The following is a 57,671-nucleotide window of genomic DNA, read 5'->3' as shown; positions in this document are numbered from 1 at the left end:
TCGGGCACCAGCCTTCCGGCTCTCGCTGGCCTGCAAGCGATTGCTGAGGCCTCGTATCTGGGCAACCGCACCGAGGCGTATTACACGATCCAATGCAGTGACAGTGCCGTGCCCACCGATCCCGCCGTCTATAGCCGCGCGGCCATCGCAGAGGACCTGCGGGTACCACACTTCGGACGAGTCGGCGTTTTCGACACCACCGTCTGCGCCTTCTGGCATGGCCACGACGCCGACCGGTACACCGGCCCGTGGAATCGCTCGACCGCGGCCCCGATTCTGGTCCTCAACAGCAGGTTCGATCCGGCCACACCGCTGTCCGGCGCGGTCACGGGCGCCGCCGAACTTGCCAGCGCCCAGGTGGTCGTGATCGAGGGCGCGGGCCACAGCAGCATGTACGTCGCGAGCACCTGCGCCGAACAGGTCAAGCGGGAGTACCTGACGTCCGGGCAACTGCCCCCGGCCGGTACCAGCTGCGGCATCGACAAAGCCCCGTTCGACTGACCGCATGGTCGGTGATCGTCCTCGTCAACAGAAGCCGCACCTACCGTGGCAACTCCCGCCGCACATCCGGGAAGAACACCGACCCGGACACCAAGCACTCCCAGGAACGGCATCTCGATCTGCGTCACGCCGGCGATGCGCTCCTACACATCGGGCGATTCACAAAGTTGCGCCAACAAGCTGCTGGTAGTCCTCGTTCCGGGCAACCAATTCGTCGTGTGGGCCGCTGTCGACGATCCTCCCGTCCTTGAGGAACATGACGATCTCCGCTTCGCGGATCGTGGACAGGCGATGGGCAATGACCAACAGCGCGCACTCTTTTCGAACTGCCTGGATGGTCACGTTCAATGCCTTCTCGGTCTCGGTGTCCAGCATGGCCGTGGGCTCATCCAGCATCATCAGCACCGGACGTCGTATCAAGGCGCGTGCCAACGCCACCCGTTGTCGCTCGCCGCCCGAGAGCAGAATGCCGTGCTCACCCACTGAAGTGTCGAGGCCACGAGGCAGTCGTGCGACAAGATCTGCCAGACCGGCGAGCTGTATTGCGCGCTGCAGGTCGTCATCAGCGAGGCCCGGCTCCCGGTATGTCAAATTGTCTCGAAGGCTGCCGAACAACAGGGGCGCATTCTGTTCCAGCAGGCTGATCTCCGAGCGCCATGCCCGGCGCGGCCGATCGACGTAAGACCGACCTCCCAATAGAATGTCACCGTTGTCCGGATTGTAGAACCTGCTCACCAATGAGAACACCGTAGATTTTCCCGCACCCGAATGTCCGACCAAGGCTACGTGTCCGCGTGCGGGAACCGAAAAAGTCACACCGTTGAGAATTGTCCGCTCATCGTACGAGAAATGCACGTCCCGGAACTCCAGTGCGAGATGCCCATTTTCCGCAGACTTTTCGATCGTTGCGCTCGTCGATCTACCATCTGGTTTGATATCGCTATGCTGGATGTCGTCGACGTCCTCGGCAGGCAATTCGAGTGTCGACTCTATCCGGCTGAGCGCACCCAGGGCTTTCTGAAGCCCGACGGAGCCATTGAAGAGATCGCCGACCGGAATCAGCAAATTCATCGCGAGGAGCATCATCGACACCAGGCTGCTCAACTCCATCTGGTGATTCGCCACCCGAACGCCACCGACCAGCAGGGAAACAACGAACGAACCGGTCACCGCCAGGTGCATTGCCGGATTTCCCAATGCTTTCAATCTGGCGGTGCGCACGCCGGCGGAGAACGCTGCACCGGCCACCTCGATCAAGCGCTCGTGCTCACGGTCCTCGGCATTGTTGACTTTGACCGTACGCACGCCGGTGAGCGCGCGTTCAATGTCTGCAGAAAGTGCGCCGACGCTCTCTTGCAATCGAGTCGAGGCTACCTCGATTCTCGTCATAACCAGCAACATCGCACCCGCGGCAGCACCAACGGTAACAATAACGATCGAGAACAGCAGCCAATCGAGGTATATCATCACCGCGACGGTTCCAATGAGCGTGATCGACCCGGTCAATATTTGAACGAGGCTGGTCCCGACGGCGTTCCGAACCACCGTCGAATCGAGTGTCACGCGTGAAATCAAGTCCCCAACCCTGAGCGATTCGAGTGTGGGAATTCTCAACCTCAGCAGATGTCCGGCCAAGCGATTGCGCACAGACAAAAGCACGGACTCACTGGATCGCTCGAGGATGTAGAGTCCGCTGGTGTCGGTTACGGCATGCAGGAGATAGGCGCCTATCAACGCGGTAAGGGACCATATGATTGCCGCACCCGAAATCGCATCCCGAATGACCTGTCCGGCCAGCAGTGGTTGCACCAATGACAATCCGGTACCCACGAGAAGAAGTGCCGTTGCTGCCAACAAGGAATTTCGATGTGGTGCGATCAACCTGAGCAGAGCCCCGACTCTGCGCAGCCACGAATCGTGCTGCCGAGCGTCGCCGTTGTCAGCTGACATCTTCACCCACTTTTCGCATGCCGGCCGACCACGATCAGTCGGCTGAATGTAGTCATATCTCCCGCCTCACCGACGAGCTTGCCGTCTGCTTCGACCCATGCGTGCGCTGCGAACGGCAGTTCTGTGCGAACGCCGACACACCACGTCGTCCACGCGCCATATCTTCGGCTCAAGAGGGTGGTTGCCACAGACCGCATCAGACACCCGTATCTTCCGGCGGCATCGGGGCTGACTTCCACTACCTGCCGTCTCCATCTTTCGGCATCTTCGAAAGAAGCCGGATGACTTCCTCGGTTCAATTGCTTCAAGGACCACTCGATTCGCCGTGGTGGCAACATGACAACGATCCTCGCGGCTCGAACAGCCCACCTCGCGGAAAATCGTTCCCCCCTGCGTCCGTCCGCCTCGAATTCGGTCCCGAGGGCCATATGATAACTCACGCGAGCACCAATCCGACATCCCGAAGGTGGTCCAAGAGTTCTTTTATGTCACGCCGTACGGTAGCTGCATCGACATCGAACTGATCGAGGACTGCCGCAATGGGATCGGCGCCGCTATCCAGGACAAGCGATGAAAACACTTCCGCCGCTACCGGATTCAGCCGCCAATAGTCGCCTCGCTGCATATCTAGAATCACACCCCCGTACTCGGTTCGTACGAAAGACAAGCCGGGTCTCAGTGTCACGGTATCCATGTTCCTTCTGTTCCCTCATGTTTTTCCTGCACTATTGATTCCGCGGTTCGACGAAATTTCGCTCCAGGTCTCGCAGCCAGAGCTCGCATGCGATCGTTGTATACATCGTTCCCTCCTCCAATTCGAACGAACTGGGATTCGCGCACAACTGCTTCAGTTTCTTCGAATCGATGAGGCCGATGTCGCCGAGCCGCGATCCTTCCCATAGCGCCACGAGTTCGTCGCGATGCTTTCGCAATCCGATCTCGACATCATGAGAGCCGTCGTCCTTCGTCTGCCGTTGCAAAACCACATCAGGAACGATCCCGCGTACCGATGCTCTGAGCAGGGGCTTGTATGTCCACGCGCTGACCCGGTGCTGAACGGCCACCGACAAGGAAGCGGAGATCACTCTGTCGTCGAAGTAGGGTGCCGCCAAAGGTGGTCCACCCGCAGCCAACGACATCCGATTCAAGACCGCCACCGTTCTGGCGCCCTCAATGACAGTCTCCAGTTCAACATGACATCCGCGCTCGGCTGCCAGCGGTTCAGTAGCGGATGCCATCCAGAAGATGCCTTCGCTGATTGCCTTTCTAGCGGTTTCTGTCGCCCACACCGGCACGGATGGAAGAATTGCCCAGCCCAACATAGGTTTACGCTTTTCTGGCACGCCCACCACCGGCCTGGAGTTCTTCTTCCACCACGAATGGAAACCGGTCGGCTCAACAGCGTCGTACAACAGGTCTCGCAATCGCCATCCGCCAAGGGCCCCAAAGCCCCGCAACCCCCGCCATGCGGTGAACGGACGATGCCACAGCAGATCGCGATAGCGGGTGGGTAAACCACTGAAGATGTGGTCACCCCCGTGGCCGGTCAGATGCACACTGGGACCGAAATTCGACGCCAATCTTGCGAGCGCACCGACCCGACTTCTGCCGACGATCAGCGGTGACGGCTCGTTCAACCAGGTCGGCCCATCCTCCAGCCCGGCATATGTAAAAGGTAACTCGGAATCCGGGAGAATCGTGTGTTCCACTTCTGGCAGGTGCTCTGCCGCGCGCAAAGCCCACCCGAGGTCCTCATTGGCAGAATCGCGTCCGCGCGCGGTCAGCAGCTTGATCTTTGCCGGTCCCCTCGCGGCTATGAAGCTTATCGATGTCGAGTCGTAACCGCCGGAAAGCTCGGAAGTAACCGTGCCACCCGCTGCTGTGCGAGCCGATACCGCACCCACAAGCCGGCTCCGGACCTCATGCGCCCCTTCATCGAGGTCCCGAACCAATGTCGTGTCTGTCCTGTCCCGGACCGACCGGGACGTCCCCCTCGGCGTGATGATCAACCCGGAGCCTGGGGACATCGGCTCAATTCCATCGAGCAACGGACGTTGTGCAAGGTGATGGGGTATCGGCTCGAGCAGATGCGCGGCGAGGGCGCCGACATCGAGCCCTCCGCCGACAAGGTGCTGCAGGGCGTGCACCGTGTCAGCAGCAATGTCGATACCGTCCACTCGAGATCGGTACAGGCTGCGAGACCCGTATATGGAACCATTCACATAGATGTCGCCATTCACATTGACGACAGAGTGAAAGCATCCATCGATCGCGTCGAGAACGACTCGCCATCGGGCTGCCGAATCAATCGACATCGCATACTCGAGAACCGCGTCTTCGTCGATCAGAGCGTGTCCGAGTATCACTACTCGCGCCGCGCGCCCAACCTTGTACAGGATGGGCCGGTCTCGGCAATTTCCAACAATCATCGGCCGTTCCGAAGCGTGCTCGGCCAACACTTGTCCCCACGGGAGAAGACGCCTGGCGATGCTCGCTCCTCCCTCATTATCGGGGAGTACGACGAATCCCGTCCGAGCATCGCCAGTCATCTGTTAACCTCCTGTGATTCGAGCTCGCTTATGCTGCCGAATCAAATCATTCCGCGACGTCCGACCAGCAAGTCGGATTCCGTCGTGAAAACCCCTCCGGTAAGTGTTCGAAAGTCCCCGCACTTGGCAACGACCGGCTTCTCGTACGCCTTCTTTTCCGAGTTCTCTTCCATCTTTTCCTTTCCTTTCTCTACTCGCGCTCCGCCTGGGAGGCGCTCTCATCCTGAGCCGGGTCTGCACCGGTTCAGAAGAATGAAATGAAATAGACAAATCTATGTTGTCGAAGCAAATATCGTCGCGGCTGGACGTGTTCGTCGACTAAATGCTGGATCGGCAAATATCGGAGATAGATAGACTTCTGGCCGATGTGCTTGTTGACACAGGAAATGTCGTGCCGGCTTTGTCAACTCTACTGATCAACCCCCGTACCGAGTCCGAACAAACATTTGGTCGTCGTTCCGGACGTACAGCTGCCCCCAACGCGGTTATTTCGGGCAATTTTGCGAACCATCCCCCGTGCCGCCTGGCGATTGCTCCCCGTCCCCGATCACCATCTTGCGCCGTAGTGTGCAGCCCGTCAAGTAGTCGACCCAGAAAGTCAATCTCGAGTGTGCACAACGGGACTCGGGGTCGGCGCTCGCCTGCTGCAGTAGTAGCGCGAAGTTGGCCGCCCACGAGAATTGGGAAACTCGAACGCGCGCAACCGTTGTCACCGAGTGGAATCCGCTCAACCGCGCCGTCACCGAACAGCTCGTTCTCACCGGCCCACACCAGCTGGTCGCCGCCCTCGTCAGCGCCACTCTGGCCCCTCCTAACTGGCCGCCGCGAGCCCGGACAACTCTCACCAGGTCCGGCCGGTGTGGCGAGGCCCACGACATGCCTCAGCCAGCGTTGCGAAGCGTCGAGCCGGACGGAACCGCCCCGTCCGACAACGGTGCGGTCCCCGCAATCGGGTACATCCGAAACAGCAACGGCCTCAGCCTATTACGCATCGAGGCCGCATCCCGCGACGCAACTGGGCCGCCGGGAGGCATTGCCCACCGGCGGCCCAGCCACTCTTCGTTGTCAGGCGTAGGTGTAGGAGATTCCGTTACTGGTTCCGCCTGCGGTCGTTACGGTGATCAGCATCGTCCCCGCCGGCTCGGCCGGGGATACGGCCGTGATCTGCGTAGCGGAGTCGACGGAGAACGAGATCGCCGTCGTCGTTCCGGCACCCGAGCGCACCACATACCCTGGCGACCCAGGTTATTGTGCTCGCCTCTACGGGGACGGGAACCGCGACGGCACAGCCCACTGCGGGTGGGATCAGTAACCGAGTCTTCTACTCCTATGTCCGAGTGGTACTGCGTCCGTGGACTGTCACCAGACAGCGTTGATGGCCCGTCCGGGCTGCGGTTGTACGTCGAGTGCTGCCGATCGCGCAGTGTCCGTTGGCGACGGTCACGACCAACTTCACCACCCACGTGGATCACCGTCGATGTCGACCACCTGGACCAGATCGTCGCCAGGCTGTCCGCCCTGGCCGGATTTATCAGTGATCACCTTGACGACATCGACGACATGGTAGCGGGACTCACCGGCACCGGCTGGGAAAGTGTTGCAGCCCAAGCATATTCCGAGGCCCACACGAAATTGGCCACAGCGGCACGGGCCGAAGCCGAGGAGCGACCCAGCGCAATCGGTTTGCAACGCATAGCATTCGGGACATGCACCGTGGCAACTGGTTCCGTGTCCTGGTGTGCCTGGCCGTGCTCGGCAGTACCAGCGGATGTATCGGGGCGGTGGACCGCGCGGATTTCGAGGACAAGATTCGAACACGCGGCGGCGGATTGGTGAGCGCCCTGCCGCAGGCCGCGATCGCCGCGCTGGCCCAGCGCATCGACGCCAGCGACCCGGATGTGAACGTTATCCTCCTCACGGCACCGAACTCCACCCAGTTCCGGCTCGTCCTGAACAACCAGCCTGCCCAGGTGACCAACTTCCTCGCCGGAAGCGATTTCACCGCCCGCGAACCCACCGTCCGCCTGCGCGTCCGGCCGCCCGGTCTGTCCCGCGTGCTGGACGACTACACCTTCACCCTCGGCGACCTGAGTGCCCCACGCCCCGTGCGGGTTTCCTCCTCCGACGACCTGGACGGCGAGAACTTCACGATAAGCGAGGTGCCCGGCCTCTCGCGTATCGAAGACATAGTCGATACCGCCCGCACGCGCAGCGAAATCCCCGACGGACAGGTCACCGCCATCGTGGTGAGCCGCTTCGGCCGCGACATCCGCATCGTCGCCAACGTGGTCTCTGCCCGCTCGGAGGTGGTCGCCGAATTCGACCGCACCGGCGTCTTCCTCCAAGCCCAGCAGGTATAGCCGATGCCCCGTGTAGTGACAAGCCTCTCGACCGGCCTCCTCGTCGGTGCCTTCAGCATCGTCGTGCCCGTCGCCATCTGGCCTGGCGAAGCGAAACTCACCGCGCCCCTGTTCTGTTCATCCCCGGCCACCGAACCCATGGTCGTCTCCGACACCTTCCGCGACTCCGAAGGCACCTCCACCAACTACACCCTCTACTGTGTAGGAGACCACGGCATTCTCACCGACGAGGGCTTCGCCCTCCCCCTGCTGGTGATGCTTACCGCGCACATCGTGATCGTGACAACCCTGGTACTGCTCGCCACACTGTTCAAAACCAGGACAGAGCCTGTGCGCGATCGGCCTGTTCAAGGTCCCCTTCAATCAGAACCGAATCCGCACGTTAGTACTGAAGACTACTTCGAACACTGACCCTCCGGCCGCTGCTCGGCGGCGGGCATGCCTGCGCGGATCCGTTTCCTGGCATCAGATTGATTGAGACGCTGATCCTGTTCCGGCTCAATCAATCTGATGTACCGCAGGTCACCGACTTGGCCCAGCATCATATTGGTTGAGTTGGAACACGCGTTGACGGTAGAAGGTCAGCGGTCGACAAGAGCACCGCGCCGTCGGCCGGTGGTTCGATTCAAGAGGTAGGCCCCCTCGCTCAGCTCGACCGAGCGCGTCTGAATTTCGTCTATAGCCCGTCCCCATCGGGTTGCGACCGACCACTTCACGTCAACGTGTTCGTCGATATGCGGGAGCTTCGCATTGGTGAGATCCGCGCCGGTGACGTCTGTGCCCATAAGATCTGCGCCGGTGGTCAATCGGTCCCATTGACGCGGTCAGGTTGGCTATCCCGCGTACTGCTGTTCATACTTGTCGGCGACTTCGACCGATACCTCTAGTCGGACTTGGCTTCTGCACTTCTACGAGCGGTGGGTCCCGGTGGTTCGGGCAACTAGGAGATGCCATCACCGGGTTGATCCACATCTCGCAGCTGTCCGCGCGGCGTCCTGGGCACCTCACCGAGGTCGTCAACGTCGGCGACAACGTGACAGTGACCGTCCTCAACGTCGATCTCGACAGAGAGCGTGTCTCGCTCAAACTGAAGGCCGAGAGCCGTACTGGCCGGAAACGCTGACAAACCACAGCTCCTCGGCCCTACCGTGCCCGACCCGTACGAGCAGCGAGTGAGTCACTGACAACCGGGTGATGTGATGGCTCACGTGGTGATGGCGCTCGCCGAACTGAACTCAGGTGGGTGAAAGGGCAGGTTAACGGCATTAGCGCCCTCAGAGGATTCGAACCTGCGACGCCGGAAATTGCCCTGGCCTGCGGAAACGACTGTCGCAGGTAAGTGCCCTCGGCAGGATTCGAACCTGCGACACCCGCTTTAGGAGAGCGGTGCTCTATCCCCTGAGCTACGAGGGCTGATCTGGTGGGTGCCGGGGGCGCCTACCGGGACTTCGGGGAGTCTACCGGGTCGGGTGCGTAGGGGCCGCATCGATTTGGCGGGGATCGTGATGGGGGCGTCATCTGGTCGACGTCGGATTGGCGTTGATCGAGGTGGAGGGATTGTCTGAGACTGTTTTTGCGGCGTGGTCTGTTTGGGCGGGTTTCTGGGTATGCAATGACGCAAGTTGGAGGCTCGGCTCGGGGTGGCGATGACTCTCCGGGGGCGGTGGCTCGAGTCGCGACGGGTCGGTATGGCGTGTCGAGCGTTCGACTCCGGAGCTGTCGATCCGACGGTCGCCTTTGGTGCGGAGCCGAACTCCGCTAGGCGTCGGCCATGGCGTGAGGTCGGCTTCTGCCGTGCAATACGTGAAAGTTATTACTGTGCAGTATTTCTCGTTGGCGGGGCACGATATCCGTATTGACGAATTTGCCGCCGGGCTGTGGCGCTTCGGAATGCTTCGGCCGAAAAACCTTGCGTAGCAAAGGAAGTGGAAGCCTGGCTCCAGGGCGGTGACCTTGGTGGCCGACTTGTCCGTGCCCGGAAGATCGAAGGCGGAACCGTATCCGTAGTGGATCAAGGAAACCAAGACGATCTGTCTCAGACAATAAGCTCGGTGGTTAAGAGTTGCGTCTGAGGGGAGGGCTATTCCGGTAAGACCGGCCTGTGCTCAGCCGGGTGGTCAGAACCCGCCGTCGAACCCACCCCCGTCGAACCCGCCGCCATCGAATCCACCCCCATCGAAACCCCCACCATCGAACCCGCCGCCACCCGAGTCGTATCCACCTTGATCGCCGTAGTACCCACCTTGATCGCCGGAGTATCCGCCCTGATCGCCGGAGTATCCGCCCTGATCACCCGAGTCGTACCCCTGATCCCCGCTGGCCGCATCGAGCCCGTCCTGATACCCCTCGCCATAACCGCTTTCGAAGCCCTGCACGTCATACCCCACCCCGGACATTCCGGAGAACAGCGACGAGAACAGCAGCGCCGAACCCAAGCCCCATGCGCCGGCGATCAATGCGGGCCGCCACCATGGTTCGGAGTACCAGCCCGCGGGCACCGGCCGCCCCGCGACCCGGCCGCCCGGATAGTAATTCGGTGTCTCCGCCGAGGGGTTGGGTGAGGCGGCGACCTGGCGGCCGTCGTATTCGACGACCCGGTTCTCGGTGACCCGCCCCGCGGTGTCCTGGCCGTCCAGTGCTGGAATCACCGGACCGGGATCCATGCCCATCGCGATGCGCGCCGCCCGGATGTAGTACATGCCCTCGGCTGCGGTCTGCTTGGCCAGCCGCGCCTGGGCGGGCGTGCGCGCCTGCTCGATCTGCGATCCGGCCGCGATATGCCGTTCCGAGGCGTCCGCGAGTGCCTGCTTTGCCGCCTCGCTGGTGCCGTTGAGGTTGTACACCTGGCCCGCGAGTCGCTCGATCATCTGCCTGGCGTCGGCGGCCGCGTCGTCGAATTCCCGCACCGCGCGCTGTTTGGTCTGCTGCGTCAGGAAGACGACATAGGCCGCCGCGAGCAGAATGACAACGCCGATCAGTAGCCACAACACCGCTCGCGCCCCTTTCATCCTCGGTCTCAGGTCGCCCCCAGTTTACTGGGGACTTGCTGAGACTCGGCTGAGCTCGGCGGCGGGAAGAGCCGCCGTCTCTATTGTCCGGCGAGCTGGCGTGCGATGACCAGGCGTTGGATCTGATTGGTGCCCTCGAAGATCTGCATAACCTTCGCCTCGCGCATATAGCGCTCCACCGGGAAGTCCTGGGTGTAGCCGTAACCGCCGAACACCTGTACCGCGTCGGTGGTGACCTTCATCGCGGCGTCGGTGGCGATCAGCTTGGCGACACTGGCCTGGCGCGAGTAGGGCAGCCCGGCATCGCGACGGCGGGCGGCGTCGAGGTAGGTCGCGCGCGCCGAATCCACCGCCGCGGCCATATCGGCGAGCACGAAACCGAGGCCCTGGTGATCGATGATGTGGCGGCCGAAGGCCTCTCGTTCCTTGGCATAGGCGACGGCATCGTCGAGGGCGCGCTGGGCGAGACCCGTCGCGACCGCGGCGATGCCGAGCCGGCCCGAGTCCAAAGCACTGAAAGCGATCGAAAGTCCTTGTCCCTCAACGCCTATCAGGTTTTCAGTGGGTAAAAAGGCGTCGTCATAGGCGGCGGTGGTGGTCGGGATGCCGCGCAGGCCCATTTTCTCTTCCGGCTTGCCGAAACTCAGGCCTTCGGTGTCGGCGGGGACCAGGAAGCACGAGATTCCGCGCGAGCCCTCGCCGGTCCTGGCGAAGAGCGTGTAGAAGTCGGCGCGGCCGCCATTGGTGATCCATGCCTTCGATCCATTGATCCGATACCCGCCCTCGACCGCGGCGGCCCGGCAGCGCAGCGCGGCCGCATCGGATCCGGCGTGCGGCTCGGAAAGGCTATAAGCACCGATGGTTTCGCCGGAGAGCATGGTGGCGAGCCAGCGCTGCTTCTGCGCATCGGTGCCGAAGGTGAATAGCGGATGGCAGGACAGGCTGTGCACGCTGACGGCGACGGCGACTGCGGCCCAGCGGCTCGCCAACTCCTCGAGCACCTGCAGATACACCTCGTAGGGCTGATCACCGCCGCCGAATTCCTCCGGATACGGCAGACTCAGCAGCCCGGCCGCGCCGAGGGCGGGAAAGACGCCGTCGGGGAAGGTCCCGGTCCTCTCGGACTCGACTACACGCGGCTCGAGCACCTTGTCGGCGATATCGCGCGTGAGCTCGATCAGGTCGCGGGCCTCTGGGGTCGGCAGCATCCGGTCAACAGGCATGTCGCCTGTTCTACCCGGTCGATGCCGGGTCGCAACAGGGTGGTCGCCTGTGTCCAATTGGACACGGCATCGCATCGGACTCGACGCCGATAAATGGCGCGTCCGCAATCAGCGGTAATTGCTCTCCGCTGTGCGAAACTGGCCCCGCACAGCTGACAATTTCGAGCGACGTGCAAGCAGTCGCTACGGTTGCACTCCTCACCCTCGGAGGACTGTCCATGAAGAATTCTGTTGCGTCACTGGAGCTACCCGAACCCCTGGTCATAACGCTGGGGAATCTCAAAGGCGGCGTCGGAAAGACCACATCAGCGTTTTTCTTGGCCGCATATTTCGCACAGATCCATGAATTGCGCGTGCTGGTGATCGACGCCGACCCGCTCAGTCAGACCGGATATTCCTGGTATCGGCGGCTGGTCCGGGGCGGTATCGAGGTGCCATTCGAGTTGATCGCCTTCCCGTCCCGGCACGTCAACGACTGTATTACCGACAATTCCGGGACGTACGACGTGATCATCGTCGATGCCGGAGGTGAGTCGGCCGAGATATTCAAGGCCGCCATTCCGCAGAGCGATGAGCTGATCCTGTTGACCAGCGTGAGTCCCTCGGAAGTGAAGCGGGTGCCGAGTACGTACAAGGCCGCGGAGGAGGCCGCGATGGATAGCGGTCGCGAGATCAGGGTGCGCGTGCTGATGACCAAGGTGCCGGTGACGATGAAGAACGGCGTGAACGTCTCGACCGAATATCGCACGCAGCGCAGAAATCTGGAGGATGCGGGCTACGACGTATTCGAGTCCTATTTGAGCGCATGGAAATGGTATCGGGAGGCGGCCGACGGCGAGGTCGGCGAGGGTGCCGAGAATCCGATCGTGGACCTGGGGGAGTATCTCCAGGTAGGAGACGAGTTGGTCAGTCCGTATGGGGTCGCGGTGGAGGTGCCTGCCTGATGCCTCCGCAGCGTAGAAAGGGTTCCATCGGATCCGTCGGTAAGGGCTCGATCGGTGGCGCGAATCCGTTGGCGGACAGCGCCGAACACACGCCGCCGGTTTCGCCGCTGCGCGACGCCGAGTGGCGCACGGGCGCGCTGAGTGCGGCATCCCTGGATGTGATCGCCCCGCCCGCGAACGCAACCGCACGGGTCGCGAACGCAACCGCACCGATTCCGGCTGCGACGGTCCCGCTCGCCGACGCAACCGCACGGGTCGCGAACGCAACCGCACCGATTCCGGCTGCGACGGTCCCGCTCGCCGACGCAACCGCACGGGTCGCCGATGCCGATGTGCTGACGATGCCGCTGCCCGTGCCGAGCGGGGCCGAGCTGGCGGGTCCGCTCGACGCTCGTGAGCAGGCACAGTTGACGGCCTGCGAATCGTCCATCGATGGTCTGCGCGTCGCCTTCTGGACCGCCGGACGGGCGCTCCAGATCGTGCGGGACGGTCGCCTGTACCGCGATCGGCACGCGACCTTCGATGAGTACGTCGAGCAGCGCTGGGATATGCAACGGTCATATGCGCACAAGCTGATTCGGGCCTGGCCGCTCGCCGCGAAACTGCATCCGGTCGCACCGGCCATCAATGAGGGACAGGTCCGCGAGTTGCTGCCGGTCGCGGTCCAGCACGGTGAGGATGCCGCGGTCACGGTGTATACGACGATCGCGGGCACCGATGATGTGAAGGTCACCGCGGGCAAGCTCCGGGAGGCCGTCGCATTGCTGCCGGAGCAGTTCGACAAGGCCGAGGTGGTCGCGCTGCTGCAGGCATGGTTGCGCGGGGAGCTGCGGGACCGGTCGAACCAGCGGGCCGTCGATCTGTTCGCGGCCGTGGAATCGCGATTCGCCGCGCTGACGCGACGAGTTGTCAAGGGCTCGAACAATGATCCGGTGGCGGCGCGTGAATTCGCCGCGAAACTACGAACTCTCGCCAGACAGATCGAGGAACAGATCACCGCGTGAGTGACCGCTTGTCGAAAATGCCCCGTCGCGAAAGCAGTTGCGTGACGGGGCATTTTCGATTAGTTATGATTTTGTTATCGCGATATCGTGTGTTGCGCCTTGCAATTCGCTAGAACTGTCGAAATATAGACGCTCGGATCCACTGGACTACAGATCACCGTGATGGTTTTCGAATCAATTCGAGGTCTTGGTGAAGTCCTACACGCCGATGTAGTGCGGCGTTGCACGGCCAGCCAGGGCCTTCGATACGAGGATCGGAGGACCGGATCATGGCATCATCTTCGGAGGGTCGATATTCCCGCTTCCTGCGGCGCGCACTCCCATGGGTCGTCGGCGCAGGGGTCATCGCAGGCGCGGCCATTGCCGCGACACTGCTGGGAGGACAGGCCGCGGCACAGCCACTGACGATTCCAGGTATCGGGACATACGAAGTCCCGGACGAGTTTTCGATTCCAACCGCGATTCCCGGCGTCGATTTACCGACGGAGGGGCATGCATCGCCCGATGCAATTCCCGCGGTTGCGGAATCCGTTCTTCCCGAATTCGCCTCTGCTGAAGTTCTGGGGAAGGAACTTTCGGCTCCGCTTGCGGTTCCGAGTGCGGAACTGCCTGCACGCCTCGCCATTCGTGGGGCGGAACACGCTGTACCCCGGGTAGTTCGGAATGCGGACCTCCCGGCCCGGTCGGAGTCTCTGGCAGCCGTGCGTTCGGCGCTCCCGGTGATTCCTGCCAGCGGTGATCCCGTCGTTGTCTCGGAACTCGCGCCAGTTGTGGTTTCGGGTAAGGAGCTCTCGGCTCCGCTCTCGGTTCCGAGCGCGGATATCTCCGCGCCCCTGGCGGTTCCGGGCGCAGACCTCATGGTCCAGTCGGTGACTCCGTCGGCCTTGCGTTCGGCGCTTCCCATGGTTGCTGCGATCGGTGATTCCGTCGCCCCGGTGGAGGCCGCGCCGATCACCGCTTCTGGTAAGGAGCTTTTGGCACCGCTGGTGCGTCCCGGTGTGGGACTCGCTGCGCCGCTGCGTGTTCCGGGGATTGCGCGTTCGGCGCTGCCTTTGGTTGCTGCGGTTGGTGATTCCGCTGCTCCGGTGGAGATCGCTCCTGTCGCGGCCACCGGTCAGGAACTTTCGGCTCCGCTCGCGGTTCCGGCCGCGGAACTGTCCTCGCCTCTGGTCATCCCCGGCACGGAACTGACGGTTCCCGTTGCGGCAGTCTCGCTCCCATCGGAAGCTCTGGCGGCCGCGCGTTCGGCGCTCCCGGTGATTCCTGCGATCGGCGATTCCGCCGCTCCCGCGGAGCTCGCGCCGGTCGCGGTTCCGCCGACGGAACTTTCGATACCGCTCGCGGTTACGGGTGCGGACTTTTCGGCGCCACTCGCGGTGTTCAGCTTCGGGCGTCCGGCTCCGCTCACGGTGCCCGGTGCCGAACGTGCGCCGACAGTTCCGGGGATCGAGGCCGCAGCGCCTATAGCGATTCCGGGGACGGCGACTTCGGCACCGCTGACGCCTCCCGGGGCGGAACGTTCGGCGCCCTCGGCGGCTCAGGGCGCGGACCGTCCGGTGCCCCTCGGAATTCCGGGTGTGGAGCTGTCGATACCCGCGACTATTCCGGGGACCGGGATTCCACTGCCCACCGATGTGATCCGCAATGAACTCGCGCTACTCACCGGTGTTCTCGGCATCAAGCCGCCTGCTCCGACGCCCGCGCCCGCGGTGGCACCGCCGCGCACGCACGGCGCGATTGCGGTCGACGCCGCGCGGACCAAAGTCGGCACCGAGTACAGCATGGGCGCGACGGGTCCGGATGCCTTCGACTGTTCCGGACTGGTGCAGTGGTCTTACGGACAGGCCGGGGTGAAGGTGCCGCGCACGAGCTATGAGCAACTGTCTGCTGGTACGCCGGTTTCCCGGGACGAATTGGAGCCCGGTGACGTGGTGTCCTTCTATGGCGGCGGTCATTCGGCCCTCTATGCCGGTGACGGCAAGGTCATCCACGCCTCGACCTACGGGGTCGGTGTGACGACGTCGCCGCTGTCCTCGATGCCGTATGCAGGGGCCCGCAGGTACTGACCGCGCGGCCGTCGCCAGCGATATGAAATGCTCCGTCTCATTTACGCCATTGTCGGCACGTCGGCTGGCATAAAAGTGCCACATCGACTAAGACAATGAGCTGTTCGAAATGGGGCGGACCGGTCTGTCGGCGGCCGAGCAGGGGGTGTCGCCGCCGGACCGGTCCGAGGGGGCGGTTTCGCTTCGCGGCCCACCGTTCTATTATCTGCGTATGAATGCAGATAGCGAGCTGATTCGGCCGCCGCTCGCGGAGGACCAGGTCGGGCTGGTTGTCGAGGTCTTCCGGATGCTGGCGGACTCGACCCGCGTGCAGGTGCTCTGGGCACTGGTGGACCGGGAACTGTCGGTCAATGATCTGGCCGGTCGTATCGGCAAACCCGGCCCTTCGGTATCGCAGCATCTGTCGAAGCTGCGGATGGCTCGCTTGGTCCGGACCCGCCGCGCAGGTACCACGATCTTCTACAGCCTGGAGAACGAACACGTCCGCCAGCTGGTCGTCGACGCGGTGTACAACGCCGAACACGCGGGCCCCGGCGTACCCGCGCATCACCGCGGCGATGGTGTGGTGCGCGAACTGCCGTCCCGTGATCAGGCGGTGGCGGAATGAGTCACGAGCGCAATCCCGAACGGTGGCGGGTCATTTCGCATGCACATGGTGACGAAGTCCGGAATGCCGAGGCGCACAGCCATATTCCTAATATCGGAAATGGCCATGGGGTCGCAGACGGCCGTGCGGCCGACCACGACCACGGACCAGATCACAGCACCAGCCACAGCCGCGGACCAGGGGATGGTCACGAATCCGAGTTCGGTCATCGGCTGGGCAACGGACATGAGCACGGACCGGATCACGACCACGGGCCGGAACACGGGCATCGACACGGACACGGTCACCACCATGCGCACGGTGCGGATCACGACCACGACCATCCAGGTGGTCTGCGGGGAGCGCTGCGCGAGATCTTCGTGCCGCACAGCCACGATGCCGCTGACAGTGTCGATGACGCGTTGGAGGCCAGTGCGGTCGGCATTCGTGCGGTGAAGATCAGTCTGGGGGTGCTCGGGGTTACCGCGCTGCTCCAGGTGCTGATCGTGATGGTGTCCGGGTCGGTCGCGTTGGCGGCGGACACAATTCACAACTTTTCCGATGCGCTGACCGCGGTGCCTTTGTGGATCGCCTTCGCGCTCGGTCGCCGGGCCGCGACTCGGCGCTACACCTATGGATTCGGGCGGGCGGAGGATCTGGCCGGGTTGTTCGTGGTCGGCATGATCACGCTGTCCGCGATCATCGCCGGATACGAGGCTGTGCGCAGGCTGATCGATCCGGTGCCGATCCAGCATGTGAGCTGGGTTGCGGCGGCGGGGCTGATCGGGTTCGTCGGCAATGAGACCGTCGCGCTCTATCGGATCAGGGTCGGGCGGCGCATCGGTTCGGCGGCACTGGTCGCGGACGGATTGCACGCGCGGACCGACGGATTCACCTCATTGGCGGTGCTGATCGGCGCGGGCGGTGTCGCGCTCGGCTTCCCATTGGCCGACCCCATTGTCGGACTGCTGATCACCGTCGCGATCCTCGCCGTGCTGCGGACGGCGGCACGAGATGTGTTCCGCCGCTTGATGGATGGTGTCGAACCCACGCTGGTGCACACCGCCGAGCAGGCATTGGCCGCCGAACCCGGCGTGCTGGGGGTGCGCAGCCTGCGGATGCGCTGGATCGGGCACCGCCTGCACGCCGATGTCGAACTGGATATCGCCCCGACCATCACCCTGGCCGATGCCCACCGCCTGGCCCACGGCGCCGAGCACACCCTCACCCACGCCATTCCCAAACTGGACACCGCTCTCGTGCACGCCTATCCGGCCCACGCCGCGGTCTGAACCGGAGTCATCCGGACGCCTCGAAAGACCATGTGACGTGTCGCCAGGTCGCCGCCGAGCTGCGCCGTGCTCGCGCTCAGACCCTTCGACATTGCTGATGGGATCGGCTGTTGGACTCGGCTGCCTTGCGGCGCAGCGCCGGGTCGCCGCCGAGCTGTAGCAACTGAGGGCACCTGCCCGCTCATGTGATTCGCGGTCGCCCCTTCCGTCCGACCTACCCTTGGGTAGCATCCGGGGTGTGATGTGGCTCATGGTCGGCAGGCCGCCGTAGCCACCGAAGAAAAAGGAGTACCGATGTTGAGCACCATGCAGGACGAGCCGTTGTCGCTGGCGACGTTGCTGCGCTACGCATCGACGTTCATGGGCGATTCCACCGTATCGACCTGGACCGGAACCGGCGTACGCACCATGACCTACCGCGAGCTGGGCGCCGAATCGGCGCGTCTGGCAAATGCGTTGCGCGGCTTGGGAATTGGCGTCGGCGATCGCGTCGGCACCTTCATGTGGAACAACAACGAGCATATGGTCGCCTACATCGCGGTGCCCGCGATGGGGGCGGTGCTGCACGCGCTCAATATCCGGCTCTTCCCGGAGCAACTGGTCTTCGTCGCCAACCATGCCGAGGACCAGGTGGTGATCGTCGACGGCTCGCTGCTGCCGATGTTCGCCCAGTACCTGCCCAATCTGAAGACCGTCCGCCACGTTATCGTGGCCAATGGCGACGCCGCCGCACTGCAGGCCCCCGAGGGCGTCCAGGTGCATTCCTACACCGAACTGCTCGCCGCGCAGCCGGATACCTACGACTACCCGGTGATCGACGAACGATCCGCCGCAGCAATGTGTTACACCTCCGGCACCACCGGTGACCCCAAGGGTGTGGTGTACTCGCACCGCTCCAACTGGCTGCATGCCATGCAGGTCTGCCAGCCAACCAGTATGGGCTTCTCCGCTAGCGACTATGTGCTCGCCATCGTCCCGCTGTTCCACGCCAACGCCTGGGGCCTGCCCTACGCGGCGCTGATGTCCGGCGCGAATGTCCTCATGCCGGACCGCTTCCTGCAGCCCGGCCCGCTGCTGGAGATGATGGCGTCGGAAAAGCCCACCTTTGCCGCCGCGGTCCCGACCATCTGGGGCGGCGTACTCGCCGGACTCGCGGCCAAGCCGCAGGACATCTCGCATCTGCGTTCGGTGGTCGTCGGTGGTGCGGCGGTGCCGCCGTCGATGATGCGCGCCTTCCAGGAAAAGCACGGCGTTCGCATCCTGCACGCCTGGGGCATGACCGAGACCTCCCCGCTCGGCAGCGTCGCCCACCCGCCCGCCGGGGTGACCGGCGATGCCGAATGGGAGTACCGCTTCAGCCAGGGCCGCTTCCCCGCCAGCGTGCAGGCACGCCTGATCGGCGACGACGGCAGTGTCGTCCCCAATGACGGTCAATCCCTCGGTGAGTTGGAAGTTCGCGGCCCGTGGATCACCGGCTCGTACTACTCCCCGGACGGCGCGCAGATCGACCCCGATAAATTCGACGATGGCTGGCTGCGCACCGGCGACGTCGGCAAGATCAGCCCCGACGGCTATCTCACCCTGGTCGACCGTTCCAAGGATGTGATCAAGTCCGGCGGCGAATGGATCTCCTCGGTGGATCTGGAGAATGCGGTCATGGGCCATCCGGCCGTCGCCGAGGCCGCGGTCATCGGTGTGCCCGACGAGAAGTGGGACGAGCGCCCCCTCGTCGCCATCGTGCTCACCGACGGCGCCGAGACCGAACCCGAGGAGCTGCGCGAATTCCTCGCCGACAAATTCGCCAAATGGCAACTGCCGGAACGGTGGACCTTCATTGCGGAGGTGCCCAAGACCAGCGTCGGCAAATTCGATAAGAAGCGCCTGCGCGCGCAGTACGCCGACGGCGAGCTGACGGTCACCACGCTGTCCTGACGGAACGACCCCGCGTCACCACTTCAGCATGGGCAGTGGTGACGTGGGGTTGGTTCGGATCCGCTGCGCCGTCAGTTGCACCAACCGGCGGTGGAAGCCCTTGTCCGGATAGCGCTTCGCCAACTCGCGGTAGGTCGAGCGGGGTACGCCGAAACGTCCGAGTAGGCCGAATTCGACATCGATGGCATCTGCTCGGCGGAAGATTTCGATCGGGTCGGTGCGCTCACCCGCGGGCCGAATCTTGTGGTGCTGGTCGATCATGGTGACGACCAGATCGGCGAGGTCGGGTCGGTCGATCTGGTCGAGCCACTGCAGCGCGAGGTCGGCGGAGGGCGCGAGGTAGTCGAAGGTGCCCGCCGTCCAGATGCCCAGGTCGTGAAAGGCCGCGGCCGTCAGGTACTCCTCGCGGGTGCTCGGCACGGGCCCCGAGCCACCGGCGAGCAGATCGCACAGCTGCAGCACCCGCAGCACATGATTGGTATAGGCCACGCGATCCGAACCGAGTTGCGGCAGCCAAGGATCGAGGCGCCTGTCGACCTCGTCACGAAGATCGTTGCTGCTCATGCGCGCTCACATTACGCGCGATACCGCCGATACGGCGGGAGCATCGGCGGTATCGCCCAGCACTTCGGCGCGGCCGGAAGTCCGTGCCGCGCCGAGGTTTTGTGCTTCAGGGGTGGTCGGATCCGAGGACGTCGAGTCGACCAGGGTGCTGTTGCGGTTCAACGTTTGACACTGCGTCGCCGTCGTTGTGTCGGCTGCGCCAATAGGCCGCGTTGCGGCGGGTTCGATGGGTGTCGGGGTGCTCCGGACCCAGGACGCGCAATCGGTCGATCAGGAGTAGTTCGTGTTCGGCGACAGCCGTAGCGAAGTTGCCCTGCTCGCCGTGCCAATGGGCGAGATTGCTGCGGGTGATGAGGGTTAGTGGGTGGTCCGGTCCGAGGGCGCGAATATTATCGTCCAGCAGTTGTTCGAGTTCGACCACGGCGCTCGTGGCATTTGCATTCCGGCCGCGCCAATAAGACACGTTGTTGCGCGTGGTCAAGGTGTCCGGGTGGTCGGATCCCAGGATGCGTCGGCGATCCGACAGTAGCTGCTCGTATTCGGTGACGGCCGAATCTATGTCACCGTTCTCGCCGAGCCACTGGGCAAGAGTGTTGCGTGTGCGGAGTGTGTTGGGGTGGTCAGGCCCAAGGACGCGCGATCGCTCCACCAGAATGTGCTTATATTCGGTGATAGCCGTTATCAGGTCACCGTTTTCGCCGCGTCGGTTCGCGAGATTGTGTGCGGTCTGTAGCGTGTCGGGATGCTCTGGTCCGAGCACGCGCTGTCGGTCGGCAAGGACATGTTCGTATTCGACGATGGCCCCATTCAGGTCGCCGTGCTCGCCGCGCCAATGGGCGAGGTTGTTGCGGGTTCGAAGGGTGTCGGGATGGTCCGGCCCCAGGATGCGGAGTCGAGCGGGGAGGATCCGTTCGTAATCGGTGATTGCTCCGGCGACGTCGCCGATCTCCCCGCGCCACCACGCGAGGTTGTGCGCGGTCTGCAGGGTTTCGGGGTGGTCGACTCCGAGCACCCGTCGACGATCGGTGAGGAGATGCTCGAGTTCGCTGATGGCAGTGGCGGTGTCACCATGGTCGCCATGCCAGTGGGCGAGGCTTTCGCGGGCTGACAACGTCTCGGGAGCGTCTGGACCCATGACACGCCGCAGGTCGGCCTCGAGCTGCTCGAATTCGGTAATAGCCGTGGATACGTCGCCGCTCTCGCCGCGCCACCACGCGAGGTGTCCTCGGGCGGCGAGGGTGTCGGCCCGGTCGGGTCCGACCACATCGATGAAGGTCGGAAGCCATGAAGCCCACTGGTCTCGATTATCCGCAGCGCGTGTTGAATCCAGGCCGGTGAGATAGCTGACCGCCCCGGCCGAATTGCCGAACGAAAGGTAGTGTCTCACCGCCGATCCGCGCGCGTAGTCGACTATCTGCTCGTCGGTACTGGTCTCGATCGCGGCTGCGATGCTGCGATGGGACTCTTCCAAGTCGATGCCGAGTTCGTTCAGCGCTGCCGTCAGTGGTGGAATCAATGCACTGTGGGCGATGCCCAGCGCTTCTCGCGGCGTGCCTGAGCGACCCCGAATCACCAGGGCGCCGAGGCTCACAGCGATGTCGCGGATCTGTGTGTGGCTCGAGACAATACCTTGGGAGGCCAATGCGGACCGGAGTAGTTCCAAGGGCAAAGCTGGTCCCTCTCCGGATGCGACCAGTATGGCGAGTGTCGTCGCATGGATTCCCGAATCGATGGCTGCGCAGTTGAGTCGTTCCCGGACGAGCGCGTCGAGGTCCACGGTTCCAAGTATGTTCGAGTCGGAAGTACTCTGGTCGATTTCGGTAAGCAATCGCGCCAGGAGCCATCCACCCGCGAGATCTTGTGCGTCGAGTTCGCGCACTAGTCGATGGAACGCTGCGGCCCATCCGGTCGACTGATCGCCGTCCCAGTGAGTCTTGACGGCCGCCGCGATGTCGTGTGCTGCCGGGGGCCTCAAGTTGATGCGCCGCATGTGGCCGAGCTCCGGTGCATCCTCGAGGCCGGTACCGCTGCGGATACCGGCAATCACTCGCACGTGGGCCAGGTCGCTGCGACGAGTGAGCATAGACACCGCGGCCACGAGGAGTTCGCGGCTGCCGGCCGCTGGCTGATCCAGCCCATCGACTATGAGAGTGATCCGGCGCCCTGGCTTTGTGAGCCGAGCCAGTGGCTCGCGGACCGTGCGGTCGAAGAGGCCGAGTTCGACGTCGCCCCGACTGATGAGTTCCCGTTCCACCGCGTCTATGGCGGCCTCGTAATCGGATAGGCGGTGACGTAGTTGGGCCGAGAGTTCGGTGGCGAACGATTCGATGGTCGCCGTGACATCCAGGAAGACGGCAGCAGTGATGTATCGCGACGACAAGTCTTCCAAGTTGTCGGCCAAGCTGGGGCGCACCAAAAGCGCCATAAGTGTGGACTTTCCGCAGCCGGCCGGGCCGACGACTGCCCGAAGTCGACCACTGGTTTCGACCACGGCCGAGAGTTGTTCGCGGAGGCCGTCGGTCAGCACGAGGCCCCTGGTGAGTTGATCGACGGATCCGGCAATGGGGCGGCCGGTTACGGCGTCGTCGCGGCGAGCGGCGTTGGGTACCAACCACAGCCCCGGATCGCCGAACATGGCAGCGTCTCCTGCGGAGAACGACAGATGCCGAGGCTGTTGACGGGTGCATGCGGCGGCGATGGGGCCGGTGAGGTCGGCGGGCAACAAGTATTCGCCACTCGCTGCCAGGCCGCTGGAGAAGGTCGAGACCATGGTGCGCGTGAAGCAGCCGGAATAGGCGGGGCCGTCGCCAGATGCCACCAACAGTTCCACCCGGCCTGACGAGTGGGCGAGTACGTCGACCCAGCGGCGGGCGGCTCCGATGGCACCTTGCTCGGTTTCGCAGGCGTCGACTACGACGATCAGGCCGTCGGGTGAGAACCTATTGAGCTTCTCCCGAATACCCTGAGCCAGATGAAACGCGATCCTGGAATCCGGTATCGACGGTGAATCGAGGGCGAGCAGGTAGAAGTCGTCACTGCCAAGTGCAGTGCCGTGACCGACGAAGCTGATCAGGAGAGTCGCTTGCTGATCCGAGGCGGCGGCGAAGGCTTGGTCGAGGGCGCCGATGAACTCTGCGATGGTGGGACTTACCATGGGACCGTCGTGGTCTATGGCTGACCGCCAGCCGGCCCCGCTCAACGCCGAATACAGTTCGCCCGCAAGCTCTCCGGGAAAACCTAAACTTGGAAGTGCTGCGCACTCCGACCCGACCACGAGCGCCAGCTTTCCTCCCATGCACGGAAGTATCGGACAGGGCTCGAGCCGAAACAAGAGCCGGGCTCGGCGAACCCGACTCCTGTTGGACAAACTTCAGCAGGACCGGAATTCCGGGCTCTGGTTGAGTAGCTGGGCGCGGGTGGAGATGAAAGTGGAGTAGGTTTCGCTGCCGACCGCCGACAGCGGGAAGGCCGCTACCCGGTGGCAGTTCTGGAAGGCGAGTTTCACGTTGAAGTGGCGTTCCAGGCCGCCGCGGATGGCGTCGGAGGCCATGGCGCGCAGCAGTTGTCCACGGGCCACCTCATCGGGTGGCGCTACGACATTGTCGGCGAATTCGACTGTGCCGGAATGCAGCTCACCGGCCACCCGGCTGACGACCTCCCAGGCGTAGGGGAGGGAGAGCCGGACGACCTCGACGAAGTCGGCGTCGTCGACCTCGCCGCGCTCGGCGCGTTCGAGTAGGGCGGTGGGAACATCGAGGGACATAGCGCTCTCCTGACCTGGATGGCTGTTGCGATGCCCCTCGAGTCTAATCGGAAACTGTTGTCAACAAGACTGGATTCGTCCCGAAAGTGCTGTGGTCAGTGCGGTTTTCGCATCCGCGGCCAGCTGCCGGACCAGATCGCCAGCCGGTAACTCGGGTGCCAGTTCGTGGGTCTGGCCCGCCCACATATTCACCTCTTCCTGGTTGCCCGCCGCCCGTGCGGCAGCCCGCAACGGCGCTGTGGCGTAATGGATTTCCGGGTAGGCGGACGGTGCCGTCGCGGTGTGTTCGTCGATGAACCGATTGCGCAGGCCACGCGCCCGGCGGCCGGTGAAGGCGCGGGTCAGCACGGTTGGGGCAGCCGTGCTCAGCGCGGCGCGGTGCAGCGCATTGGTGCCCGCCTCCGGACAGCGCAGGAAGACGGTGCCGAGTTGGACGGCCGCCGCGCCCGCCGCGAGTGCTGCCGCGATGCCAGCGCCGGTGGTCAGGCCGCCGGTGGCCACGATCGGCCGGTCCACGGCGGTGTTGAGCAGCTGCAGCAGGGCGAGCAGTCCCAGCGGGTCGGCGGCGTCATCGGCGACGCGATCGACGAAGGTGGCACGGTGCCCGCCCGCCTCGACGCCCTGTGCGATCAGCACATCGGCGCCCGCCTCGACCGCGATCCGGCCCTCGGCGACCGAGGTGACCGTGACCCATACCTCCGAGCCCGCCGCGTGCAAGCGGGCGATCTCCGCGGCGCTGGGGCAGCCGAAGGTGAACGTGACCACCGCGACCGGGGTATCGACGAGCAGTGCCAGCTTCGCGTCCCAGTCGTCGGTGTCGTACTTCGGCGTGCCGAGTTCGTGTGTGCGAGCCAGCTCGGCCAGGTAGTCGGCGAAACTCTCGGGCGGTGAAGCGGGTCCGGGGGTGAAGAGATTCACCCCGATCGGCGCGGTGGTGAGTTCGCGCGTGGCCGCGAGTCTTGCCGCGGTATCGGCGACGGTCAGATATCCGGCGGCCAGCAGTCCGAGCCCGCCCGCCGCGGAAACCGCCGCGGTCAACTCCGGAGTGGACGGTCCGCCCGCCATCGGCGCGAGCACGATCGGAACGCTCGAGTCGTCGAGGATCACGCATACCAGTCTGGCTCATCGGCCGTCGCCGGTGACCGGCGTCGCCCGGAAGTCACGACGCCGTGATGTCCCGCTAGGCGTCTGACCAGGCTCTTACTGAGGACTTCGGCAGGAAAGGTTGCGGAATGGTCACGACGGGGTAGAGTTCCCGTCACAACGGACACCGAAACGTTACAAATTTCGGAACCGGCGAATCGTTACAGAACGGTCGGGGCCGACTCGGGATCCATTGAGTCACTGTAGGTCGAGTGCAAGGACCAGCTTTGTCGCAGCATCGGGTAGGCCCCAGTTCCATAACCGTCATGAGTCTGATCGGTGAAGGCGTTGCGGGGCGGCCGACGCGGCATCGCGCCGAGCCGTCGACCACCGACCGGGTGAAGGTCGCGGCCGGTGTCGCGGTCGCCGCCGGCGCACTCATCGGCGCCACCGCGCAGGTCGCTCCGGCCATTGCCGCCCCGCTGCTGCCGGGCGCGCACGACGGGGACGAGGAAGCCGCCGCGCCCATGACGTTCAAGGGCACGGCGGAATTACCCGTCGAAGAGATCAAGGCCGCGACTCCGGTCGCCGAGGTCGCGCAGGCCGTCGCCACTCCGGTGGCCGCACCGGTCGCGGCTCCGGTCGCCAACCCGTTCGGCATCGGCGGTCTGCCGCCGGAGATCGCGGGCCCGCTGGCCCAGGTCGAACAGATTCTCAAGGGCGCACAGCAGCAGATCGCCCCGGCCGCCGCGGTGCGGCCGGTCGCCGGTGAGATCAGCTCCGGATTCGGTTCCCGCTGGGGCGAATTCCACTACGGCCTCGACTTCGCCGACCAGCTCGGCGCGCCCATCCACTCGGTGAGCAACGGCACCGTGATCGAGGCGGGCCCGGCCTCCGGCTTCGGCCTCTGGGTGCGGGTGCAGCAGGACGACGGCACCGTCGCGGTCTACGGCCACGTGAACGAGATGTTCGTGCAGGCGGGTCAGCGGGTGAACGCGGGCGATGTCATCGCCACCGTCGGCAACCGCGGCAATTCGACCGGACCGCATCTGCATCTGGAGATCTGGGATCAGAACGGCAGTAAGGTCGATCCGATGCCGTACCTTGCCGCCAAGGGTGTCCCGCTCCAATGGGGCCCTTCGGCGCACTGATTTTCTTGCCCGGCTTGAGATTTCGACGTTCACAAGGCCCCCGCGGCGACCGGTCGGTCGTTAGGCTCGGGCCCGTGAGCGAGCGGAGTGCCGGCGAGGTGCAGTCATGACCGAGCTGGGCGATATCTTCGAGCCGGGATCACCACATGGGCGCACCTACGCCGTGCTGGTGCATCATCCGCGTTCCAGTCTGGCCGAGATCGCGGGATATCTGGGTATCTCGAGCGAGGCCGCGTCCGCATCGCTGGAGGTGCTGACGGGGCTGCAGGCCGCGGTCAGCCAGCTGTCCATCGACGGCGAGGCCATCTGGGACGCGCACGCCCCCGAATCGCTGTCGGAGGCCGAGGCGCGGCGCAGACAGCACGAGATCAACCAGATGCATGCCGCGGCAGCGCGACTCAGCGAGACCTTTCGTTCGGTGCGGCGCTCACCGCGCACCAATGGCGCGATCGTTCCGGTCTTCGAACGCATGGAGATGCTGGCGGATTTCGAAGAGGTGCAGACCTCGGCCCGCACCAGCGTCAAGGTGATCGAGCGCGGTCCCTACCTCAGCGATCCGGAACGCGAGCGACAGCTGTTCCTGCTCAAGCGTGCCCGGATCGGCGAGGGCATCCGCTATCAGACGCTCTATCAGGACACCATCTACCAGGACGCGGAGCGGCTGCGGCATGCGCTGGCCACCAATGCCAGCGGCGCCCAGGCACGTACGCTGCCGGAACCGCCGTTCAAACTGATCATCAGCGATGATGAGCGGGCCAGCCTGGTGCTGCATGTCGACGAGCGGCGGCCGGATCCGATGGGGCTGCGCATCACCGGATCGCCGGGACTGCGGCTGCTGGTGAAGACATTCGACGTGCTGTGGTCGCTGGCCGCGCCGATTTCGGTGAATCCGACGGCCGATGAGCTCGACGAGCGGGACAAGGCGATCCTGACCCTGATGGGTTTGGGTGCGACCGATGACACCATTGCCCGCAGGCTCGGCATGTCCCGCCGAACTGTGGTCCGGCGCACAGCTCGGCTGCTGGAGCGCCTCGGCGCCAGCACCCGCTTCCAGGCCGGTGTGCAGGCGACCAGACGCGGGTGGTTGTGACTTGGGCAACTGAACTGCTCGAGTGGACAACATGGGACGCATGCTGAACGATCAGTGACCCGGGATTTTTGAGGGCTTGTGTCGCAACGGATTCGGAGGTATCAGGGCACCCTCCGCGATTCGCGGAAAGTTAGCTCTCTACGATGTCCCGATTGCGTTACGTGGCGGCGAGCGCGGCGGCGGTATTCCGCGTCCGGTGTTCGGCGCTGCGATGTTTGATGTGAAAGGCGAATGGTTTCGAATGGATAGGGCGCGTCGATCTGTTCGGACCAGCCGTCGACTCCGCGCCAGCGCCCCACTGCTCGGGCAGCTGCTCACGGCCTTCCGTCGACGCCGCCCCCGATGCGGTGGCCATCCGCTTCGACCCCACCGGTGATACGGCCGAACAGCGCGAGCTGACCTATCGCGAATTCGACGAGGCGTCCGCGCGGCTGGCCAGGGAGCTGATCGCGCGCGGCATCGGCCCCGGCGACATTGTGGCTACCGCGCTGGCCCGCTCGGTCGAATCGGTGCTCGCGGTGTGGGCGATCGCGAAGACCGGCGCGGCCTATGTTCCGGTCGATCCGGCCTATCCCGCCGAGCGGATCGCGCATATGGTGTCGGATTCCGGCGCCGTGCTCGGGCTGACCATATCGGCGCACCGGGCGACAGCTGGTGCTGACCGCGCATCACATTCTGCTCGACGGCTGGTCGATGCCGCTGCTGATGAAGGATCTGCTGGTTCTCTACGCGACCAGGGGCGAGGCCGCGCAGCTGCCCGCCGCGCGGCCCTATCGCGACTATCTGGCGTGGTTGGCGCGCCAGGACCGCGAGAACACGCTGCGCGCATGGGATACCGCGCTGGCGGGCGTCGAGCCGACGCTACTTGCCCCCGCGCTGGTGCGACCGGCATTGCCGGACACTGGTTTCGGCAGGTCGGCATTCGAGCTGTCGGCGACCGAGACGGCGGCGCTGACCGCCTTCGCCGCCGCGGCCGAGGTCACCGTCAATACCGTGCTCCAGGCCGCATGGTGCGTGGTCGTCGCCGGTATCACCGACCGTCACGATGTCGTCTTCGGCGTCACGGTATCCGGTCGGCCACCGCAGCTCGACGGGGTCGACGAAATGGTCGGCCTCTTCGTCAACACCATCCCGGTGCGGGTCCGATTCGATTCGGCGACAACGGTTTCGCGGCTGCTCACCGAGCTGCAGGCGGAGCAGGCCGCACTGCTCGAACATCACTATCTCGGGTTGGCCGAGGTCCAGGGTGTCGCGGGCGGCAGCGAACTGTTCGATTCGCTGGTGGTCTACGAGTCGTATCCGGTCGATGCCGATGGCCTGCGGCAGGCGGGCAGTGCGATCGACGGCCTGCTGGTCACCGGGGTGCGTTCGGTCGACTACACGCACTATCCGGTCACGGTGCGGGCCGAACTGGGTGCCGGGCTGCGGGTGGAGGTGCTCTACCGCGGCGATACCGTCGCCGAATCGGCGGCGCAGGCGCTCACCCAGCGGTTGCGTGGGATGCTCGGCGAATTCGTCACCGCGCCACAGCGTTCGGTTGTCGCGGTGCGCAATGGCGTCGCCACCGACGTGCTCACCCAGGTTCGGTACTGGCGCACCGCACTGGCGGGTCTGCCGGATGAGCTGACATTGCCGATGGATCGACCGCGCTCGGCGGTGCCGTCCGATGCCGGTGCCCGGGTCGGGTTCGAGATCGGCGTGCACCTGCACGACGGGCTGCGCCGACTTGCCGAGACGCGCAATACCTCGATGTTCGTGGTGGCGCACGCGGCGTTCACGGTGCTGTTGGCGCGGCTGTCCGGCCCGGCCGATATCGCGATCGGGACCACTGTGCGCACCGAAACTGCCAGTGCCACTGATGGTTTCGGTAATATGGTCGTGCTGCGTACCGAATAATGACGCCGGTGCTTCCTTCGGCGCGTTGCTCGCCGCAATCGGTCCGGTCGACGCCGCCGCATTCGCCTATGTCGATGTGCCGCTGGACCAACTCGTCGAGGTGCTCGACCCGATCCGGGTGCCCGGCCGACATCCGCTGTTCCAGGTCGCGATGGGCTTCCAGGATGACGCCGATCCGATCGCGGTGGATCTGCGCCTTTCGCTTACCGAGCGGGTCGGCCCGCGCGGTGAGACGCGGGGCATGCTGGCCGAATTCACCTATGCGACAGATCTGTTCGACGCCGCCACCGCACAGGGCTTCGCCGATCGATTCGGCCGGATCCTCGCCGCGGTGGTCGCCGATGCCACGGTGACCGTCGGCGATATCGATCTGCTCGGACCGGATGAACGCGACAGCGTGTTGCGCGAATGGAATGCACGCGGTGCGTGGGTACCCGCCGCGACCCTGCCCGAGCTGATCGCCGATCAGGCCCGGCGGCGACCGGATGCGGTGGCCGTCCGCTCCGGCGACACCGCAATGACTTTCGCGCAGTTGCGGCGGCGGGCGAATCGGGTGGCAAGGGCGCTGATCGCCGCCGGTGCCGGACCGGAATCGCTGGTGGCCGTCGCGGTTTCGCGCACCGAGGAGCTGCCGGTCGCCCTGCTCGGCGTGCTCACCGCGGGTGCGGCCTATCTGCCGATCGATACCACCTATCCGGCGCAGCGACTGGCCTTCGTGCTGTCGGACGCGGCTCCGGTCTGCGTGCTCACCACCGCGGCGCAGCGCGCCGATGTGCCGGTCGGCGACCAGCCGGTGATCTTGCTCGAGGACACAGCGGAATTCGCCGATGGCCAGATCAGCGATGCCGACCGCAGCGCACCGCTGCTCCCGGACAATCTGGCCTACGTCATCTACACCTCGGGCTCCACCGGTGTGCCGAAGGGCGTCGGCGTCGCGCACCGCAATGTGGTCGAGCTGTGTGCCAATACTCAGCCGCTGTTCGGTTTCGACGAGACCGATGTGTGGATGCTGTTCCACTCCTTCGCCTTCGACTTCTCGGTATGGGAACTGTGGTGCGCAATGGCCACCGGCGGCACCGTCGTGGTTGTCGACTACGCGACCTCGCGCGCACCGGAGCTGTTCCGCGAGTTGCTGATTCGCGAGCGGGTGACCGTGCTGAACCAGACGCCGTCGGCGTTCTACCAGCTCATCGAGGCCGACCGGGCCGCACCGGAGGCCGAAGGCGAGTTCGCGCTGCGCCACGTCGTATTCGGCGGTGAGGCACTGGATCTGCGCCAGTTGCGGCGCTGGTACGACCGTCACCCCGCGGATGCGCCGCGGCTGGTCAATATGTACGGCATCACCGAAACCACGGTGCACGTATCGTTCCTGGCGCTGGACAAGCAGGTCGCGGACAATCCGGCCAGCCTGATCGGGAGCGCACTGCCCGGTCTGGACGGCTATGTCCTCGACGAGCGGTTGCATCCGGTGCCGGTCGGTACACCGGGCGAGATCTATGTGGCCGGGGCCCAGCTGTCCAGGGGATATCTCGGCAGGCCGGGGCTGGCCGCCGTGCGGTTCGTCGCGAATCCGTTCGGTTCGCCGGGATCTCGCATGTACCGCACCGGTGACCTCGGGCGCTGGGGCAACTTCGATGAGGTGACCGGACTGGCCTACGCCGGACGCGGTGATCAGCAGGTCCAGTTGCGCGGCTTCCGAATCGAACTCGGCGAGATCGAATCCGCGCTACTCGCCCAGCCATCGGTCAGCCAGTCCGTCGTCCTGGTCCGCTCGACCGAACGCCTCGGCGATCAGCTCGTCGGCTATGTGGTGCCCGCCTCCGGCGCCCGCCTCGATCCGGATGAACTGCGCACGCAGGTGGCCGAATTCCTCACCGGCTATATGGTCCCCGCCGCGATCGTGGTGCTCGATGTCATGCCGCTGACACCGAACGGCAAGCTGGATCGGCGCGCGCTGCCCGATCCGGCATTCGAGGCACGCCAGTACCGCGCGCCCGCCACGCCGATCGAGGAAGCCGTCGCCGCCGCCTTCGCGCAGGTGCTCGAGCTCGATCGATTCGGTATGGACGACAACTTCTTCGAACGTGGCGGCAACTCGCTGATCGCCACCAAGCTCACCACGCGGCTGAGTTCGGTACTCGGCGAGAAGATTCCGGTGATGCGGGTGTTCACCGCGCCGACGCCGGGCGAATTCGTCGCGGAGATGGCGCGCCGGGCCAGCGGTCAGGTCGAGGGCGAGGCGGCCTTCGATGTGGTGCTGCCGCTGCGGGCCAGCGGTTCGGCCGAACCGCTGTTCTGCATCCATCCGGTATCCGGTATCGCGTGGTCGTTCGCGGGTCTGGCCGCCCCCCCTCGATCCGGATCGTCCGATCTACGGCCTGCAGGCGCCGACGCTGGCGATCGCGGCGGTGCTACCGGACACGATCGAGGAGTGGGCGCGCATCTATGTCGATGCGATCCGCTCGGTCCAGCCGCAGGGGCCGTATCACCTGCTCGGCTGGTCGATGGGCGGTGTCTTCGCGCACGAGATCGCGGTCCAGCTGCAGCGCGCGGGACAGCGGGTGGCCACGCTCGCGGTAATGGACAGTTATATGGCCGATCCGCCCGACGAACGCGGCCCAGGGCGCGGGCTCGCCGGTGCCGGTGGCCGAGCTGATCGGCGGATTGCTCGGTGAACAGGCCGGTGACCTCGGCTTCGACACCGACGTGGACTGGGACGCGCTGGCCGAACGACTGGTCGAGCTGCCCGAGCCGTTCGCCTCCTTCGGCTCCGAGCGGTTCACCCGGGTATTGGATACCGCCGTACATTCGGTGGTCCTGCGCAATGACTATCGTCCGGCACGCTTCCACGGCGATGTCATCTACTTCACCGCGGCGCTCGATGATCCCACCGGTTCGATCGGCGCATCCATCTGGGCCGAGTTGGTGGACGGCGCGGTGGACAATCGCGCGGTCCCAACCACCCACTGGCGGATGACCACCACCCCCGGTCTCGCCGAAATCGGCAAGGCGCTGACCCAGGTATGGCACCCCAGGTAGGCGATCAAGATCAGGTGGAACTGGTGGCGGTAGCCTCTCGCGTTTTGCCACCATGATTTCCACGTGATCATCCGTCCAGTCGAGCGCCCTGGGTGGTGAGGGCGGTGCGGATGCGGTCGAGGATTACGTGGGGGCGGTGGTGGAGGAGGGTGGCGTTGAGGCGGATTACTCGCCAGCCCTGGGCTTCGATGCGGGCTATGCGGTCGATGTCTTTGGTGCGTTGGGTGGGGTTGGTCCAGTGTTGGGCGCCGTCGTATTCGACGGCCACCTGCCACTTCCGCCAACCGAGGTCGACGCGCGCGATGAACTCGCCGTAGTGATCACGGATCACCAATTGTGTTGTGGGGCGGGGTAAGCCGTTGTCTATCAGGAGTAAGCGTGTGTGGGTTTCGGGTGGGGATTCGGCGCCTGGATCTACGACGGCGAGCGTTGTGCGCAAGCGGTTGAGGAAACGTGCGCCCGGATGTTTCGATGCCAAGGTCGCAACCTCACCCGGTTCGAGTCCGGTGGCCGCACACAGTGCGTCCAGAATCGGTGTTGCCCGCTCGCGCGGCAGGCGCCGGCCGAGGTCGAATGCTGTGCGCGCCGGTGTTGTGACCTTGAACCCATCGACCTCACAGCATTCGCTCGGCTCGATAACTGAGCGGATAGCACGAATTCCGCAGGGCGGGCGGCAATGTCCGCCCCTGGCGATCTCCGCGGGTTGATCGGCATCGAGCCAGCGGGTGTTATGCATCGCGGCCGCCGAGCAACCGATCAGAACACCATCACCTTTTGCCCAATGCGCCGCAGCGCGGGCCATGCCTCCCGCATCGAGCGACCCCCCTTTGCGCATATAGACATCCGGAAACACCCGCACAAAGTTGTGCCGCAACTCCCACCGCGTGACCAACCCCGCCGCCACCGCCCAAGACCCCACAAACGCCTCATCCAACACCCCCATCCCCCCACTATCCCCACCCCCACCGACAACTCCGTGGCGATCAAGATCAGGTGGCACTGGTGGCGGGGGCTTCTCGGGCGATGCCGCCATAGATTCCACATGATCATTTGTCCAGTTCAGATGCGGGGTGGTGGGTGTTTCTAGAGAACGCGACCACGGCCAGTTGACTGGGCTGGAAGCTGTGGGCCTGTCCACCTGGGTGCGGGAGGTAAGGTGGGTACACCACACGACGTGCCCAGCACTGCACCGGCAAAACCGGGGAACGCCGAACCATTCCGGGTCCAGCAACTCGGGAAGTCGGTGCAGGACAACAGGACCTACCGCAGGCCAACCAACCCGAACGCACCCCTGTCCCGGATAGGCAGGCACTCGGGAATGTATTGGTGGAGGGGCGCTCTCGACGTTTTCCTGCGAGGATGCAGGTGATCGGTTGTCCAGGTTGGCACGTGGCCGGAGCTGGACATCGGCCTCAGTTGCCGCGTGTTGGGTCGAGGCTTTGTGTGCGGCGCTGAGTTCGGTGCGTGATGATGGATATGAGGGCTGGTTGAACTCGCCAGCCTGCATGCGAGCGGTGAAAGCGTCCCACTGGTCAGGGGTGAAGATCAGTGCGCACTCGATGGGGCGTTGTGGTGGCCGCGGAGGGGTGGGTGGACGGGGCAAGGAGTGCGTTCGGGTTGGGTGGGCTGCGGTAGGTCCTGTTGTCCTGCACCGACTTTCGGGGTTGCTGGACCCGGAATGGTTTGGCGTCCCGTGGTTTTACGGGTGCAGTGCTGGGCGCGTCGTGTGCCGTACCCGGCTTACCTTCCGCAGTCAGGTGGGCAGGCCCACGGCTTCCAGCGTGGTCGACTGGCTGTGGTTGCGATGGGCGAGGGCTCGGGAGTGTATAAGTTCTGGCCGGGCTGGCGGCTATGGGCGCGGGTTGAACTCGCCGTCGTGTACGCCAGCGGTGAAGGTGTCCCATTCGGCTGGTGTGAAGATCAGTGTGGCAAGGGCGGAGAGCTACGCGCGCGGGTTGAACTCGCCGTCGTGTACGCCAGCGGTGAAGGTGTCCCACTTGGTTGGTGTGAAGATCAGTGCGGGGCCGGTGGGGTTCTTCGAGTCGCGGATACCGACATGACCGGCTTCGAGCCAGGCGACTTCCACGCACTCGCTGCCGGTACTACTGCGCGATGACTTGAACCAGTGCGCGCCGGTCAGGTTGATGGTCACTGTCGTATCTCCTGTTGCGGGAGGGCTGGCGGCTACGCGCGCCGGTTGAAATCGCCGTCGTGTAGGCCAGCGGTGAAGGTGTCCCACTCGGTTGGTGTGAAGATCAGTGCGGGGCCGGTGGGATTCTTCGAGTCGCGGATACCGACATGGCCGCTGTCGAGCCAGGCGACTTCCACGCACTCCCTGCCCGAAGCGCTACGTGATGATTTGAACCAAAGTGCGCCGGTCAGGTCGATAGTCACTGTTCGTATCTCCTTGCTACCTGCCTGAGCAGGTCCCTCGCTGCTTGCTCCTCCAGTGTGGCGGACAGGAGGCTTTGGTGGATGCCGTGATAGCGCTTCACGTCGGCGATCTCCTCGAAAAACATTGACCCGATGGTGGCTTCGGCATAGACGACGGGCGGTTCTGTATAAAAGCCTCGGCCGCCTTCTGGGAAGTCGAGGATGACGTATGGAAGTACCGGATTCCCATCTGCCGGAAACCCCGCCGAGAACGGCAATATGCGCAATGTGATGTTGGGTCGGGTACTCATGTCCGCCATGTGTCGGCATTGAGCTGCCATTATCGTGCGCGATCCCACAATCGTATGGAGAACGTTCTCGTGGAGGATGAACTCGGCCGTTATTGGATTGCGCTGCCGAGTTAGGATTGCGGTACGTCGCAAGCGCACAGCGACTCGGCGTTCGAGATCTTCAGGTGTGTCAGTCGGGAGATATGGTTGTTCGATAACTCTCGCGTAGTCGGCGGTCTGCAAAAGTCCAGCAACGATCAAGGGCTGATAGACGAACAGTTGTGACGCACCGGATTCGAGTCCTAGATACGTTTTGAATCCAGGCGGAAGCAGATGACGGTTTGCCTGCCACCACGACCTCGTCGCCAACTGCTGCGCAAGGGCTTTCAGTTCCTCGATCCGTCGCTCGCTGAGGTCGTAAACGCGGCCGAACGCCTCTACATCGCGCAGTTTGACTTTGTCGTTGTGTCCCTTTTCGATCCGTATGACCGAGGTCTTGCTCATCTCCATCTCACGCGCAGCCTGCTCGAGCGTGAACCCGGCACCCTCGCGCGCATCTCGAAGTGCCCGCCCCAGTTGCCGACGCGGCAGCGTCGAGTCCGGTTGATCCTCCCTCACCATGGCTCCCCATTCCCCGCTTGTCCGAAACGGCCCAGGTCGCAGTCCGATTCGGGCTTATCCCGTGTGTCGGCCGGTCCCAATTCTGGGCGAACCGGCAACTTTGATCGGACTGTCCACTTCGGACCCACTGACGCCGTGTGCGGGGAGCACCATAACCACATGGCCGAGCAACACGGAACCCTCAACGTCGCTCATGCGCGTGTCTTACGGGCGCTGAGCTGCGGAGGGATGCTTACAGAACAGCAGATCATGGTCTCAGCGAGCCTTACGAAATGGAAGACGCGCCAAGCCCTGGCAAATCTCACCGACCGTGCGCTCGTCGTGAGCACCCAAGCGCGGAGGGGGCGCTACCAGATCACTCAGTTGGGCCGAAACACCTTGGCTACGAAGCCATTCGACTTCAGACAGCCGGGGGTGTGAAGCGATTGGCTGCCAAATGTGCGGGATGCCGCATCGAATCTGCTTGTCTCCCAACAATATTGACGTATGAAACGGATCCTGCGGCATGACCGGGCGACAGATACGCGTTGCCGCGCCCCCGCTGTGCGATGCCATGGACGTGTTGTTGGCGCACGGTCTATGGCAACGGCATCGCGCGTGCCGTATCAACCGGTGCATGTGGAAGGCGGCGGCGTATCAGACGCTCGTGCTCGCCGGGCGGTTGGTCCCGCAGTCGATGAGCCCGCGTGAACGTGCCGCCGCGAGAGGTATCGATTACCCAATAGCGGCCGAGATTGCCGCACTACCGCCCGGCGGCCACTCGCCGGGCACGTTACGTGAGGTGCTGGACGGGCTCGAGTCTCTGGCGTGCGATCCGTACGACGCGCGAGCCCGATAGGGATGGCCGGGAGCGAGCATCGCACCGAGGTAGACGGCTGGTCGGCCGAGTGGCAGGTAGACCACTACCGCATTCGGATAACGCTGGTACGCAGCGGGGCCGAGAAACCCCTGGTTTCATTCATGGCGGCTTCGGCCCCGGACCTGAGGCAGATGCGAGAGCGCTTTCCCAAGCTCTCGCCGTTATGGGATGCGATTCGGCATGAGTACTGGGCGGAAGTTGCACCGCCCCTGAGGAATTCGCGAGGGCGGTTCGTTCGATGAGCGACGACAGGCGGCTTCGGCCGGAACCAACTGATCCTTTATCTGTGCGGCTTCGACAACTCACCGCGCGAGCCGGGCGTGCGGGATATCGGCTCGAACGCGCGGCCAGGGTGCCGTACGACTGGATGCTGCTCGACGCCGAAGACGGCTCGAATATCTATTCGACCGCAGACCTCGATCAGATCGAGCGGTGGCTCGACGAATGAGGTGATGAGGTGGTTCCTCAATGGGGAATCCCCGTCGAAGGCGTACCTGCTATGTGACGTATTTCACTGAAATTGAGCACATCGCAACATCGACCGTCTGAGACCGATACACATCTGTCCCGCCTGCGCCCATGCGGCGCAGGCGCGACCGCGCATGCTGCAGGCTTATATGATGGCTCGGACTGCGCTGGCCCGGTGCAATATGCCCTCCAAGGAGGGTGGGGCAGGTCCTAGCTCGACGCGAGAGGTAAATGCACTCGAATGGAAACTGCCCGCCGTTCCGCCCGTGGTAGTCGTCGCCGCAGGTCGGGCAGCCCGCTGTTCGCGCAGCTGCTCACCGCTGCGGTGGAGTCCGCGGCGACTTCGGTCGCGCTGCGGTTCAATCCGACCGGCGATGCGGCCGATCAGCGTGAACTCACCTACCGTGAGCTCGACGCCGCCTCCTCGCGGGTGGCGCGCGAGCTGATCGAGCGCGGGGTCGGCGCGGGCGATTTCGTCGCGATGGGCATTACCCGTTCGGTCGAATCGATCGTCGCGCTCTGGGCGATCGCGAAGACGGGCGCGGCCTATGTACCGGTCGATCCCAACTATCCGCCGGACCGGATCGAGCACATCGTGACCGATTCGGGCGCCGAATTCGGCTTGACCACCAAGGCGCATCGGGCCAAGCTCGGCACCTCGACCTATTGGATCGAACTGGATGATCCGGTGGTATCCGAGCGGATCGCCGCCCGGCCGGGCCATCCGGTCTCCTATGCGGACCGGGTGCGCGTGGTGAATGAACAGCACCCGGCCTATGTCATCTACACCTCGGGTTCCACCGGTAAGCCGAAGGGTGTCGCGGTCACCCACACCGGTCTGGCCGGTCTGGCGGCGGTCGGTGAGCATTATCTGATCGACGCCGATGCGCGCGTGTCACATCTGAGTTCGCCCAGCTTCGACTTCTCGCTGATGGAGACGCTGTTCACCTTCTCGGTGGGTGCGACGCTGGTCATCGCGCCGCCGACGGTATTCGGCGGTGTCGAACTCGCCGATCTGCTGCGCCGCGAGCAGGTCAGCCATCTGCTGATCACGCCCGGTGCGCTGGAATCGCTCGATACCGACGATCTCGATGATCTGCAGGTCGTGGTGGCCGGTGGCGACCGGCTCGGCGCAGATCTGGTGGCGCGCTGGGGCGATCACGGCCGGTCCATGTTCAATGCGTACGGGCCGAGCGAGGCAACGGTCATGGTCACCAGCACCGCGGCGCTGGTGCCCGGTGAGCCCGTCACCGTCGGCTCCGCAATTTCGGGCGTCGGCGCGTTCATTCTCGATTCCCGCTTGCGTCCGGTCCCCGCGGGTGTCGTCGGTGAGCTCTACGTCTCGGGTGCGGTGCTCGCACAGGGCTATCTCGGCCGTCCGGAGCTGACCGCGGAGCGCTTCGTGGCCAGTCCATTCGGCACGGAGGCCGATAACCCGGGTGCGCGCCTGTACCGCACCGGAGATCTGGTGCGGCGCACCGACGCCGGTGTACTGGAGTATCTGGGCCGCTCCGATTTCCAGGTCAAGATTCGCGGCCTGCGCATCGAACTCGGCGAGATCGACAATGTGCTCACCGCGCATCCGGATGTCGACTTCGCGGCCACTCTCGGCAAGACCCTGCCCTCGGGCACGACCGCGCTGGTGTCCTATGTGCTGCCGCGCGCCGGTAGCACCGTCGATACCGGTGCGCTGGCGGCCCATATCGGGGAGTCGTTGCCCGACTACATGATTCCGGCCGCCATCATGGTGCTGGATGAGATTCCGCTGACCCCGGTCGGCAAGGTGGACCGGGCGGCGCTGCCCGAACCGGTCTTCGCGGCGCGGCAGTTCCGCGCGCCCTCGACACCGGTCGAGGAGATCGTCGCCGAGGTCTTCGCGGCCCTGCTGCTCGGTGGTGCGCAGGATGCGCGTGTCGGCGCGGATGATGATTTCTTCGAACTCGGCGGCAATTCGCTGCTGGCCGCGCAGGCGGCCGCGCGCATCGGTTTCGCACTCGACGTGCGGGTGCCGGTGCAGGTGATCTTCGAGGCGTCCACGGTCTCGGTGCTGGCCGAACGGGTTGAGCAGCACGCGGGTTCGGCCAGCGGCCGGGCGCTGACCGCGCAGACCCGCCCCGACCGGATTCCGCTGTCCTATGCACAGCAGCGGATGTGGTTCCTGAACCGCTTCGATGCCGCGAGCGCGGTCAATAACATTCCGCTCGCGGTGCGGCTGTCCGGGCGACTGGATATCGATGCCCTGCGGGCCGCGGGGCGCGATCTGGTCGAGCGGCACGAGGTGCTGCGCACCATCTACCCGGAGGTCGACGGCGAGGGCTTCCAGGTCGTGCTGCCCGCGGGCGATGCGCGCGCGGTTTTGGAACTCGCGGTGACCAGCGCGGCCACACCGGAACTTTCGGATCTGATCATCGCCGAGGTGCTGGCGGGATTCGATGTGACGACCGCGCCGCCGGTGCGCCTGCGGCTGTTCCAACTCGACGAATCCGAATACGTGCTGGTGTGCGTGGTGCACCACATCGCGGCGGACGGTTTCTCGCTCGGCCCGCTTGCCCGCGATCTGATGTCGGCCTATTCCGATCGGGTGCGCGGCGGACGGCCGGAGTGGCCGCCGCTTGCCGTGCAATACGCCGACTACAGCATCTGGCAGCGCGAAACACTGGGCAGCGAGGACGATCCGGAATCGGTCTTCGCCCAGCAGATCGCCTACTGGCGCAACGAATTGGCCGCGCTGCCGGAACAATTGGATCTGCCCGCGGATCGACCACGTCCGAGTACCGCGTCCAACCAGGGTGCCGTCATCGCCTTCGAGGTCGGCGCGGACGTCCAGGCGCGACTGAATCAGCTTGCGCACGAGCATAATTCGACACTCTTCATGGTCGTGCACGCGGCGCTCGCGGTGCTGCTCGCCCGGCTGTCGGGCACCCGCGATATCGCGGTGGGCACCCCGGTGGCCGGTCGTGGCGAGGCGGCGCTGGACGATCTGATCGGCATGTTCGTCAACACCCTGGTGTTGCGGACCGAGATCAATCCCGCCATGACCTTCGACGAGCTGCTGCGCGCGGTGCGCAAGACCGACATCGCGGCCTTCGGCCATGCCGATGTGCCGTTCGAGCGGCTGGTCGAGCTGCTGGATCCGGTGCGCTCGGCGGCGCGGCATCCGCTGTTCCAGGTGATGCTGGTATTCCAGAATCTGGCGCGCACCGAACTGGAGCTGCCGGGGCTGACCGTGTCGAGCGTGGATCACGCGGTATCGCTGGCGAAATTCGATCTGCAGCTGGAGATCGCGGAAAACGCCGACCAGCAGGGGATGTCGGCGACCTTCACCTATGCCACCGATCTGTTCGACGCCGCGACGGTGCAGGACTTTGCCGATCGCTTCCTGCGCGTACTGGCCGCGGTGGCGGCCGATTCCGACGCGGTGCTCGGCGATATCGATCTGCTCGCCCCCGGCGAGCGCGAGCTGGTTCTGCACGAATGGAATTCGGACGGGGCGACGGTGCCCGACGTGACCCTGGTCGACCTCATCCAGGAGCAGGCGCGCCGCCGTCCGGATGCGATCGCGGTCCGATTCGGCGATACCGCACTGAGTTTCGGCGAACTGCAGCGGCGCGCGAACCGGGTGGCGCGGGCGCTGATGGCCCGCGGCGCGGGGCCGGAATCGCTGGTGGCCGTTGCCGTGGGGCGAACCGAACAGCTGCCCATCGCGCTGCTCGGTGTGCTCACCGCCGGTGCCGGATACCTGCCGATCGATACCACCTACCCGGCGCAGCGGCTCGAGTTCATGCTCACCGACGCCCAGCCGACCTGCGTGCTGACCACCGCCGATCTGATGGCCGATATTCCGGCGACGGAGCTGCCGGTCGTGCTGCTGGAGGACACCGCGGGCTTCGGCGAATCGTCGATCACCGATATCGAGCGCACGGCCCGGCTGCGTCCGGACAATCTGGCCTACGTCATCTACACCTCGGGCTCCACCGGTGTGCCGAAGGGCGTCGGTGTGGCCCACCGCAATGTGGTGGAGCTGTTCGCCAATACCCAGTTGATGTTCGAATTCGACGAGACCGATGTGTGGACGCTGTTCCACTCCTTCGCCTTCGACTTCTCGGTATGGGAACTGTGGTGCGCGTTCGCCAATGGCGGCACCGTCGTGGTCGTCGACTATCTGACCTCCCGCTCCCCGGAACAGTTCCGCGAGTTGCTGATTCGCGAACAGGTCACGGTGCTCAACCAGACGCCGTCGGCGTTCTACCAGCTCGCCGAGGCCGACCGCGCCTCGCACGCGGGCGATCAGGGCAAATTCGCACTGCGCTATGTCGTATTCGGCGGCGAGGCACTGGATCTGCGCCAGCTGCGGCGCTGGTACGAGCGGCACCCCTACAACGCGCCGTGGCTGGTCAATATGTACGGCATCACCGAAACCACGGTGCACGTGTCGTTCCTGGCGCTGGACGAGCAGCTCGCCGAGAATCCGGCCAGTGCCATCGGCCGCGCGCTGCCCGGCCTGGAGAGCTATGTGCTCGACGATCGCGTGCATCCGGCTCCGGTCGGGGTGGCCGGCGAAATTTATGTCAGCGGTGCGCAGCTGTCCCGCGGCTACCTCGGTCGGCCCGGACTCGCCGCGACCCGCTTCGTGGCCAATCCATTCGGGGCGCCGGGCTCGCGCATGTACCGCACCGGCGACCTCGGCCGCTGGGCCGGTTTCGGTGGTCAGGCGAATCTCGAATACGCCGGTCGCAGCGACCAGCAGGTGCAGTTGCGCGGCTTCCGTATCGAACTCGGTGAGATCGAGGCGGCGCTGCTCGCCCAGTCCGGGGTCAGCCGATCCGTCGTGCTGGTGCGCTCCGATGAGCACGCCGGTGACCGGCTGGTCGGATATGTGGTGGCCGAGGCCGATTCGCAATTGGACGACACCGAACTGCGTGCCGCCGTTGCCGAGTTCCTCACCAGCTATATGGTTCCCGACGCGATTGTCGTACTGGACGCACTGCCGCTGACCCCGAACGGCAAACTGGACCGAAAGGCGCTGCCCGCACCGGAATTCGTCAGCGGTGTCACCTACCGTGCCCCGCAGACGCCCATCGAACAGGCCGTTGCCAGCGTGTTCGGCGGACTGCTCGGTGTGCGCGATGTCGGCCTCGACGACGACTTCTTCGGTCTGGGCGGCAATTCGCTGCTGGCCACCAGGGCGGTCAGCCGGATCAATGAGGCGCTGGACGCGAATGTCTCGGTGCGCGAACTCTTCGAGGCCTCGACCGTCGCGTCGCTGTCCGCCCGGATCGTGCCCGGTTCGTCGAACGGTTCCCGTGCACCGCTGGTTGCGTCGGTGCGTCCCGAGCGGGTGCCGCTGTCGCTGGCCCAGCAGCGCATGTGGGTGCTCAACCAGTTCGATACTCGCTCGGCGGCCTACAACATCCCGCTGGCCATCGGTCTGACCGGTGCGCTCGATGTGCAGGCGCTGCGCGATGCGGTCGCCGATGTGCTGGAACGGCACGAGGCGCTGCGTACCCGCTACCCGGCGACGGGGCCGGGTGGGCTGCCGTACCAGCAGGTCCTGCCGGTCGCCGAGGCCTGGCCGGGCGGGCTCACGGTCGAGTCGACCACCGAACCCATTGTGCGCATCACCGAGCTGATGTCGACCGGATTCGATGTGACCGAAGAGGTTCCGGTGCGCGGCGCGCTGCTGCGCGGCGCTAGTGCCGATCATTTGGGTCCGAACCGGCATCTGCTGGCCATGGTGGTGCACCACATTTCGGCCGACGGCGCCTCGATGGCCCCGCTGGCCCGCGATCTGATGCTCGCCTACGCCGCGCGCTGTGCGGGCAATGTCCCGACCTGGACGCCGCTCGAGGTGCAGTACGCCGACTTCGCGCTCTGGCAGCGCGAGGTCATCGGCAGCGATGACGACGAGAATTCGGTGGCCGCACAGCAATTGGCCTACTGGCGCGAACAGCTGGCCGGACATTCCGGCGCGCTGGAGCTGCCACTGGACCGACCGCGCCCCGCGGTGCCTTCCATGCGCGGCGCGTCGGCCGGTTTCACCCTCTCGCCCGAGGTGCACGCCGGGTTGATCCGCATTGCCCGCGAACACAATTCGTCGCTGTTCATGGTCGTGCACGCCGCGCTCGCGGTACTGCTCGCGCGGTTGTCGGGCAGCTCCGATATTACGATCGGCACCCCGATCGCCGGCCGCGGCGAGCGCGCGCTCGATGATCTGGTCGGTATGTTCGTCAACACCCTGGCGCTGCGCACCGCGACCGAATCGGCGACCACCTTCGACGCCCTCGTCGAACATGTTCGCGAAACCGATCTTTCGGCCTTCGGCAATGCCGATATCCCGTTCGAGCGGGTGGTCGAGGTGGTGCTGCCGAACCGCGCGACCTCGCACAATCCGCTCTTCCAGGTGGTGCTGTCGTTCGACAATATCGAGCCGCCGCGGCTGGAACTGCCCGGTCTCACGGTCGCGGCACTGGATACCGGCGCGGTCGCGGCGAAGTTCGATCTGCAGCTGACCATCGAGCCGCGCCATCGCGAGGACGGTGCACCCGGTGAGCTGGTCGCGGTATTCAATTACGCGACGGACCTTTTCGACGATTCGACGGTGCAGGCGTTCGGCCGCAGGCTGACCCGCATCTGCACCGCCGTGGTGGCGGATGCGCAGGTCAGCGTCGGCGATATCGATATCCTCGATGCGGCCGAGCGCGATCGCGGCGCGGCCGCACCGGACACCGCGCTGGAGCAGGCCGCCGACGGTGTTCCGGTCACCAGCGGTGCGGCGCTGACCCAGGCGCTGGCCGCCGCGGTGGAGGACGATCCGGACGGGCCCGCGGTGGTCTTCGGGGAGGACGCCGTGTCCTTCCAGGAGCTCGACGCCAGGTCCTCGCGACTGGCGCGGGTGCTGATCGGCCGTGGCTGCGGGCCGCGCACCGGTGTCGCGATCCGGCTCGATCGGAGTGTGGACGCGGTGGTCGCCACCTGGGCGGTGCTCAAGGCCGGTGCCGCACTGGCCCCGGTCACCGCATTCGACGGACCACCGCTGGCGAGTGCCCGCAGCGCGGCACTGCCCGACGGGTTGGAAATCAAGGTCGGCCTGACCATCGGCCACGCCCCCATCGATACCGGCGGCATCGACTGGCTCGCTCTCGACGATCCGGCCGTACTCGGTGCGATCGCCGCCGAATCGCCGCGACCGGTGACCTATGCGAACCGGACCCAGGCGCTGCGCGGTGAGGATCCGGCCTTCGTGGCCGGGGTGACGCTGTCCTACAACGACATCGCGCTGGCGACCAAGCGACTGCGGGCGCGCACCGAGCTGACCTTCGAATCGCGTCTGTTCCGGTACGGCCGCGCGGATTCCGCGGCTGCGCTGCTGGAGGTCGTCGCGGCCGGTGAGAACGGTGCGTCGGTGGTGCTGACGGCGGGCGGTGAGCTGGACAACGTAACGCTGTCGGCACTGTTGGCCGACGAATGGGTGACGCATCTGTTCATCGATCGTTCCGGTCTCGGGATCGTTGATGTGACGGGGCTGGAGGATCTACAAGCCGTGGTGCTCGACGACGGCGCGCCCGCGCCGGAATTCGGCGCCGTCGCGGCCGTCGTCGAAGTCGGTGCGCTGCTGGGCGTCCAGCGGCCGGGCGACCCGAGTTGATCTTCCATGCAGAAGATCCAGTGGCCTGTGTGCGCACAGGTCGACACCGGCGGCGACCGGTTGGCGAAGTGACGATGGGCGAGGTGAGGAAAGTTCCTATGGTTGGGGTGCCGGGACATCGGGTGCTTGGACAGGAGCGGGCGCTTCAGCGTCACGCTCTGATGCAGACAGCGTCGTATTCCGCGACCCGCGGGCAGTCGCTCGGAGGGATGTTCGCGTGACCCGCCCCGCTCGCACCCGCCCGGTCCGGACCCGGCAGCCGCGGGTCACCACGCTGCCGCAGCTGATGGCGACCGCGGTCGAGGCGAATCCGGACGGCACCGCCGTCGTCTTCGCCGATGCCACCGCGACGCTGGGACAGCTGAGCTACGCCGAACTCGACGACCGGTCCACGCGGCTGGCCCGGCTGCTCATCGAACGCGGTGTCGGACCGGAAGACCTCGTGGCCGTTGGCATTCCGCGATCGCTCGAATCGGTGGTCGCGGTCTGGGCGGTCGCCAAGACCGGTGCCGGATTCGTGCCGGTCGATCCCAACTATCCGGCCGAGCGGGTCGCGCATATGGTGACCGATTCCGGTGCGGTGCTCGGCCTCGCCGTCGCCGAGGTGGCCCAGCGGCTGCCGGATCGGGTCGAGTGGCTGATCATCGATACGCCCGAATTCGCGGTGCGCCTGGAGGAATACTCGAGCGAGGCGATCACCAATGCGGACCGGGTCCGCGCGGTGCGGGCGGAATATCCGGCCTATGTCATCTACACCTCGGGCTCCACGGGCAAGCCGAAGGGCGTTGTCGTCACACAGGCCGGACTGTCCAGCTTCTGTGATGAACAGCGGGAGCGCTATCGCGTCACGAACCAGTCGCGCACACTGCATTTCGCGTCGCCGTCATTCGACGCGTCGGTGCTCGAGCTGCTGCTCGCGCTCGGTGGTGCGGCAACCATGGTGGTGGTCGCGCCGAATATCTTCGGCGGCGACGAATTGGCGGCGCTGCTGCGCAGGGAGCGGGTGACGCACGCATTCATCACCCCGGCCGCGCTCGCCTCCGTCGATCCGACCGGACTCGACGATTTCCGGGTTGTTGTCGCCGGTGGTGAGGCCTGCCCGCCGGATCTGGTGCGGCGCTGGGTACTACCCATTGCGGATGGTCGAACCCGCGAGTTCTTCAATGGCTACGGGCCGACCGAGACCACCATCATGACCAATATCAGCGCGCCGCTGACACCCGGTGCGCCCGTGACGATCGGCGGGCCGATCCGGGCCATTACCGAATATGTGCTCGATGACCGGCTGAATCAGGTGCCCAGCGGTGTGGTCGGCGAGCTGTACATCTCGGGCGCACAGGTCGCCCGCGGCTATCACGCGCGCCCCGCGCTGACCGCATCGCGTTTCGTGCCGAATCCGTTCGACCCCAGTGGTGCTCGGCTCTACGCCACCGGCGACCTGGTGCGCTGGACCGCCTCCGGCGAGATCGAATATATCGGCCGCAATGACTTCCAGGTGAAGATCCGCGGCTTCCGCATCGAACTCGGCGAGATCGATGCGGTGCTCGGCGCACACGACAGCGTGGACTTCGCCGTCACCATCGGGCACAAACTCGATACCGGCGCAACGATTCTCGCGTCCTATGTGCACGCGGCGGGCGATGCGGCGGTGGACACCGACGAGCTGACGGCCTTCGCCGAACGCTCCCTGCCCGCGCATATGGTGCCGACCGCCATTATCGTGCTCGACACGATCCCGCTGACCCCGGTCGGCAAGCTGGACCGGCGCGCACTGCCCGCCCCCGTACTGGAGACCAAGCAGTACCGGGCGCCGGAGACCGACATAGAACGGGCCATTGCCGAGGTGCTCGGCGAGGTGCTCGGCATCGAGCGCATCGGTCTCGATGACGACTTCTTCGCACTCGGCGGCGACAGCATCACCTCCATTCAGGTGGTGTCGCGGGCCAGGGCGCGCGGTGTGATCTTCACACCGCGAGACGTTTTCGAATCGCGCACGGTGGCCGCCCTCGCACCGCTGGCCACCATGGGCGCACCGGCCGAGACCGACGTGCAGTTGGCGACCGGGCCGCTGGTCGAGCTGTCGCAGGACGATAGCGACCGCCTGGCGCGGGAATACCCGAAGCTGGCCGAGGTCTGGCCGCTGACCCCGCTGCAGTCGGGCATGCTGTTCCACGCGCAGCTGGCCGAATCGTCGGTCGATGCGTACATGACCCAGTTCATGGTCGATCTCGGCGGCGATGTCGATACCGAGCGGCTGCACGCCGCGGCCGTCGCCGTGGTGGGCCGGCACGTAAACCTGCGGGTGGCCTTCGCCGAGGATTCCGATGGCAATCCCGTGCAGGTCGTGCTCGATGCGGTCGAAGTGCCGTGGCGCGCCATCGATCTCACCCATCTCGGGTCGGACGCCGCCGCCGCCGAGCTGCACCGGATCATGGCGGCGGATCTGGCCGACCACTTCGATATGCGCACCGCGCCGCTGCTGCGCTTCGCATTGATCCGTTCGGCGACCGATGCCTACCACCTGCTGGTCACCAGCCATCACATCCTCATCGATGGCTGGTCGATGCCGCTGCTGACCCAGGATCTGCTGACCCTGTACGTCCTCGGCGGCGACGCGTCCCAGCTGCCGCAGGCCCGTTCCTACCGCGACTATCTGGCCTGGCTCGGCGCACAGGACCACAGCGCCGCCCGCGCCGCCTGGCGCGAGGTGCTGGCCGGTATCAACGAGCCGACGCCGCTTGCCCCGGTCGATCCGGCACGCGAAATCTCAGCTGGCGTAGGCGAAATCGACTTCGAGCTGTCCGAGGACGACACCAAGGCGCTGAGCCGGTTGGCCGCTGATGCCGGGGTCACCGTCAATACCGTCATTCAGGCCGCCTGGGGTCTGCTCATCGGCCGCACCGTGGACCGCGACGATGTGGTCTTCGGCGCCACCGTCTCCGGGCGGCCGCCGCAGCTGGACGGCATCGAGACCATGGTCGGGTTGTTCCTCAACGCGATTCCGGTTCGGGTGCGGCTGAATGCCGACGACACCCTGGCCGATCTGCTGCGCCAGCTGCAGGCCGAACAGGCGGCACTGCTCGACCACCACTATGTCGGGCTGAGTGAGATCCAGGAAATCGTCGGCGTCGAGGGGCTTTTCGATTCGCTGGTGGTCTTCGAATCCTTCCCGGTCGACGGCAAGGCGCTGACCGCGGCGGCGGGCGCGATCGATGGCATGAGTATCACCGGCGCGGTCGCGGTGAACGGTACGCACTATCCGGTGACCGTGGTGGTCGTGCCCGATGTCCGGATGCACGTCACCCTCAAGTACCTGCGCGATATCTACGACGAGACGGCGGCACAGGCCCTCGCACAGCGCTTCTCGGCACTGATCGGCCGATTCCTCAGCGATCCGCTCGCCAGGATCGCCGAAGTGGACGCGCTGACCGACGCCGACCGGGCCGTGCTCGGCGCCGCCAATGCCACCCGAGTGCCCGAGCTGCTGGATGATTCGACGCTGCTGACGCTGTTCGACGCGCAGGTCGCCCGCACACCCGAGGCACCGGCGGTGATCTTCGGCGATACCACCCTCAGCTACGCCGAACTCGATGCCCGCTCGCGCGAGCTGGCCCGGGATCTGGCCGGTCGCGGCGTCGGATCGGAATCGCCGGTGGCCGTTGCGATGCGGCGCAGCATCGAGATGGTTGTGGCAATCTACGGTGTGCTGCGGGCGGGCGGTGCGTATGTGCCGATCGATCCCGACCATCCGGCCGAGCGCAGCGAATATGTGCTCACCAGTGCAGCTCCGGTCTGTGTGCTGACCACGACCGCGACCGGCTTCGACACCGAGACCGCCGCACCGCTGGTGCATGTGGACGCTGGTCGTTTCGAGCGACCTGCAAGCAGTCGCGACGGAGCCGACTCCGCCGCTGCGCTGATCTTCGGCGATCTGCTGGCCGATACCGTCGCGGCGACGCATCCGGACAATACCGCCTACATCATCTACACCTCCGGTTCGACCGGTCGGCCCAAGGGTGTGGCGATCACCCACCGGCAGATGGCGAACCAATTCCGTTGGGCACAGCGCACCTATCCGCACGGTCCCGGCGATGTGGTGTTGCACAAGACGCCGATAACCTTCGATATCTCGACGTGGGAACTGTTCTGGACCTTGCAGACCGGTGCCGCGGTGGTTATCGCCGAACCGGACGGACATCGCGATCCCGCGTATCTGGCCCGGGTGATCGACGAATACTCGGTCAGCACCGTGCATTTCGTGCCGTCGATGCTGGATGCGTTCCTCGATGGCGCGCCCGCGGGGACGACCGCGCATCCATCGTTGCGGCGGGTGTTCGCCGCCGGTGAGGCGCTGTCCGCGGAGACCGCGACGCGCTTCACCCGCTTCCTGCCGGATGCGGACCTGTTCAACTGGTACGGGCCCGCGGAGGCCACCGTCGTCACCGCCTACCCGGCCGAGGTCAATGGGGGCGTTGCGATTCCGATCGGTACTTCGGTCGCGAATACTCGAGTGCACGTCCTGGACCGGCAGTTGCGGCCGGTACCGGTCGGCGCGGTCGGCGAGTTGTATATCGCCGGTGTGCAGTTGGCGCGTGGCTATGTGAACGCACCGGCGCTGACCGCCGAGCGGTTCGTCGCGCTCGCCGATGGTGAGCGCCTGTACCGGACCGGCGATGTGGTGCGCTGGGTGCCCGGCAAGGGCGCGCATGCGCTGGAATACCTGGGCCGCAGCGACTTCCAGGTGAAGCTGCGCGGCCAGCGCGTCGAACTCGGTGAGATCGAGACGGTGCTGCTCGGCCTGGACGCGGTGCAGCGTGCGGCGGTGGCGCTGGTCAAGGGGAGCACCGGCGATCGGCTGGTGGCCTACGTGGTGGCCGCCCCCGGTGCCCGGATCGACGATGACGCCCTGCTCGACCACGCGCGGGCCGCGCTGCCCTCGTACATGGTGCCCTCCGCCATTGTCTGGCTGGATGCCCTGCCGCTCAATGCCAGCGGCAAACTCGACCGCAAGGCGCTGCCCGCACCGGAGTTCATCGGGCGGCCCTACCGCGAACCGGAGACTGCGCTGGAACGCACCGTCGCCGAGGTATTCGCCGAGGTGCTCGGCATCGAGCGCGCGGGCGCGGACGACGATTTCTTCGACCTCGGCGGCAACTCGCTCGTCGCCACCCGCGTGGTGGCCCGGCTCGGCACTGCCATCGGCAGCCGCGTCCCGGTGCGCGCCGTCTTCGAGGCGCCGACGGTGGCCGCACTGGCGGCGGCGATCGCACCGAGCGCCGGTCAGCGTCGCGCGGTGCCATTGGTGGCCGGTCCGCGGCCGGAACAGATTCCGCTGTCGCTGGCGCAGCAGCGCATGTGGTTCCTGAACCAGTTCGATACCGAATCCGCGGTGAACAATCTGCCGGTCGCCGTGCGGCTCACCGGTGCCCTGGATATCGCCGCCCTGCAGCAGGCCGTCGCCGATCTGGTGCAGCGGCACGAAACCCTGCGCACCGTCTACCCGGCCGACCGGGACGGTATCGCACATCAGGTGATCGTGCCCGCGGCGCAGGCGGTTCCGGATCTGACGCCGCAGCCCATCGCGGCGGATGCGTTGCGCGCGAAGGTCGTCGAGATCATCGCGGCCGGATTCGATGTCACCGATCAGGTGCCATTGCGCGGTGCGCTGTTCCAGGTCGTCGCGTCCGAGGCGCCGACGGACGAGTATGTGCTGGTCTTCGTGGCCCATCACATCAGCGCGGACGGCTGGTCGATGGGACCGATGACCCGCGATCTGATGCTGGCCTATGCCGCACGTGCGGCCGGTGTGCTGCCCGCGTGGCAGCCGCTGCCGGTGCAGTACGCGGATTTCAGTCTCTGGCAGCGGGAGGTGCTCGGCTCCGAGGACGACCCGGACAGCCTGATCACGGCGCAGACCGAATTCTGGCGCACCGCGCTGGCTGGTCTGCCCGACGAATTGAACCTGCCCGCCGATCGGCCCCGCCCGACGACACAGTCGTTCGCCGGTGGCACCGTCGGCTTCACCGTCGAGCCGCGGGTGCACCGCAGGCTGCAGGAGCTCGGCCGCGAGCAGAACGCGACCATCTTCATGGTCGTGCACACCGCGCTCGCGGTATTCCTGGCGCGCCTGTCGGGCACCGAGGACATTGCCGTCGGCACTCCCGTCGCCGGACGTGGCGCGGCCGAATTGGACGATGTCATCGGCATGTTCGTCAATACCCTGGTGTTGCGGACCCCGGTGCGCGGCAGCGTGAACTTCGCCGAACTGCTGTCCGTGGTCAAGGATCGCGACCTGCAGGCCTTCGCGCACGCCGATATTCCGTTCGAGCGCCTCGTCGATCTGCTGAATCCGGAGCGGTCCACGGCGCGGCATCCGCTGTTCCAGGTGGCGCTGTCCTTCCAGAATCTGCCGGACAACTCCTTCGAGCTGCCCGAATTGCGGGTCGGTGCGGTCGATCTCGATATCGATACCGCGAAATTCGATCTGTCGCTCGCCATTACCGAACTCGCGGCCAACGCGGACAGCGGCGGCGGCATGTACGCCGAATTCTCCTTCGCGCGTGACCTGTTCGACGAATCCACCATCCGGGTATTCGCCGATCGGTTCGTGCGCCTGCTCGAGGCGATCACCACGCGGCCGGAGCTGCCGGTGGGTGATCTGTCGCTGCTCGCCGAATCCGAGGCGAAATTCCTGACCCAGGTGCAGCCGGACCATGTGATGGCCGGTGGGTTGCTGCCGGATCTGCTGGTGCGTGGACTGCGCCGTGGTGCCGATCGCACGGCCGTCCGATACCGGGGTCGTTCGGTGAGCTATCGCGAGTTGGACGAGTTCTCATCGCGTTTGGCCAGGGTGCTGGTCGAGCGTGGTGTCGGTCCGGAAAGCCTTGTGGTGGTTGCTTTGCCGCGATCCTATGAGATGGTTGCGGCGGTTTTGGCGGTGTCGAAGGCCGGTGGTGCGCATGTGCCGGTCGATCCGAATTATCCGGTGGATCGGGTGCGGCACATGTTGACCGATTCGGCCGCCATCGTGGGTCTGACGACTGCCGAATACCGCGGTCAGTTGCCGGATGACGTGCAGTGGCTCGCGCTGGATGACGCCGAGACGGATGCGTTGTGCGCCAGCCGATCCGCCGCTCCGCTCACCGATGCCGATCGGATCGCGCCGCTGCGGCTGCAGCATCCGGCGTATGTCATCTACACCTCGGGTTCGACGGGTATGCCCAAGGGCGTCACCGTGACCCACGCCGGACTCGGTGGCCTGGTCGACCACGCGGTCGGTCTGTACCGGCTGGAGCCGAAACACCGTTTCCTGCACATCTGCTCGCCGAGCTTCGATCCGTCGGTATTGGAATGGCTGGTCGCCCTTTCGGTCGGCGCTACCTGTGTGATCGTGCCATCGGCCATTATCGGCGGCCCGGAACTGGGTGAGCTGCTGCGCACTGAGCAGGTGACGCACGCGATCATCACTCCGGCGGTGCTCGGCACGGTGGATCCGGCCGGGTTGGATCAGCTCGAAATGCTGTCCGTCGGTGGCGATGTGACCACTCCCGAACTGCTGGCCAAGTGGCAGCCGGGTCGCCGGTATTACAACGGCTACGGCCCGACCGAAACCACCATCATCTCCTCCTACGGCACCCTGCAAGCGGGTAAGCCGATCACCATCGGTACCCCGGTGCACGGCATGTCGGCGCTGGTACTGGACTCGCGTCTGCACCCGGTGGCGCCCGGCGTCGCGGGCGAGCTGTATCTGTCCGGTGGCGGACTGGCGCGCGGCTATCACAACCGTCCCGGTCTGAGCGCCGAGCGCTTCGTGCCGAATCCGTGGGGCGAGCCGGGTGCGCGGATGTACCGCACCGGAGATGTGGTGCGCTGGTTCGCCGAACCCGATATGCGGGCGGGCAATGCGGCGCTGCCATCGATTCCGTGGGTGCTCGACTACGTCGGGCGCTCGGACTTCCAGGTGAAGATCCGCGGCTACCGCATCGAACTCGGTGAGATCGACGCCGTCCTCGGCAGGCACGCCGATGTCGAGTTCGCGATCACCCTTGGCAAGCAAACCGAAGCTGGCGTCACGATTCTCGTGTCGTATGTGCTGCCGGTACCCGGCCGGATCGTCGAGCCCAGCGTGCTCACCGACCACGCGGCGCGCAGTCTGCCACCGCATATGGTGCCGTCGGCGGTCGTCGTACTGGACGAGATCCCGCTGACCCCGGTGGGCAAGCTGGATCGCAAGGCGCTGCCGGAACCGGTCTTCGAACGGGTCGCCTTCCGCGCGCCGAAGACCCACACCGAACAGATCGTGGCGAGCACCTTCGCCGCGGTGCTGCGCATCGGCACCGGCGCGGACGACCGTCGCTACCTCGGCCTCGACGACGACTTCTTCGCACTCGGCGGAAATTCGCTGCTGGCAACGCAACTGGTGGCGCGCCTGGGCGCGGCACTGAATACCCGGGTGCCCGTTCGGGTGCTCTTCGAGGCGTCCACGGTGGCCGAACTCGCCGCCGAACTCGAAAAGCTCGCCGGAACCGGGGTCCGCAGGGCACTGGCGGCGGGCGAACGGCCGCAGCGCATTCCGCTGTCGCTGGCCCAGCAGCGCATGTGGTTCCTGAACCGGTTCGACACCGACTCCTCGGCCTACAACATCCCGATCGCGGTCCGGCTCACCGGTGCGCTCGATGTAGAGGCGCTGCGGCAGGCGGTCGCCGATCTGGTGGAGCGGCACGAAATCCTGCGCACCATCTACCCGCAGACCGATGCGGGCCCGGTGCAGCTGATCCTGCCCTCGGATCAGGCCGCGCCGAAACTCGAGATCCGCGAGGTGCTGCCGGATGAGCTCGAATCCGCGGTCATCGAGCTGACCTCGACGATCTTCGATGTCACCAGCGAGGTGCCGGTCCGGGTCGCGCTCTTCGATATCGACGGTGCGGACGGCGAATATGTGCTGGCGATGGTGGTGCACCATATCTCCGGCGACGGTTCCTCGGTCGCGCCGCTGACCCGCGATCTGATGATGGCCTACGCGGCCCGCGCCGCGGCCGCCGCGCCCGGCTGGGCACCGTTGACCGTGCAATACGCGGACTTCAGCATCTGGCAGCGCGAGGTGCTCGGCAGCGAGGACGATCCGGATTCGCTGGCCGCCGAGCAGGTCGCCTACTGGCGCGATGCGCTGGCGGATCTGCCCGAACAGCTGGATCTGCCTTCGGATCGGCCGCGTCCCGCGGCGCAGACCTTCGCGGGCGGCACCGCCGAGGTGCGCATCGATCCCGAAACCCACCGGGCGCTCATCGAATTGGCGCGCGCCGAGGGTGCGACGCTGTTCATGGTCGTGCACACCGCACTCGCCGTACTGCTGTCCCGGTTGTCGGGTACCGATGACATTGCCATCGGCACCCCGGTCTCCGGACGTGGGGAGGCCGCGCTCGACGATCTGATCGGCATGTTCGTCAACACCCTGGTGTTCCGCACCCGAGTCGACGCCGGTGCGACATTCGCCGAACTGACCGCACGCCAGCGCGAGGCCGATATCCAGGCGTTCGCGCACGCGGATATCCCGTTCGAGCGATTGGTCGAAGTCCTCAACCCGGTCCGCTCGACCGCGCGGCATCCGCTGTTCCAGGTCGGGCTGTCGTTCCAGAATCTGGAGCAGTCCACCCTCGAGCTGCCCGGTCTGACCATCTCCGGTGTCGGCATCGATACCCAGGTGGCGCAGTTCGATCTGAACCTCATCGTCAGCGACGCCTACGACGAGCACGGCGTACCCGCCGGGATCGCGGGCCAATTCGTCTACGCCAGGGACCTTTTCGACCAGGCGACCGTCGAAGGCTTCGCCGAGCGCTTCGTGCGCCTGCTGGGCCGGATCATCGCCGCCCCGGGCTCTCCAGTGGGCGAACTCGACCTGCTGGCTCCGGCCGAGCGGGAGCGCATCCTGCTGGACTGGAACCAGACCGGCCATCCGGTCGCCCCCGAGCTGCTGCTGGACGGTTACCGCCGTGCGGTGGCGGAATATCCGGACGCCATCGCGGTGGCCTACGAGGGCGCCGAGCTCGCCCACCCGTCGCCCGACCACCACCCCTCATCGAGTCGCTCCGCGACGCTCACCTATCGCGAATTCGACCAGCGCGTCAACCGGCTGGCCCGACGGCTGATCGAACAGGGTGTCGGCACCGAATCCCTGGTGGGCCTCGCGATTCGACGCTCACTGGATCTGGTCGTCGGCATGTACGCCATCGTGACCGCCGGTGGCGCATATGTGCCGCTCGATCCGGATCATCCGGCCGAGCGGATCGCGCACATTCTCGATACCGCCCAGCCCGCGGCCGTGCTCACGACCACCGCGGATGCCATTGCGGTGCCGGGTGATACGCCGGTGCTGCACCTGGATGCATTGGAGCTGGACCGATTCGACGCGACCCCGGTGCGCGCCGACGAACTGCTGCGCCCGGTGCGCCCGGAGAATCCGGCCTACGTCATCTTCACCTCGGGCTCGACCGGACGACCCAAGGGCGTCGCGATCTCCCATGCCGCCATCCACAATCAGACCACCTGGATGCTGGCGGAATACCCGCTCGGCGTCGGCGATGTGTACCTGCAGAAGACCGCGACGACCTTCGACGTCTCGCTGTGGGGCTATTTCATGCCGCTGCGCACGGGCGCGAAACTGGTCGTCGCCACCCACGACGGCCACCGCGACCCGGCTTATGTCGCGGAAACCATTGCCGCGCAGGGCGTGACGGTCACCGACTTCGTGCCCTCGATGCTGACGGTCTTCGCCGCGCACACCTCGGCGGGCACCTGCCCGACGCTGCGGGACATCTTCGTGATCGGTGAGGCACTGCCACCGGAGACCGTCGACGCGGTGCGCGCGATGTCCGAGGCCAGGGTGCACAACCTCTACGGCCCGACCGAGGCCGCGGTCTCGGTGACCTACTGGGAGGCGCGCGGCACCGACCGCCCCGGCGTCCCGATCGGTCTGCCGCAGTGGAATACCCAGGTGTACGTGCTGGATTCGCGGCTGCGGCCGGTGCCGGCGGGTGTCGCTGGTGAGCTGTACCTGGCCGGAGACCAGCTGGCGCGCGGCTATGTGCGCCGACCCGATCTGAGCGCCGATCGGTTCGTGGCCAACCCGTTCGGCGACGGTACCCGCATGTACCGTACCGGCGACCTGGTCCACTGGCGGGAGACCGCGACGGGCGGTGTGCTCGACTACATCGGCCGCACCGACTTCCAGGTCAAGTTCCGCGGCCAGCGCATCGAGCTCGGTGAGATCGAAACCGCGCTGCTGGCCGAGGCTTCGGTGAGCCAATCCGTCGCGGTGGTGCTGCCATCGGCGCTGGGTGACCAGCTGGTCGCGTACGCCGTGCCCGCGCCGGGTCACGAGATCGATCAGGCCGAACTGCTGACCTCGATCGCACAAACCCTGCCGGCGTACATGATCCCGGCCGCCATCGTGGCGCTCGACGCCTTCCCGCTGAACACCAGCGGCAAGCTGGATCGCAAGGCGCTGCCGGAACCCAGTTTCACCAGCCGCGAATTCCGCGCCCCGGCAACGCCGGTCGAGGAGATCGTGGCGGGCGTCTTCGCCGATGTGCTCGGCATCGACCGGGTGGGCGTCGACGACGACTTCTTCGCACTCGGCGGCAATTCGCTGATCGCCACCCAGGTGGTGGCCAGGCTCGGTGCCGCGATCGGCGGCCGGGTACCGGTGCGCGCCCTTTTCGAGACCTCGACGGTCGGCGGGCTCGCGGTCAAGATCGAGCAGCACGCCGGATCCGGCGGTCGCAAGGCGCTGACGGCCGGGCCGCGCCCGGAACGGATTCCGCTGTCGATGGCCCAGCAGCGGATGTGGTTCCTCAATCAGCTCGATCCGTCCTCGGCGGTGAACAATATTCCGGCCGCGGTGCGCCTGACCGGTGCGCTGGATCTGGCCGCGCTGGAGCTGGCCGTTGTCGATCTGATCGAACGGCACGAGGTGCTGCGCACCATCTATCCACAGACCGATGACGGTCCGGTGCAGCTGATCGTGCCCGCCGAGCAGGCGGTGCCGGATCTGACGCCGGTCGAGGTCGGTGCGGACGAATTGCCCGCGCAGGTCATCGCGGCGGCCTCGGCCGGATTCGATGTGACGACCGAAGTGCCCGTGCGGGCCAAGCTCTTCCGGGTCGAGCAGGCCGCCGCTAGCGACTGCTCGCAGGTCGCTGGAAATAACACCGCTAGCGACTGCTCGCAGGTCGCTCGAAACAACACAGAGCATGTACTCGTGCTGGTGGCACATCACATCAGCGCGGACGGCTGGTCCATGGGCCCGCTCACCCGCGATCTGATGATCGCCTACGCCGCCCGATCGGCCGGTGCGACTCCGGCCTGGGCGCCGCTGTCGGTGCAGTACGCCGATTTCAGCATCTGGCAGCGCGAGGTGCTCGGATCGGAGGCCGATCCGGACAGTGTGATCAGCGCACAGGCCGAATACTGGCGAAACACGCTGGCGGGCATGCCGGACGAGCTGAATCTCCCCGCGGACCGGCCGCGTCCGACGACACAGTCCTTCCGCGGTGGACGGGTCGTCTTCCCGATCGGCACCGAACTGCACGGCGCGCTGCGCGAACTCGCCCGCGCCAATAACGCGACCATGTTCATGGTTGTGCACACGGCGCTCGCGGTGCTGCTCGCGCGGCTGTCCGGTACCGACGATATCGCCGTCGGCACCCCGGTCGCCGGTCGCGGTGAGGCCGAACTCGACGATATGATCGGCATGTTCGTCAATACCCTGGTGCTGCGCAGCGAGGTGTCGGGCGAGCTGAGTTTCGATGCGCTGCTCGCGCGGACGAAGGATGCCGATCTGCAGGCCTTCGCGCACGCCGATATTCCGTTCGAGCGGCTGGTCGACCTGCTGAATCCGGTGCGGTCGACGGCACGGCATCCGCTGTTCCAGGTGATGCTGTCATTCCAGAATCTGCCGGACAGTTCGTTCGAGCTGCCGGGCCTGCGGATCAGCGCGGTCGATCTGGCGATCGATACCGCGAAATTCGATCTGTCGCTGACCATTCAGGAGGCCGCGCCGGACGCGGATGCGGGCATGGTTGCCGAATTGTCCTTCGCCAGGGATCTTTTCGACGATGCCACCGTGCAGGGCTTCGCGGACCGGTTCGTCGGTCTGCTGGAGCAGATCGTCGCCCGGCCGGACGCGCCGGTGGGCGATATCGATCTGCTCAGCGATACCGAGCGGGCGGCGGTGCTGTGGCGGTGGAACGACACCAGCCGTGAGCTGGGTGCGCTCGGCACGCTGGTGGACGAGTTCGTCAGACAGGCGGCGGCCACGCCGGATGCGGTCGCGATCGTGGACCCGGCAACGTAAGCGGATTTACACCAAAATTACCTCTATAACGATCAGTAGGTACTCTAGGAAATAAACCCATTA

The 57,671-nt window shown here is 65.5% G+C and carries 35 protein-coding genes, 1 tRNA gene and 4 pseudogenes (1 of these 40 running past the window's edge); 21 read left to right on the top strand and 19 right to left on the bottom strand.

Annotated features, from left to right (window positions below; all coding sequences use genetic code 11):
- Positions 1–501, top strand: the final stretch of a protein-coding gene (locus ABZW16_RS15965; protein ID WP_354956410.1) for an alpha/beta fold hydrolase. The gene continues 1,032 nt to the left of window position 1, outside the view; 501 of the gene's 1,533 nt are visible here — the last part of the coding sequence; the start codon falls outside the window, past its left edge; its stop codon occupies positions 499–501.
- Between the two features lie 159 nt (positions 502–660).
- On the opposite strand, the gene ABZW16_RS15960 is transcribed toward ABZW16_RS15965, so the two are convergent.
- The 7 genes from ABZW16_RS15960 to ABZW16_RS15930 form a co-directional block, all read right to left on the bottom strand.
- Positions 661–2,451, bottom strand: a complete 1,791-nt coding sequence (locus ABZW16_RS15960; RefSeq protein ID WP_354956408.1) for an ABC transporter ATP-binding protein — start codon at positions 2,449–2,451, stop codon at positions 661–663.
- Positions 2,452–2,453: 2 nt separating this feature from the next.
- Entirely contained in the window at positions 2,454–2,879 is a 426-nt protein-coding gene (locus ABZW16_RS15955) for a lasso peptide biosynthesis B2 protein (RefSeq protein ID WP_354956406.1), read from the bottom strand.
- Positions 2,880–2,887: 8 nt separating this feature from the next.
- Positions 2,888–3,076 carry a PqqD family peptide modification chaperone gene (locus tag ABZW16_RS15950; protein WP_354956425.1) on the bottom strand — a complete coding sequence of 63 codons (189 nt, stop codon included), beginning with the start codon at positions 3,074–3,076 and terminating at the stop codon, positions 2,888–2,890.
- A gap of 100 nt (positions 3,077–3,176) precedes the next feature.
- The gene (locus ABZW16_RS15945) at positions 3,177–4,907 is read right to left on the bottom strand and encodes an asparagine synthase-related protein (protein ID WP_354956404.1); all 1,731 of its coding nucleotides are present in this window, start codon (positions 4,905–4,907) and stop codon (positions 3,177–3,179) included.
- A 134-nt stretch (positions 4,908–5,041) separates the two neighbouring features.
- Positions 5,042–5,173: a keywimysin-related RiPP gene (locus ABZW16_RS15940; protein WP_354956402.1), complete on the bottom strand. Its 132-nt coding sequence runs from the start codon at positions 5,171–5,173 to the stop codon at positions 5,042–5,044.
- Between the two features lie 892 nt (positions 5,174–6,065).
- The gene (locus ABZW16_RS15935; protein ID WP_354956400.1) at positions 6,066–6,224 is read right to left on the bottom strand and encodes an IPT/TIG domain-containing protein; all 159 of its coding nucleotides are present in this window, start codon (positions 6,222–6,224) and stop codon (positions 6,066–6,068) included.
- A gap of 228 nt (positions 6,225–6,452) precedes the next feature.
- Positions 6,453–6,608 carry a hypothetical protein gene (locus ABZW16_RS15930; RefSeq protein ID WP_354956398.1) on the bottom strand — a complete coding sequence of 52 codons (156 nt, stop codon included), beginning with the start codon at positions 6,606–6,608 and terminating at the stop codon, positions 6,453–6,455.
- A 98-nt stretch (positions 6,609–6,706) separates the two neighbouring features.
- On the opposite strand from ABZW16_RS15930, the gene ABZW16_RS15925 reads away from it, so the two are divergent.
- From ABZW16_RS15925 to ABZW16_RS15915, 3 genes and pseudogenes are all read left to right on the top strand, one after another.
- Complete coding sequence (locus tag ABZW16_RS15925; protein ID WP_354956396.1) at positions 6,707–7,360, top strand: hypothetical protein; 654 nt, start codon at positions 6,707–6,709, stop codon at positions 7,358–7,360.
- 15 nt (positions 7,361–7,375) lie between these two features.
- Entirely contained in the window at positions 7,376–7,771 is a 396-nt protein-coding gene (locus ABZW16_RS15920) for a hypothetical protein (protein ID WP_354956394.1), read from the top strand.
- A gap of 541 nt (positions 7,772–8,312) precedes the next feature.
- Positions 8,313–8,456: pseudogene (locus ABZW16_RS15915) on the top strand (S1 RNA-binding domain-containing protein); the annotation flags it as partial.
- Positions 8,457–8,700: 244 nt separating this feature from the next.
- Here ABZW16_RS15915 and ABZW16_RS15910 read toward each other — a convergent pair.
- The 3 genes from ABZW16_RS15910 to ABZW16_RS15900 all read right to left on the bottom strand — a co-directional run bounded on the left by ABZW16_RS15910 (position 8,701) and on the right by ABZW16_RS15900 (position 11,591).
- Positions 8,701–8,773, bottom strand: a tRNA-Arg gene (locus ABZW16_RS15910).
- Between the two features lie 704 nt (positions 8,774–9,477).
- Positions 9,478–10,347: a DUF1542 domain-containing protein gene (locus ABZW16_RS15905; RefSeq protein ID WP_354956423.1), complete on the bottom strand. Its 870-nt coding sequence runs from the start codon at positions 10,345–10,347 to the stop codon at positions 9,478–9,480.
- A gap of 101 nt (positions 10,348–10,448) precedes the next feature.
- The gene (locus ABZW16_RS15900) at positions 10,449–11,591 is read right to left on the bottom strand and encodes an acyl-CoA dehydrogenase family protein (RefSeq protein ID WP_354956392.1); all 1,143 of its coding nucleotides are present in this window, start codon (positions 11,589–11,591) and stop codon (positions 10,449–10,451) included.
- A gap of 251 nt (positions 11,592–11,842) precedes the next feature.
- On the opposite strand from ABZW16_RS15900, the pseudogene ABZW16_RS15895 reads away from it, so the two are divergent.
- The 4 genes and pseudogenes from ABZW16_RS15895 to ABZW16_RS15880 form a co-directional block, all read left to right on the top strand.
- A pseudogene (locus tag ABZW16_RS15895) lies at positions 11,843–12,535 on the top strand (ParA family protein); the annotation flags it as partial.
- Positions 12,535–13,539: a hypothetical protein gene (locus tag ABZW16_RS15890; RefSeq protein WP_354956390.1), complete on the top strand. Its 1,005-nt coding sequence runs from the start codon at positions 12,535–12,537 to the stop codon at positions 13,537–13,539. The pseudogene ABZW16_RS15895 and the gene ABZW16_RS15890, both read left to right, overlap by 1 nt.
- 701 nt (positions 13,540–14,240) lie before the next feature.
- The gene (locus tag ABZW16_RS15885) at positions 14,241–15,605 is read left to right on the top strand and encodes an NlpC/P60 family protein (protein WP_354956388.1); all 1,365 of its coding nucleotides are present in this window, start codon (positions 14,241–14,243) and stop codon (positions 15,603–15,605) included.
- A 211-nt stretch (positions 15,606–15,816) separates the two neighbouring features.
- On the top strand, positions 15,817–16,212 hold the full coding sequence (locus ABZW16_RS15880; RefSeq protein ID WP_354956387.1) for a metalloregulator ArsR/SmtB family transcription factor: 396 nt from the start codon (positions 15,817–15,819) through the stop codon (positions 16,210–16,212).
- Here ABZW16_RS15880 and ABZW16_RS15875 read toward each other — a convergent pair.
- Positions 16,194–16,586, bottom strand: a complete 393-nt coding sequence (locus ABZW16_RS15875) for a hypothetical protein (RefSeq protein WP_354956427.1) — start codon at positions 16,584–16,586, stop codon at positions 16,194–16,196. The genes ABZW16_RS15880 and ABZW16_RS15875 overlap by 19 nt on opposite strands.
- Between ABZW16_RS15875 and ABZW16_RS15870 the strand changes: the two genes are divergently transcribed.
- Positions 16,545–17,483: a cation diffusion facilitator family transporter gene (locus ABZW16_RS15870; RefSeq protein ID WP_354956421.1), complete on the top strand. Its 939-nt coding sequence runs from the start codon at positions 16,545–16,547 to the stop codon at positions 17,481–17,483. The genes ABZW16_RS15875 and ABZW16_RS15870 overlap by 42 nt on opposite strands.
- A 294-nt stretch (positions 17,484–17,777) precedes the next feature.
- Complete coding sequence (locus ABZW16_RS15865) at positions 17,778–19,415, top strand: long-chain fatty acid--CoA ligase (RefSeq protein ID WP_354956385.1); 1,638 nt, start codon at positions 17,778–17,780, stop codon at positions 19,413–19,415.
- Positions 19,416–19,430: 15 nt separating this feature from the next.
- Here the strand turns inward: ABZW16_RS15865 and ABZW16_RS15860 are convergent, their stop codons facing one another.
- From ABZW16_RS15860 to ABZW16_RS15845, 4 genes are all read right to left on the bottom strand, one after another.
- Positions 19,431–19,979, bottom strand: coding sequence for an HD domain-containing protein (locus ABZW16_RS15860; protein ID WP_354956384.1), 549 nt, complete (start codon positions 19,977–19,979; stop codon positions 19,431–19,433).
- 106 nt (positions 19,980–20,085) lie between these two features.
- Positions 20,086–23,133 carry a tetratricopeptide repeat protein gene (locus tag ABZW16_RS15855; RefSeq protein ID WP_354956382.1) on the bottom strand — a complete coding sequence of 1,016 codons (3,048 nt, stop codon included), beginning with the start codon at positions 23,131–23,133 and terminating at the stop codon, positions 20,086–20,088.
- A 216-nt stretch (positions 23,134–23,349) separates the two neighbouring features.
- Positions 23,350–23,742, bottom strand: coding sequence for an SCO5389 family protein (locus ABZW16_RS15850; protein WP_354956380.1), 393 nt, complete (start codon positions 23,740–23,742; stop codon positions 23,350–23,352).
- A 60-nt stretch (positions 23,743–23,802) separates the two neighbouring features.
- Positions 23,803–24,849, bottom strand: coding sequence for a nitronate monooxygenase (locus tag ABZW16_RS15845; RefSeq protein ID WP_354956378.1), 1,047 nt, complete (start codon positions 24,847–24,849; stop codon positions 23,803–23,805).
- A 302-nt stretch (positions 24,850–25,151) separates the two neighbouring features.
- Between ABZW16_RS15845 and ABZW16_RS15840 the strand changes: the two genes are divergently transcribed.
- The 7 genes and pseudogenes from ABZW16_RS15840 (at position 25,152) to ABZW16_RS15810 (ending at position 32,001) form a co-directional block, all read left to right on the top strand.
- Complete coding sequence (locus ABZW16_RS15840; protein ID WP_354956377.1) at positions 25,152–25,976, top strand: M23 family metallopeptidase; 825 nt, start codon at positions 25,152–25,154, stop codon at positions 25,974–25,976.
- Positions 25,977–26,082: 106 nt separating this feature from the next.
- A complete protein-coding gene (locus tag ABZW16_RS15835; RefSeq protein ID WP_354956375.1) occupies positions 26,083–27,066 on the top strand; it encodes a LuxR C-terminal-related transcriptional regulator in 984 nt (327 codons plus the stop codon).
- 347 nt (positions 27,067–27,413) lie between these two features.
- Positions 27,414–27,668: pseudogene (locus ABZW16_RS15830) on the top strand (AMP-binding protein); the annotation flags it as partial.
- Between the two features lie 52 nt (positions 27,669–27,720).
- A complete protein-coding gene (locus tag ABZW16_RS15825; protein WP_354956374.1) occupies positions 27,721–28,962 on the top strand; it encodes a condensation domain-containing protein in 1,242 nt (413 codons plus the stop codon).
- Positions 28,925–31,102 (top strand): annotated as a pseudogene (locus tag ABZW16_RS15820) (amino acid adenylation domain-containing protein); the annotation flags it as partial. The gene ABZW16_RS15825 and the pseudogene ABZW16_RS15820, both read left to right, overlap by 38 nt.
- A gap of 109 nt (positions 31,103–31,211) precedes the next feature.
- The gene (locus tag ABZW16_RS15815; protein ID WP_354956419.1) at positions 31,212–31,637 is read left to right on the top strand and encodes a thioesterase domain-containing protein; all 426 of its coding nucleotides are present in this window, start codon (positions 31,212–31,214) and stop codon (positions 31,635–31,637) included.
- Positions 31,606–32,001, top strand: coding sequence for a hypothetical protein (locus tag ABZW16_RS15810; protein ID WP_354956372.1), 396 nt, complete (start codon positions 31,606–31,608; stop codon positions 31,999–32,001). The genes ABZW16_RS15815 and ABZW16_RS15810 overlap by 32 nt, the downstream gene beginning before the upstream one ends.
- A gap of 67 nt (positions 32,002–32,068) precedes the next feature.
- Here the strand turns inward: ABZW16_RS15810 and ABZW16_RS15805 are convergent, their stop codons facing one another.
- From ABZW16_RS15805 to ABZW16_RS15790, 4 genes are all read right to left on the bottom strand, one after another.
- Entirely contained in the window at positions 32,069–32,944 is an 876-nt protein-coding gene (locus ABZW16_RS15805; RefSeq protein ID WP_354956370.1) for a DUF559 domain-containing protein, read from the bottom strand.
- Between the two features lie 999 nt (positions 32,945–33,943).
- Positions 33,944–34,153 (bottom strand): DUF397 domain-containing protein, encoded by a 210-nt coding sequence (locus tag ABZW16_RS15800; RefSeq protein WP_354956368.1) that lies wholly within the window; start codon positions 34,151–34,153, stop codon positions 33,944–33,946.
- Positions 34,154–34,185: 32 nt separating this feature from the next.
- Complete coding sequence (locus ABZW16_RS15795; protein WP_354956366.1) at positions 34,186–34,395, bottom strand: DUF397 domain-containing protein; 210 nt, start codon at positions 34,393–34,395, stop codon at positions 34,186–34,188.
- Positions 34,392–35,282, bottom strand: coding sequence for a helix-turn-helix transcriptional regulator (locus ABZW16_RS15790; protein WP_354956364.1), 891 nt, complete (start codon positions 35,280–35,282; stop codon positions 34,392–34,394). The genes ABZW16_RS15795 and ABZW16_RS15790 overlap by 4 nt, the downstream gene beginning before the upstream one ends.
- Positions 35,283–35,790: 508 nt before the next feature.
- On the opposite strand from ABZW16_RS15790, the gene ABZW16_RS15785 reads away from it, so the two are divergent.
- The 4 genes from ABZW16_RS15785 (at position 35,791) to ABZW16_RS15770 (ending at position 57,608) form a co-directional block, all read left to right on the top strand.
- The gene (locus ABZW16_RS15785; RefSeq protein ID WP_354956362.1) at positions 35,791–36,123 is read left to right on the top strand and encodes a hypothetical protein; all 333 of its coding nucleotides are present in this window, start codon (positions 35,791–35,793) and stop codon (positions 36,121–36,123) included.
- A gap of 307 nt (positions 36,124–36,430) precedes the next feature.
- A complete protein-coding gene (locus ABZW16_RS15780) occupies positions 36,431–36,592 on the top strand; it encodes a hypothetical protein (RefSeq protein WP_354956361.1) in 162 nt (53 codons plus the stop codon).
- 261 nt (positions 36,593–36,853) lie between these two features.
- Positions 36,854–44,257 (top strand): amino acid adenylation domain-containing protein, encoded by a 7,404-nt coding sequence (locus ABZW16_RS15775; RefSeq protein WP_354956359.1) that lies wholly within the window; start codon positions 36,854–36,856, stop codon positions 44,255–44,257.
- Between the two features lie 217 nt (positions 44,258–44,474).
- Positions 44,475–57,608 carry an amino acid adenylation domain-containing protein gene (locus ABZW16_RS15770; protein WP_354956357.1) on the top strand — a complete coding sequence of 4,378 codons (13,134 nt, stop codon included), beginning with the start codon at positions 44,475–44,477 and terminating at the stop codon, positions 57,606–57,608.
- Positions 57,609–57,671 lie beyond the last annotated feature (63 nt).

It is taken from the genome of Nocardia sp. NPDC004604 (assembly GCF_040609795.1).
Classification (GTDB): Bacteria; Actinomycetota; Actinomycetes; order Mycobacteriales; family Mycobacteriaceae; genus Nocardia.
The sequence above is the reverse complement of the archived record's forward strand: the minus strand, read 5'-3'. Positions and strand labels throughout refer to the sequence as shown.

Excerpts from the sequence above, each read along its gene's own strand:
- ABZW16_RS15865 (WP_354956385.1), top strand. The coding sequence starts at position 17,778 with ATGTTGAGCACCATGCAGGACGAGCCGTTGTCGCTGGCGACGTTGCTG.
- ABZW16_RS15860 (WP_354956384.1), bottom strand. The coding sequence starts at position 19,979 with ATGAGCAGCAACGATCTTCGTGACGAGGTCGACAGGCGCCTCGATCCT.
- ABZW16_RS15815 (WP_354956419.1), top strand. The coding sequence starts at position 31,212 with ATGTGGTGCTGCCGCTGCGGGCCAGCGGTTCGGCCGAACCGCTGTTCT.
- ABZW16_RS15840 (WP_354956377.1), top strand. The coding sequence starts at position 25,152 with ATGAGTCTGATCGGTGAAGGCGTTGCGGGGCGGCCGACGCGGCATCGC.
- ABZW16_RS15850 (WP_354956380.1), bottom strand. The coding sequence starts at position 23,742 with ATGTCCCTCGATGTTCCCACCGCCCTACTCGAACGCGCCGAGCGCGGC.
- ABZW16_RS15925 (WP_354956396.1), top strand. The coding sequence starts at position 6,707 with ATGCACCGTGGCAACTGGTTCCGTGTCCTGGTGTGCCTGGCCGTGCTC.
- ABZW16_RS15775 (WP_354956359.1), top strand. The coding sequence starts at position 36,854 with ATGGAAACTGCCCGCCGTTCCGCCCGTGGTAGTCGTCGCCGCAGGTCG.
- ABZW16_RS15785 (WP_354956362.1), top strand. The coding sequence starts at position 35,791 with ATGACCGGGCGACAGATACGCGTTGCCGCGCCCCCGCTGTGCGATGCC.
- ABZW16_RS15955 (WP_354956406.1), bottom strand. The coding sequence starts at position 2,879 with ATGGCCCTCGGGACCGAATTCGAGGCGGACGGACGCAGGGGGGAACGA.
- ABZW16_RS15940 (WP_354956402.1), bottom strand. The coding sequence starts at position 5,173 with ATGGAAGAGAACTCGGAAAAGAAGGCGTACGAGAAGCCGGTCGTTGCC.
- ABZW16_RS15900 (WP_354956392.1), bottom strand. The coding sequence starts at position 11,591 with ATGCCTGTTGACCGGATGCTGCCGACCCCAGAGGCCCGCGACCTGATC.
- ABZW16_RS15880 (WP_354956387.1), top strand. The coding sequence starts at position 15,817 with ATGAATGCAGATAGCGAGCTGATTCGGCCGCCGCTCGCGGAGGACCAG.
- ABZW16_RS15855 (WP_354956382.1), bottom strand. The coding sequence starts at position 23,133 with ATGGTAAGTCCCACCATCGCAGAGTTCATCGGCGCCCTCGACCAAGCC.
- ABZW16_RS15950 (WP_354956425.1), bottom strand. The coding sequence starts at position 3,076 with ATGCAGCGAGGCGACTATTGGCGGCTGAATCCGGTAGCGGCGGAAGTG.
- ABZW16_RS15835 (WP_354956375.1), top strand. The coding sequence starts at position 26,083 with ATGACCGAGCTGGGCGATATCTTCGAGCCGGGATCACCACATGGGCGC.
- ABZW16_RS15890 (WP_354956390.1), top strand. The coding sequence starts at position 12,535 with ATGCCTCCGCAGCGTAGAAAGGGTTCCATCGGATCCGTCGGTAAGGGC.
- ABZW16_RS15960 (WP_354956408.1), bottom strand. The coding sequence starts at position 2,451 with ATGTCAGCTGACAACGGCGACGCTCGGCAGCACGATTCGTGGCTGCGC.
- ABZW16_RS15805 (WP_354956370.1), bottom strand. The coding sequence starts at position 32,944 with ATGGGGGTGTTGGATGAGGCGTTTGTGGGGTCTTGGGCGGTGGCGGCG.